Source organism: Sphingobacterium pedocola (genome assembly GCF_015209965.1).
Lineage (GTDB): Bacteria > Bacteroidota > Bacteroidia > Sphingobacteriales > Sphingobacteriaceae > Sphingobacterium > Sphingobacterium pedocola.
On sequence record NZ_MU158693.1, the window covers coordinates 396,151 to 438,569 of the forward strand.

Annotated in this window: 32 protein-coding genes, 1 tRNA gene and 1 rRNA gene; 14 read left to right on the top strand and 20 right to left on the bottom strand. The window is 39.9% G+C overall.

Features of this window, described 5'->3' with window-relative positions; genetic code table 11:
- Positions 1–1,185 precede the first annotated feature (1,185 nt).
- Entirely contained in the window at positions 1,186–1,668 is a 483-nt protein-coding gene (locus tag C4F40_RS21225; RefSeq protein WP_196941417.1) for a helix-turn-helix domain-containing protein, read from the top strand.
- Here the strand turns inward: C4F40_RS21225 and C4F40_RS21230 are convergent.
- Both C4F40_RS21230 and C4F40_RS21235 read right to left on the bottom strand, forming a co-directional pair.
- Positions 1,646–2,233, bottom strand: coding sequence for a transglutaminase-like domain-containing protein (locus C4F40_RS21230; protein WP_196941418.1), 588 nt, complete (start codon positions 2,231–2,233; stop codon positions 1,646–1,648). The two genes, C4F40_RS21225 and C4F40_RS21230, sit on opposite strands and share 23 nt — an antisense overlap.
- Before the next feature lie 594 nt (positions 2,234–2,827).
- Positions 2,828–3,463, bottom strand: a complete 636-nt coding sequence (locus tag C4F40_RS21235; RefSeq protein WP_196941419.1) for a peroxiredoxin — start codon at positions 3,461–3,463, stop codon at positions 2,828–2,830.
- A gap of 876 nt (positions 3,464–4,339) precedes the next feature.
- Between C4F40_RS21235 and C4F40_RS21240 the strand changes: the two genes are divergently transcribed.
- Entirely contained in the window at positions 4,340–5,479 is a 1,140-nt protein-coding gene (locus C4F40_RS21240; protein ID WP_196941420.1) for an acyl-CoA dehydrogenase, read from the top strand.
- A gap of 91 nt (positions 5,480–5,570) precedes the next feature.
- Here the strand turns inward: C4F40_RS21240 and C4F40_RS21245 are convergent, their stop codons facing one another.
- The 3 genes from C4F40_RS21245 to proB form a co-directional block, all read right to left on the bottom strand.
- On the bottom strand, positions 5,571–5,957 hold the full coding sequence (locus C4F40_RS21245; RefSeq protein WP_196941421.1) for a hypothetical protein: 387 nt from the start codon (positions 5,955–5,957) through the stop codon (positions 5,571–5,573).
- A 95-nt stretch (positions 5,958–6,052) separates the two neighbouring features.
- Entirely contained in the window at positions 6,053–7,300 is a 1,248-nt protein-coding gene (locus C4F40_RS21250) for a glutamate-5-semialdehyde dehydrogenase (RefSeq protein ID WP_196941422.1), read from the bottom strand.
- 9 nt (positions 7,301–7,309) lie between these two features.
- Entirely contained in the window at positions 7,310–8,341 is a 1,032-nt protein-coding gene (gene proB / locus C4F40_RS21255) for a glutamate 5-kinase (RefSeq protein ID WP_196941423.1), read from the bottom strand.
- Between the two features lie 161 nt (positions 8,342–8,502).
- On the opposite strand from proB, the gene C4F40_RS21260 reads away from it, so the two are divergent.
- The gene (locus tag C4F40_RS21260) at positions 8,503–8,937 is read left to right on the top strand and encodes a hypothetical protein (RefSeq protein WP_196941424.1); all 435 of its coding nucleotides are present in this window, start codon (positions 8,503–8,505) and stop codon (positions 8,935–8,937) included.
- A gap of 21 nt (positions 8,938–8,958) precedes the next feature.
- Here C4F40_RS21260 and uvrB read toward each other — a convergent pair whose 3' ends face one another.
- Positions 8,959–10,989: an excinuclease ABC subunit UvrB gene (gene uvrB, locus C4F40_RS21265; RefSeq protein WP_196941425.1), complete on the bottom strand. Its 2,031-nt coding sequence runs from the start codon at positions 10,987–10,989 to the stop codon at positions 8,959–8,961.
- 129 nt (positions 10,990–11,118) lie between these two features.
- On the opposite strand from uvrB, the gene upp reads away from it, so the two are divergent.
- The 3 genes from upp to C4F40_RS21280 all read left to right on the top strand — a co-directional run bounded on the left by upp (position 11,119) and on the right by C4F40_RS21280 (position 12,983).
- Positions 11,119–11,766: a uracil phosphoribosyltransferase gene (gene upp, locus C4F40_RS21270; RefSeq protein ID WP_196941426.1), complete on the top strand. Its 648-nt coding sequence runs from the start codon at positions 11,119–11,121 to the stop codon at positions 11,764–11,766.
- Between the two features lie 100 nt (positions 11,767–11,866).
- Positions 11,867–12,340 carry a ribonuclease H-like YkuK family protein gene (locus C4F40_RS21275; protein WP_196941427.1) on the top strand — a complete coding sequence of 158 codons (474 nt, stop codon included), beginning with the start codon at positions 11,867–11,869 and terminating at the stop codon, positions 12,338–12,340.
- 103 nt (positions 12,341–12,443) lie between these two features.
- Positions 12,444–12,983 (top strand): AAA family ATPase, encoded by a 540-nt coding sequence (locus tag C4F40_RS21280; protein WP_196941428.1) that lies wholly within the window; start codon positions 12,444–12,446, stop codon positions 12,981–12,983.
- 403 nt (positions 12,984–13,386) lie between these two features.
- Here C4F40_RS21280 and ahcY read toward each other — a convergent pair whose 3' ends face one another.
- Positions 13,387–14,703 (bottom strand): adenosylhomocysteinase, encoded by a 1,317-nt coding sequence (ahcY, locus tag C4F40_RS21285; RefSeq protein ID WP_196941429.1) that lies wholly within the window; start codon positions 14,701–14,703, stop codon positions 13,387–13,389.
- 226 nt (positions 14,704–14,929) lie between these two features.
- On the opposite strand from ahcY, the gene C4F40_RS21290 reads away from it, so the two are divergent.
- Positions 14,930–15,340 (top strand): BrxA/BrxB family bacilliredoxin, encoded by a 411-nt coding sequence (locus tag C4F40_RS21290; RefSeq protein ID WP_196941430.1) that lies wholly within the window; start codon positions 14,930–14,932, stop codon positions 15,338–15,340.
- A 95-nt stretch (positions 15,341–15,435) separates the two neighbouring features.
- Here C4F40_RS21290 and C4F40_RS21295 read toward each other — a convergent pair whose 3' ends face one another.
- Complete coding sequence (locus C4F40_RS21295; protein WP_196941431.1) at positions 15,436–18,087, bottom strand: alpha-L-rhamnosidase; 2,652 nt, start codon at positions 18,085–18,087, stop codon at positions 15,436–15,438.
- 626 nt (positions 18,088–18,713) lie between these two features.
- Positions 18,714–18,787 (bottom strand) — tRNA-Pro (locus C4F40_RS21300).
- A 259-nt stretch (positions 18,788–19,046) separates the two neighbouring features.
- Between C4F40_RS21300 and C4F40_RS21305 the strand changes: the two genes are divergently transcribed.
- The 6 genes from C4F40_RS21305 (at position 19,047) to C4F40_RS21330 (ending at position 23,437) form a co-directional block, all read left to right on the top strand.
- Positions 19,047–19,952 carry a hypothetical protein gene (locus C4F40_RS21305; protein WP_196941432.1) on the top strand — a complete coding sequence of 302 codons (906 nt, stop codon included), beginning with the start codon at positions 19,047–19,049 and terminating at the stop codon, positions 19,950–19,952.
- Between the two features lie 207 nt (positions 19,953–20,159).
- Positions 20,160–21,137 (top strand): PLP-dependent cysteine synthase family protein, encoded by a 978-nt coding sequence (locus C4F40_RS21310; protein WP_196941433.1) that lies wholly within the window; start codon positions 20,160–20,162, stop codon positions 21,135–21,137.
- 6 nt (positions 21,138–21,143) lie between these two features.
- Positions 21,144–22,193, top strand: coding sequence for a DUF6695 family protein (locus C4F40_RS21315; protein ID WP_196941434.1), 1,050 nt, complete (start codon positions 21,144–21,146; stop codon positions 22,191–22,193).
- Between the two features lie 11 nt (positions 22,194–22,204).
- Positions 22,205–22,573, top strand: a complete 369-nt coding sequence (gene panD, locus C4F40_RS21320) for an aspartate 1-decarboxylase (RefSeq protein ID WP_196941435.1) — start codon at positions 22,205–22,207, stop codon at positions 22,571–22,573.
- Between the two features lie 146 nt (positions 22,574–22,719).
- On the top strand, positions 22,720–23,109 hold the full coding sequence (locus C4F40_RS21325) for a group III truncated hemoglobin (RefSeq protein WP_196941436.1): 390 nt from the start codon (positions 22,720–22,722) through the stop codon (positions 23,107–23,109).
- A gap of 22 nt (positions 23,110–23,131) precedes the next feature.
- On the top strand, positions 23,132–23,437 hold the full coding sequence (locus tag C4F40_RS21330) for a Smr/MutS family protein (RefSeq protein WP_196941437.1): 306 nt from the start codon (positions 23,132–23,134) through the stop codon (positions 23,435–23,437).
- Here C4F40_RS21330 and C4F40_RS21335 read toward each other — a convergent pair.
- The 5 genes from C4F40_RS21335 to C4F40_RS21355 form a co-directional block, all read right to left on the bottom strand.
- Positions 23,432–23,872, bottom strand: coding sequence for a PPC domain-containing DNA-binding protein (locus tag C4F40_RS21335; RefSeq protein ID WP_196941438.1), 441 nt, complete (start codon positions 23,870–23,872; stop codon positions 23,432–23,434). The two genes, C4F40_RS21330 and C4F40_RS21335, sit on opposite strands and share 6 nt — an antisense overlap.
- Before the next feature lie 64 nt (positions 23,873–23,936).
- A complete protein-coding gene (locus tag C4F40_RS21340) occupies positions 23,937–24,938 on the bottom strand; it encodes a 3-keto-disaccharide hydrolase (protein WP_196941439.1) in 1,002 nt (333 codons plus the stop codon).
- A 199-nt stretch (positions 24,939–25,137) separates the two neighbouring features.
- Positions 25,138–27,315, bottom strand: coding sequence for a DUF4954 family protein (locus C4F40_RS21345; protein ID WP_231390170.1), 2,178 nt, complete (start codon positions 27,313–27,315; stop codon positions 25,138–25,140).
- Between the two features lie 10 nt (positions 27,316–27,325).
- The gene (gene glmS / locus C4F40_RS21350) at positions 27,326–29,167 is read right to left on the bottom strand and encodes a glutamine--fructose-6-phosphate transaminase (isomerizing) (protein ID WP_196941441.1); all 1,842 of its coding nucleotides are present in this window, start codon (positions 29,165–29,167) and stop codon (positions 27,326–27,328) included.
- Between the two features lie 428 nt (positions 29,168–29,595).
- Positions 29,596–30,096 carry a hypothetical protein gene (locus tag C4F40_RS21355; RefSeq protein WP_196941442.1) on the bottom strand — a complete coding sequence of 167 codons (501 nt, stop codon included), beginning with the start codon at positions 30,094–30,096 and terminating at the stop codon, positions 29,596–29,598.
- Positions 30,097–30,405: 309 nt separating this feature from the next.
- Between C4F40_RS21355 and carB the strand changes: the two genes are divergently transcribed.
- The gene (carB, locus tag C4F40_RS21360) at positions 30,406–33,225 is read left to right on the top strand and encodes a carbamoyl-phosphate synthase large subunit (protein ID WP_196941443.1); all 2,820 of its coding nucleotides are present in this window, start codon (positions 30,406–30,408) and stop codon (positions 33,223–33,225) included.
- Between the two features lie 31 nt (positions 33,226–33,256).
- On the opposite strand, the gene C4F40_RS21365 is transcribed toward carB, so the two are convergent.
- From C4F40_RS21365 to rrf, 6 genes are all read right to left on the bottom strand, one after another.
- Positions 33,257–34,333, bottom strand: a complete 1,077-nt coding sequence (locus C4F40_RS21365) for a formylglycine-generating enzyme family protein (protein ID WP_196941444.1) — start codon at positions 34,331–34,333, stop codon at positions 33,257–33,259.
- Between the two features lie 208 nt (positions 34,334–34,541).
- Positions 34,542–35,963, bottom strand: coding sequence for a Gfo/Idh/MocA family protein (locus tag C4F40_RS21370; protein ID WP_196941445.1), 1,422 nt, complete (start codon positions 35,961–35,963; stop codon positions 34,542–34,544).
- 274 nt (positions 35,964–36,237) lie between these two features.
- On the bottom strand, positions 36,238–37,542 hold the full coding sequence (locus C4F40_RS21375; RefSeq protein ID WP_196941446.1) for a TolC family protein: 1,305 nt from the start codon (positions 37,540–37,542) through the stop codon (positions 36,238–36,240).
- 1 nt (position 37,543) lies between these two features.
- Positions 37,544–40,621: an efflux RND transporter permease subunit gene (locus tag C4F40_RS21380; protein WP_196941447.1), complete on the bottom strand. Its 3,078-nt coding sequence runs from the start codon at positions 40,619–40,621 to the stop codon at positions 37,544–37,546.
- Positions 40,622–40,630: 9 nt separating this feature from the next.
- Positions 40,631–41,695, bottom strand: a complete 1,065-nt coding sequence (locus tag C4F40_RS21385) for an efflux RND transporter periplasmic adaptor subunit (protein WP_196941448.1) — start codon at positions 41,693–41,695, stop codon at positions 40,631–40,633.
- A 344-nt stretch (positions 41,696–42,039) separates the two neighbouring features.
- Positions 42,040–42,151: ribosomal RNA gene (gene rrf / locus C4F40_RS21390) — 5S ribosomal RNA — on the bottom strand.
- Positions 42,152–42,419: the final 268 nt, after the last annotated feature.

The window sequence follows — 42,419 nt, forward strand, 5'->3', positions numbered from 1 at the left end:
TCAAATTATGTTCTTCGACGCCAAGTATCTTCGTTGTCATGCTGAATGCAATGAAGCATCTCAAAGTATGCTGGCAGCATAGCGTTCAGATCTTTCACTACGTTCAAGATGACAAGAAAAACAGTTTGTAAAATTATTAAACCTGACTAGCGCCTTTCAAATTTGCAGGGTGTAACACCAAATTACTCGGGGGCTGAAATAAGTTGTGTATACCTTTAAAATTGGGATGAGTAGCATCAACGCTGTGTTTTAATTTATCGCTATCAACGTTGTGTATACCTTTCCAATTAGGGTGAGTAACACCGAACGCGTTTGAAGCTGTTTCATATCAGGTGTTGTGTATACCTTTCAAATTAGGATGAGCAACACCGCTATTTAATTAACTATTCAAAGATAACAAGTTGTGTATACCTTTCAAATTGTATTCTTCAACTCAAAGTATCTTCATTGTCATATTGAGCGTATCGTCTTACTAAGCAATCATCATACAATAAACCAACAAGAATGAATAATTTAGACTGCCGCGTCGTGCCTCCTCGCAGTGACGTGCAGTAACCGTCCATTGTGATAGTAACATCGACGTCATCGCGAACCTGAGGCACGAAGGTGTGGAGATCTTATGCTCTTAAAGGAAAGACTGCCGCATCGTACCTCCTCACAGTGACGACCCCTTGTACTACCAAAACCCTATCTCCTAACACCTAACCTCTATCCCCTCCCCCTTAACACCTAAAATAAAAAAGTATTTAGCGAGTGGCCTATCGCCCTCACCCTACGGCGTCACAAGAAGCCTCAATTAAATATTTCACTTTTTTATCAATACCAATACGTCAAAGAACATAGCGATGCATATAGAAGACTTTTCACAAAAGGCAAGTCTCTTCCATGTCGTCTTTCGACAACACCGCATCTTGATTAAAATTTATGGTAAAGATCCTACGCGTTTTCGGTTTTCTTCAAGTTAATAATATCGTATTATTATGCTGTAGGATTCTGAGAATGTATTCAATACTGGCCAGTCTTAAACTGGGGATTTGATAATGTTTTTATATATGCTTTTTCTCATATGGGCACTAATTTGGTTGTCTTATTATAATCAAAGATAATAGAAAGTTTTTACAAACACAAATAATTATCAAAATTCACTTGTATTTTTATTGCGCAAATTTTCACTCAATTTGTTATGTGTCTAATATTAATAAACATATCCTAAATCAAATCGGTATACAACTACGTGCCAGAAGGGAAGAACTTCATTATTCCCAAAAGGATGTAGCCAACATGACCGGTCTCACAGTGAACACCATATCAGCCATTGAAAAAGGCGGAGGTTCAACACTGTACAATTTCCTTTTACTATGTCGTTCGCTACATATACAACCTAAAGAGTTTTTTCAAGAAGACATTGATTTAACACCACTGTATAATATACCCCCCGATTCAAAAAGACGGATAGAAATCACCCAGAAACTTGATAATCTGGTTTATCACTCCGATTTTTTTACCAGTCCAAAGCGCGTCGCCGATGTGATCAAAGAATTAGACACCGAAAAAAGCGACAGCAACAAATTCTCCGTTTATCTGACCGGCTATTGTAAAGAAGGCGAACTGGAATATATCAAAGAGGGCAACATCAAAAAGTATATTAAAAAGAAAAATGGGGGCTAGAGCTTACCTCCTCTACACTGATCTGCATATTATTAAGCGTCACTGCACCGAAGTGTGTGGCAAAGGCAACATCCGCTGCATCCCGCCCGTAGGCCACTAGAATGCGGCCGCCTTTCGGTTCGTGTTGTGTAGCATCGAAGCAATACCAGCGCCCACCGATATAGGCCTCAAACCAAGCATGAAGGTCCATTGGATCCAACTCATACAGGTAGCCCGTAGCCATCCGTGCCGGAATATCCAATGCCCGGCACAGGGAAATACCGATATGCGCGAAATCACGGCATACACCTTTCTTGGTTTCTAATACATCGCATGCAGATGAACTGCTGTTGGTAGTGCCATATTCGTATTGGATGTGTGTATGTATCCATTGACGGATCGCTTCCACTTGTTCATAGCCAGTGTTGCAGCCTCTGGTTATTTCCGCGCTTACTTCGCCCAGTTTGTCAGACTCGCAGTACCGGCTCGGCAAGAGAAAGTGCAACATACCGTCCGGCAGGTCTGTGATTGGTGTCCATGCAGCTCCGTAATCCACATCGATCACGTCGGCACAGTCGGCAACCACCGTGCTTCGTAGTTGGAATTGTCCGGCGGGCAGCACCAACCGTTGACACAAATTACCGTAAGTGTCGGCAAACTCAGTCATGGTCACATAGGGCGACACCTGCAACTCGTCGCGCATCACGAACTGCCCGATCCCACTCTTCGGCCGCAGCATGAATATCGTTGGCACGGGAAACTCGCAGGTAAAATTCAGAAAACAAGACGCTTGTATTAGCATAGCGTAAATATACATAAAGCGCAGAGGACAAGGAGAAGAAATAACCTGAATATTTAAACCAACTCCTTACGAATCTTCACATTAAAATTGGCAGTTAATATTTTAATTGCTAACTTTAAATTAAAGAACTACCCATGCGAACCTTTTGGATATACTTTTCTATTTTCTTTATTATGTGCATAATGACGCAGTTATTCCTTTACTTTTCTGCACCGGAGAGGTATAATTTCGACTTCGTTCATGGCGCCAGTTACCTCGGCATCATATTCATATCTGCTTTACTAACGTCATATATTTTACGAAAACGTAAATATTCCTTAAAAGAAAAAGCCAACTTATAGTCGGCTTCTTCTTTATAATTACTATCGCTGGATACTCTTATTTATTCGGCTGCGGCGTTGTACGCAAGTAAGGTTTTATCTCCGTAAATCCTTTTGGGAATTTTGCTGGAATATCTTCCGTTTTAATAGCCGGCACCACGATGACATCTTGCCCGTCGGTCCAGTCTGCCGGTGTAGCAACAGAATATTCATCAGTTAATTGTAATGAATCAATCACACGCAAAATCTCATTAAAGTTACGGCCTGTAGATGCAGGATACGTCAGCGTCAATTTAACTTTGCGATCCGGACCGATTACAAATACAGAACGAACGGTAGCTGTTGCCGAAGCGTTGGGATGAATCATATCATACAATTCTGCCACTGTACGATCCTTATCAGCAATGATCGGAAAATCTACGTTAGTGTTTTGCGTCTCATTAATATCCTTTATCCAACCGAAATGATCCTCTATGGCATCTACACTTAAAGCTAATACTTTGACATTACGCTTTTCAAATTCGTCCTTCAGTTGTGCGGTACGCCCCAACTCTGTAGTACATACTGGCGTATAATCCGAAGGATGCGAGTAAAGCACTACCCAACTTCCTTCTGTGTACTCATAAAAATCTATATCTCCAATTGTTGTTTGTGCCTGGAAATTTGGCGCTTGGTCTCCTAATCTTAAACTCATTTTATATACGTATTAAAATCAATAATCTATTTTACTCTACTAAGGTAGTAGATTTAATTAAACACCCAAAATATATTTCGTCATAACTTTATCATTTCTATAACAACGGGGATTGTGATTAAGTTTATTTTTTGGTGTTAAAGGCTTTTTGTGTTAAAACTAAAAAGGTGTTAAAATAAAGAAGGTTTTTCTTAATCAATTTTATGCGCCTCTTTCGCCGGCGCAAGGCGACTTCTTTTTCCTAAAAAGAAGCAAAAATCGTCGCTGTACCGGCTCGACAAGATGGTTCACCATTCCTGCAATTGTCGACCCGCTAAGGCGACATTTACCGTGCGTGTAGGGGTAGTGCGTTTGTTATATTACTTATTTACTTCAGCCGAAGTAAATAAGTAATATCCGAGCCAATGTTACGCTACAGACCTAGGTCGTCCTTTTAAATTCATCTGAAATTATAGATTACGTAAAAAAATACACTTCCAATTGGATGTTGGTCTCCGTCTCATTTACAGCGGCGGAAAATAAAGAGAATGAAGATGGATTGTGAGGAGGGAGAGGCCTTGGGGTCATTTCCGAAGACCAACAAAAAGGGCTTCGGAATTTATCCCAGCCTGTGCATTCTCTGTGCAGGAAGGACGGTGCGATAAAGCCGCCTTAAATGGGAGAAACCCTTTGGTCCTTGGGGCTTCCAAGGACTAGGCCTCCGCGGCCAATGAGCGGAAGTAAAATGGAATAAAGAAATTTGGATTAAGAAAACCCTTCCTTTAAATCACCCCCTCTAATTTACTCAATCAATAAATAAAAATTATTTTTAAAAAAAAACTATTATGCAGGCATAGCATTTTTAAGTATATTTGATTACACCATACTAAACACGTTATGTATTTCGAACTATCTGAAGAGCATAAAATGATTCGCGACGCTGCCCGTGAATTCGCACAAGAACTAAAAGCCGGCGCTATCCAACGGGATGAAGAGGCTAAATTTCCTTTTGAGTTCGTCAAAAAAATGGGCGAACTTGGTTTCATGGGCATTATGATTCCCCAAGGATATGGCGGAGCTGGTCTTGATACGCTAGCCTATGTATTAGCACTGGAAGAAATTGCAAAAATTGACGCTTCTGCTGCCGTAATCATGTCTGCACACAACTCGCTAGTGCTATGGGGAATAAACGAATACGGAACCGAAGAACAAAAACAGAAATATCTAGTGCCGCTAGCAACGGGTGAAAAGCTTGGCGCTTTTGCCCTCTCGGAGCCCGAGGCCGGTTCGGATGCGTCTTCGCAACATACTACCGCTGAAGATAAAGGTGATCATTACCTATTGAATGGGACGAAGAACTGGATCACAAACGGGGGTAATGCCGATATTTATTTAATCATTGCGCAAACAGATGTGGAGAAAGGGCATAAAGGAATCAATGTACTTATTGTAGAAAAAGGGTCTACCGGTTTTACGATCGGCCCAAAAGAAAATAAGTTAGGTATCCGCAGTTCTGATACGCATTCACTATTATTTTCAGACGTGAAAGTACCTAAAGAAAACCGGATTGGAGAAGATGGATTTGGATTTAGATTTGCGATGAAAACATTAGACGGCGGACGGATTGGGATCGCTGCGCAAGCACTAGGAATAGCGGCAGGAGCGTATGATTTAGCTTTAGCATATTCCAAAACACGCAAGACTTTCGGAAAACCTATTTCAGATCACCAAGCAATCCAATTTAAATTGGCCGATATGGAAGTTGAAATAGAAGCTGCCCGGCTATTGACATACAAAGCTGCCTGGGTTAAAGATCAAGGATTGCCTTACAGCAAAGAAGCGGCTATGGCAAAACTACACACCTCGGAAGTAGCCATGAAACATACCATAGAAGCCGTGCAAATCCATGGAGGATATGGCTACGTAAAAGAATATCATGTAGAACGCTTCATGCGGGATGCAAAAATAACGCAGATATATGAAGGTACTTCAGAAATACAACGATTAGTGATCGCACGCGAAATACTAAGAGCATAGTTTCTAGACCTCTACCTGCCGGCAGACAGGCTTCCAAAGTCAGGAGCTAGGTAATACAGTTCATACCTAGCTTCTGACTGCTGTTCTCTAATCACTTAAGATGCTTATCAATCGTTGCCAAATGTTCAAAATCTTCAAAAGAAAAATTCCCGGTTTTAGCAGCTTGATACTCCAGTAATAACTTTGCCTTTTGGAGTAACTCCCTTTCCTTATTAATTAGTCCATCGTACAGGAACAATAAAGCTAGAGGACGAATTTGTTCGGGTTCTAAATTATCTGCAAACTGCTTTAATTCATCATCGCCCAATTTTAACAGATCAGCACGCTCCCGTTTAAAAAAATCGCTATATCCTGTTTCAATGTCGACAAGAGCCTGTGACTCGTCAAAGTCTTCCCACTTCCCTACTACTAATCTCAAGAACTTGCCCATTTCATTGATCCAATTCAGGATCGTGTCTTTTTCATACCGTATTCCCATTCTTAAAAATCAAAAGTTAAAAATCTAATGCCTAATATCTCAAATCTAATATCTAACACATAATGTCTAACGCCTAACACCTTAGCATCTCCTCACTACCTCACCTGTCCATTCCCTGTCACAAACCATTTTTCTGTAACCAATTTTTCCAATGCAAAAGGACCACGGGCATGTAATTTCTGCGTCGAGATCCCTATTTCTGCACCTAGCCCAAATTCGCCTCCATCGGTGAAACGTGTTGAAGCATTGGAATAAACCGCAGCGGCATCGACTACATTCATAAAGGTGCTGATGCGATCCGGGTTAGTCGAAACTATACATTCAGAATGCTTGGAGGAATACCGCGCGATGTGGTCTAATGCCTCTTGAAAATTATCAACGACTTTGACAGAACATTTGAAATCCAAAAATTCTCTTCCAAAATCAGATTCATCTGCCTGTAGAAGATGAGGATAGCTTAGGTTTTTCAATGTGACAAACGCATCTTTATCTGCAAAAATCTCGACATCCGCTTCTTGCAATAAAGGAGCTACTTTGCGAAGGAAGTTTTCAGAAACTACGCGGTCGACCAGTATCGTATCTAATGCATTACAGACAGAAGGACGCGAAATCTTCGCGTTTGCTACAATCTTAGCCGCATTTTCCAAATTACCCGTTTCCTCTACATAAGTATGACAGACCCCTGCTCCGGTTTCGATCACCGGAACTTTGGCATTCTGCCGTACAAAATCGATTAGTGATTGGGATCCCCGCGGAATAATAATGTCAACATATTTCGTCGCTGTCAGCAATTCGGCAACAAACTTCCGATCGGTAGGAAGTAATTGAACAATATGTTTATTCAGATCAAACTCAGCGAGAACGATATGAATAAGATCGACTAATATGCTATTGGTAAACCATGCATCCGAACCGCCACGCAATAAACATGCGTTTCCCGATTGAATACAAAGAGCAGCTACATCAATCGTTACATTTGGACGTGACTCATAAATAACCCCCACAACACCCAATGCCACCGATTTCTTTTCAATCCGCAGCCCATTATCTAATTGTTTCGAGAGCAGTACTTTTCCGGTAGGATCTTCCAATTGGCTTACATCTATTACACTTTGGGCCAAGCCTTCAATCCGCTCTTTATTCAATACCAGTCTGTCATATTTCGGATCGGATTTGTCCATACGATCCAAATCTTTTTGATTGGCGGTAATAATCTCTTCCGTATTTTCTATCAAAAGAGAAGACAATCGCATTAACACGTTTCTTTTCGTTTCTAAAGACAGTGGTTGAATAACCTGTTTTGCGCGGCTCGCTTCTATTAATTGTTGTTCTATCGTTTCCATCTCCTACTATTATAAAAGCACAATATCATCAGCATGTGCAATTTCTAAATTTCTTTTATTTTTTTCGCTTTTAAGAGTCGCCGAATCCAATTTAGATTTAGCCACGGCATGAATTATTCCCGCTTCATCTGCGATCTGAAATACCTCGCCAATCTCAAAATCCTGCACGACATTCATCACGCCTACCGCCAACAAACTCTTTCTACTTTGCAAAGCGTGTATAGCCCCTTGGTCCACGGTTACTAGCCCCGAAATCAAACTCCCACTGGCTAACCATTTATTACGGGAAGAAAGTTTCTTCTTTTGTGCGTGGCACACCGTTCCCGTCTCGCCTTTTACCGCTTTTAGTATCCCATTTTCAATCTGCATGCTAAAGATAACCGCCTTAATACCCATTTGATTAGCCAAACGCGCAAAATTCAATTTAGAAGTCATCCCCCCTAGCCCAACAGCAGATTTTTCCTTACGTGCCAAAGCCAGTGCATCTTTGTCGATTACCTTTATTTCCGGAATGACCTGACCGACGGCATCCAAAACACCTGGAACGGATGTGCTAAACAAGATTTGCTCAGCCCCAAATCCAACTGCTATCAAAGTCGCCAGCTCGTCATTATCCGAAAATTTAAGTTCTTTATTACTGACGACATCATTCTCATTCGCAATAGGAATAATGTTATTTTTCCAAAGCGTTTCATAGGTACGCTTGAGTTGCAGAAATTGATCCCGGTTAGCAAAATGCTGACGTTCGCACAGACTCTGCGCCAACGCTATTTTAAAGGGTTTAAAATAGGTTGCATAAGTCCGCACCAATAATGGATTACCAATAGCCGCTGCTGCTTTCCGTTCAGAAAGCGTACCGCTGTACCTAGGAAAGTATTTCTTGCCGGCAGCCACGGCGCCCGAGGACACCAATACAATATTGTAAGCGGATTGTAGCTGAGCTGTTTGTCTTGCAATTTCCAAAACGATTTGCTCATCTATTTCGCCATTAGTTGTAATAGAGGCCGAACCGAATTTGATAACCAAAATTGGCTTCTTCATTTAAATATTATTAATAATACGCGTTGATATTTTGGAAAAATATAAATATATACAGGATTTTCAAGAAAATAAATAATATTATTATTTTCTAATTCCGTTTAAATCAAAAACGACCCTTATTTGTTTAATCTAAAAAACGTACAGCTATACTGGATTACGAAATGAACATACTAATACTACCTTTACTATTCGTTTCCTTAATTGCAATAAGTACTTCTTGTCGCTCTGTTAATACAACGCAGTCTAATAAGCAAGATAGCGTAGACTTCGTCGGAAACGATCGAGATTCAAACGAATGCATTGCGTCTGCCGGATATACCTGGTCAAAGGTAAAACATGCTTGTGTGAGACCTTGGGAACATGGAATAGAATTACATATCTTAAATACGTCTTCCGCTTATCAAACCTCCACTTACATACTAATAGATTCCACAAAAAATGAAGCGGAAATTTTTGTCCCCAATGAGTCACACAGTATCGTATTGCAGGAAAACTCCACTAATCACTATACAAATGGAAAATTCAATTTAACGCAAGAGAATTTTTGCTGGACGTTGAGTCTAAACAACACAAAATTATATCGAGAACAGAAATAGTACAAATCTACGCACTTTCTATTATGCAAAGCGATCTGTATACATTTTCTCCAAAGCAAACATTTCGTCACGCAATTTAGCCGCTTCCAGAAAATCCATATCTTTCGCAGCTTTTTCCATCCGCTTTCTAACCGTATCTACCGCTTTTTTCATCTCCTTCTCACTCATATATTCCATCAAGGGATCAGCAGCTAACAGTGAACCTGCGTCGGGTTCCACGTACGCCTTCGCTTCTCCTGGTTTGTAATCAGCTACGGAAGTTTGTTCTAAAATCTCTTCGCGGCTCTTACCCACCGTACGTGGAGTGATGCCATGCTCTTCGTTGTACATCATCTGCTTATCCCTTCGTCGGTTGGTTTCCTCAATAGTAATACGCATACTTTGAGTCACCTTGTCCGCATACATAATAACCCGCCCTTTCTCATTACGAGCCGCCCGACCTATCGTTTGGATAAGTGATCGTTCAGATCGTAAAAACCCTTCCTTGTCGGCATCTAAGATGGCTACCAAGGTAACCTCCGGTAAATCTAGTCCTTCCCTCAAAAGGTTTACCCCAACCAACACATCAAATTCGCCCAAGCGCAAACCTCTCAGGATTTCCACCCGTTCTAATGTTTTTACTTCAGAGTGGATATAACGTACCTTTATATTAAGCCGACTCATATACTTCGTCAGTTCTTCAGCCATACGCTTCGTTAACGTAGTAGCCAAAATGCGACCGCCATCCTTAATTGCCTTATCGACCTCTTCCAGAAAATCGTCAACTTGGTTAACTGCAGGTTTTATCTCAATAATCGGATCCAATAAGCCTGTCGGACGGATTACTTGTTCCACGACGACACCTTCCGTCTGCTGTAATTCATAATCTCCAGGGGTAGCCGACACATATACTGTTTGATTCGTCAGCGATTCAAACTCGGGAAAATTTAACGGTCTATTATCCAAAGCGGCTGGTAACCGGAACCCATACTCTACCAGCGAAATTTTACGGGAGCGATCTCCTCCATACATCGCACGGAGCTGAGGCAACGTAACATGACTCTCATCTATGACCAATAGATAATCTTCGGGAAAATAATCCAACAAACAGAAGGGTCTCATCCCGGGTTCCCTACCATCAAAGAATCTTGAATAGTTCTCAATTCCTGAGCAGTATCCAAGTTCCCGCATCATTTCCAAATCATAGTTTACGCGTTCTTCGAGACGCTTCGCCTCTAACATCTTTCCTTCTCCTTCCAATTGCTCTTTTCGCTGCATCAATTCTTCTTGAATACGCCATATAGATTCGGTAAATTTTTCCTTGGGCGTTACAAATAGATTAGCCGGAAATAGGGACAGCGCTTCATGGTGGGCCAATGTTTTCCCACTGCCGGGGTCGATTTCGCTCAGCTCATCAATTTCGTCGCCGAAAAAGGATATACGATAAGCGTTATCAAGATAGGCAGGATATATATCTACAGTATCCCCTTTAACCCGAAACGTCCCACGTTTAAAATCGCTAGTTGTACGGGAATACAGAATTTCAACCAATTTATGCAAAAATGCATTGCGTGAAATGGTCGTTCCAACGCCAAATCTAAAAATAGAACGAGAAAAATCTTCTGGATTCCCCATACCATAAATACAGGATACAGAAGAGACAACAATTACATCTCTACGGCCTGACATAAGTGCAGATGTTGTCGCTAAGCGTAACTTTTCAATTTCCTCATTGATTGCTAAATCCTTCTCAATGTATGTATTTGAAGAGGCGATAAAAGCTTCAGGTTGGTAATAATCGTAATAAGAGACAAAGTATTGAACGGAATTCTCCGGAAAAAACTGTTTGAATTCGCCATAAAGCTGAGCCGCCAAAGTCTTATTGTGGCTTAATATTAGTGTTGGCTTTTGGGTTTGTTGAATCACGTTGGCAACAGTAAACGTTTTACCAGACCCGGTTACCCCCAACAGTGTTTGATATTGCTCTCCCTCATTCACCCCAGCCACTAATTCCTTGATAGCCTGCGGTTGATCCCCAGTCGGCTTATATTCCGATGTTAATTGAAATTCCATATTACTTCGTGAAATGTAAACTTAATAAAAATGTTCGTCATCTTTATACTCCGTACAATAATGTAGCCTGAAATAAACATTCAATGATTTTTTTTGTTAAATTGGTAGAAATTAAAAAACCCGAACGCTATGATCAACATTCTCACCCAACACAATAGCATAGCAAATCATTTTTTAGCCGAATTACGCGATGTCCATATACAACAAGATAGATTACGCTTCCGTAAAAACTTAGAGCGTATAGGTGAAATTATGGCATATGAAATCAGCAAAACATTTCAATATAAACTTCATGAAGTAGAAACGCCGTTGGGAGTCGCCAACACACAGCAACTTGTAGAGCATCCTGTTCTCGCTACTATTATCCGCGCCGGCTTACCTTTCCACCAGGGCTTTCTGAATGTATTTGATAAGTCGGACAGCGGCTTTATAGCTGCCTACCGTCACACTAAAAAAAGTGGTGAATTCGAAGTGCATAAAAAATACGTGAATACACCCAATCTTGATGACAAGCTTGTCATTATGGTAGATCCTATGCTCGCCACCGGGAGAAGTATCGTATTATGCTGCAAAGAGCTGTTAGCGGAATATAATATCAGGGAACTTCATATTGCCGCAGTCATTGCATCGGAAGAAGGCATCCAACATGTGAGGGCATTCGTACCTGAAGCACATATATGGATAGGTGACGTTGACAACGAATTGACCAGCAAATCATATATTGTCCCAGGACTCGGAGATGCCGGAGATTTGGCGTATGGTAATAAAGAAGAATAACACCACACGTACTAGCTCATTTGCGCTAGTCAAAATTTAATATGTAATTAACACAAAATGAACACTATATCCTTAAATTTAATTCATAAAAAACAACATTATGGAATGGCACAAATACAGTGGCGAAGTTATACGGATTCCTATCAATGAAGCTGTTGAAGAAATCATACGTAAAGAAGCCCATGTAGGTAACAAGCTTAAGGTTTACGTCGGAACCGACTCTCAGGTAAAACGAGGAATAGTCGAATTCGCAACCGTCATAGTCTTCTTACGAGAGCACAAAGGAGGGTTTATGTTTGTTCAACGGGACAAAAAGCAGCATCGAATGAGCATAAAAGAACGTATGCTCATTGAAGTTCAAAAATCGATAGAAATAGCCTATCATCTCTGCCCTCTCCTTGATCAATACCACATTGATCTGGAAGTCCACGCCGACATCAATACCAATCCAAATTTCCAGTCTAACGTAGCGCTTAAAGAAGCGATGGGTTACATCATGGGAATGGGATTTATTTTCAAGGCCAAACCGGAATCATTTGCAAGTACAGCCTGTGCTAATAAGGCAGTACAATAGCAAGCGGACGGTTTTTCTTGTTTTCAGTGCATCTTTAGTTGTAAAACAATTGAAGTATGGAATCGTCGTCCAAAAGAAAAATTTTCGGTATTATTGCCTCAACATGAACAATAATCAAAACAGACTACTAAAAATAGCTGTCGTCGGTCCAGAATCTACTGGGAAATCCACAATGGCTCGCTATTTAGCCGAACAATACGATACGGTTTGTGTACCCGAATACGCTCGATACTATTGCAAAAATCTTCACAATAATTATACGCTGCAAGATGAAGTTAATATGTTTTATGGGCAAATCGCGCTCGAAGAGGCCCTGATCCCGCTTTGCCGTAACAATTTCATGATAGCAGACGTCACGATCATGACAATAAAGATATGGTGCGACCACCTTTTTGGAGATACACCTCAGGAAGTGAAGGAAGAAATTTCCCGAAGACATTACGACTTTTATCTTCTGATGGACATTGACTTGCCCTGGCAGGATGACCCGTTACGGGATTTCCCCGATCAACGTGAACATTTTATGGAAGTATGGAAACGGGAGCTGGATGATTTGGAAGCTAAATATGCGATTGTATCCGGCCTGGGCGATGAACGTCTAAACAATGCTTTGAAAGCTATAAAAGAAAGCGTATTTCAATAAAATTACTCCCTACACGTCACTGCCTGTGGTAGGCCAATGTTGTCTAGTTAAGAAGGAGCTGTTTAAAAAGGTCTTACAAAGCGTATAAAAACGTCATTTCGACTAAAGGGAGCACCGAGCCTGCGAGCTCGCCGTAGGCAAATCTAACGACACATATAAAGCATTTAAAATCAAATACACTTCAATTATTCATGCGTTTAGATAGATTTATCTTCGATGAGCCTTTCGGGGTTCTCCTCGTTCCTCGTCGAAATGACGATATAATTACTTATGATACAGCCCTGTTACTTCTTTATATCTCGTCACTGCGAGGAGGTACGACGCGGGAGTCTTCTTTAACGCATCAATTAAGATTGCTTCGTCCTCAGTCTTCCTTCTCGCAATGACGACGAGTTATAATGACTTAGTATCTGTAGGCATCTGATTTAAAAGGTCCATCTACAGACACCCCAATGTAAGCTGCCTGATCTTCCGTTAATGTATCCAACACCACACCAATATGTGCTAAATGAAGACGGGCAACTTTCTCATCTAAATGCTTCGGCAACGTGTACACTTTATTTTCGTAAGCCGCCGTATTTGTCCAGAGTTCTAATTGAGCCAACGTTTGGTTGGTGAACGAATTTGACATAACAAAAGAAGGGTGCCCTGTAGCGCAACCTAAATTAACTAAACGACCTTCAGCTAATAAGATAATATCCTTTCCGTCGATGGTGTATTTATCCACTTGAGGTTTGATTTCAACTTTAGTATCGCCATAATTAGTATTAAGCCAAGCCACGTCAATTTCATTATCAAAGTGTCCGATATTACAAACGACAGCTTTATCTTTCATTACTTTAAAATGCTCAGCGCGAACGATATCTTTATTACCTGTCGTAGTTACCACGATATTGGCCTCCTTCACCGCTTCAGCAAATTTTTTCACTTCAAATCCTTCCATTGCTGCTTGCAAAGCACATATCGGATCAATTTCCGTAACGATTACACGCACACCCGCCGAACGTAATGATTCTGCAGATCCCTTTCCCACGTCGCCATAACCCGCTACTACTGCTACTTTACCCGCTAACATTAAGTCTGTTGCGCGGCGGATCGCATCTACCAACGATTCACGACATCCATATTTATTATCAAATTTAGACTTCGTCACAGAATCATTGACATTGATTGCCGGCAAGTGTAAGGTGCCGTTTTTCATGCGCTCATACAAGCGGTGCACGCCTGTTGTGGTTTCTTCTGACAGCCCCTTGATTCCTGCAATCAATTCCGGAAATTTATCAAAGACCATATTTGTCAAATCTCCCCCGTCGTCCAATATCATATTTAACGGTTGACGTTCCTCACCGAAAAATAATGTTTGCTCAATACACCAGTTAAACTCTTCTTCAGTCAATCCTTTCCATGCATACACCGGAATACCCGCGGCAGCGATAGCAGCAGCAGCATGATCTTGCGTAGAAAAGATATTACAAGAAGACCAGCTGACATCTGCACCCAATTCTACCAAGGTTTCAATCAATACTGCAGTTTGAATCGTCATATGGAGACAACCTGCAATACGAGCACCTTTTAATGGTTTGGCAGCTCCAAATTCTGCACGCAAACTCATTAATCCGGGCATCTCTGCTTCCGCTAATTCTATTTCTTTGCGACCCCACTCTGCTAACGTAATATCTTTTACTTTGTAAGGAACGTAAGTAGTTTCTAATGATGACATAATGTATTCTTTAAATATTTTAGAAGGACAAAATTACTTGAAAATCAGTTCAATTCAAAGCCTTAAATTCTATTGGAATGCAAAAGTGACATTATATTGAGGATAGAAACTTGACATGCGCGATTTTATAAATTATCTTTGTATCAGACATTCATCAAGAACATATACTATATTGTTAATGGGATGTCTTGATATTTTTTAATTTTGACTTTTTAATTTAATAAAAATGTATCCAGAATATTTAGTAGCTCCTATGCGTCAAGAATTAGTGGACGCAGGCTTCCAAGAACTTAAATCTACTGAAGAAGTGGATTCTGCAATTCCTTCCGAAGGAACCGTGTTCGTGGTGGTAAATTCGGTATGCGGATGTGCTGCAGCCAATGCTCGTCCTGCAGCGAAGGCTGCGGTTAAAAACGAGAAGCATCCCGATAAATTAGTCACTGTATTTGCAGGGATGGAAAAAGATGCCGTAGATAAAGCGCGTCAATACATGTTGCCTTATCCGCCATCTTCACCGGCAATGGCATTATTCAAAGATGGCAAATTAGTGCATATGATCGAAAGACATATGATAGAAGGTCGTCCTGCCCAAATGATTGCAGATAATCTTGTAGCAGCATTTGACGAATACTGTTAATCATTAGATTTTGATTATTTTTGAATTTAAAAGGCTTCTCGGAACAGAGAAGCCTTTTTTAGTTGAATCCCCTTATCAATTGAGGACATCAAATCTTACTTTAGTTTTAGATTCAATCGATGTTTCCCAGCGACTAAGTCTATCGGTTCATTGCCTTCCACATTTTCGGGAGGATAAAATTTTGCCGTGGAATTTGCTGGAATCTGTATATCATAAACGACTGTCTTTTTAGTCTTTTTCCAGCTGGATACAATGTTACCGTAGGGCGATCGGTGTGTTACTTCTGATTGATCCAGTCCTGTTGGGAATATCGGTCGGAGTAAAATGTTTTTAAATCCAGGTTGATCTGGATCGGGCATAATGCCTCCGATTGATTTAAAGAACCACCCGCCGATTTCTCCGAACATCATATGATTATCTGAGATATCTCTTTTAGCATCTAAATCCCAGTTTTCGAGCAACGTCGTTGCGCCGTTTACAACCCACCATCCCCATGAAGGATAAGTATTCTGAACGGCCACTTTATATGCAGTCTCACCGTATCCATTACTATTCAACGCATTTAATAGAGCTTTCGCACCTAATACGCCTACATCGAGATGAAAATCCGTTTCCGCCAATTTTTCATTGAGATTAGCAGCTACCTTAGCCTTTATATTTTCCGGGACAATCCCCCAATGTAACGGCACACTCAATTCAGTTTGTGTGCCATCCGCATATATTCCGGATTCAGTATTCAAGAATTTGCTGTTAACAGCTTGCTTGATTTTTTTACGCAGTGCATCGTATTTCTTGTAATCGTCTACCCGTCCAAACAGTTCGGCCGCCGAAGCCAAAATAGTTGCATCCACATAAAAATAGACAGAGGATGTAAGCTCGATATTTGACCCCGACTTTACTGGAACCCAGTCCCCACGCCCGAAAGTGGTCAGTCCGTCCGGGCTGATGCGGTCAACATAATCGATGTACCGTTTTATATTTTCATAACAATCCGCTAAAAGCCGGCTATCGCCAGAAAACATGTAAACTTGCCAAGGAATAATGGCAATCGTACTCGTCCAGTCCAGCCCATTGGCCGTACCGTATCCCCATCCACCGGTCGGAATGATATCCGGCAATACACCATTTGGTTGTTGTTCATCCCGATGGTCTGCCAACCATTTTTCGTAAACAGTTATTCCGTTAAAATTATATAATGCCGTCTCAATAGCTAGGTGTCCGTCGCCCGTCCAACCGTTTTTCTCTCTTTGCGGACAATCTGTCGGATAGCCCATTAGGTTGGATAGGTAAGCGTTATTCGTTACCTTCCAGAGGTCATTCACTAGTTTTGAGGAAGTCCTTACCTCACCTACCGGATCAACATCACTATGCATAAAATAAGCGATTAGATTCGATTCATCGAGCGCAATAGGATTACTACTGGTAATTTCAACATAACGAAAGCCCTTATAGTTAAACTTTGGCATAAACTCATCTTCTTTTTTGCCACTCAGTATAACAACGTCTGTCTGGAATGGATCTTTTTCTTTATCTCCTCGGTAGTACACATCGATATTGGACATATCCAAGCGACCGTCTTCATACAGACGTTCGCCGTGCTTTATTTTTAGCACAGTTCCTTCTATGCCCTTTACTTTAAGATGTGTAACACCGGCCATATTCTGTCCCATATCAAAAACATAGGTTTTCTCGTCAAATTTTTTAAGCGATATCGCGTTATAGGTCCTGACTAACCGTACAGGCACTACCTGTTGTGAGACGATGTGCTTCGAGGGCGCGCTTCGATATTGAATACCATGCCACTTAGCGTCATCAAAACCCGGCTCGTCCCAGCCTTCCTGCTCCAAACGAGCATCATAGTGTTCGCCTGTATATATGTTATTGGATATAATAGGGCCAGACGATGTTTTCCAGTCACGTTCCGATACAATAGTTTCTTCGGTTCCATCTGTATAGATTATGCGAAGATCCAAACAAAATGTTGGCCTTGCCCTCCAAGGCGCATTGTGAAAATTCCAGACAGCAAGCGGCTGATGGTTGTACCATCCATTGCCTAATACGACCCCCACAGCATTTGCCCCAGACTGAAGATACGCCGTTACATCATGCACAACATACAGGGTGCGTCTGTCAAAACGCGTATACATGGGATCCAATCGATGATCTCCGACCCTTTTTCCGTTCATGGAAAGCTCATATAATCCTGCTGCAGCTATGTATGCCCGAGCAGACTTAATCGTCTTTTCTATTTCAAATTGCTTTCTGAAATAGGGCGCTTCTTTATGATGAATATCATGATGGTCGCTAATCCAGCTACCCTTCCAATTATTACTCCCCATCATGCCTGTTTCAAAAGCTGCTACCGCTGAAGGTTGCGGCTTTCCGTCTTTATCCCACACTATCACTTTCCAAAAATATCTTGTTTGCGGATTTAGCTTTTGACCAGCGTATGAGATCAGGATATCTGCTTTGGATCGCTTACCCGTATCCCAACATTTGCCCTGATTATGCACAATTTCCATTGAATCGGTACCGACAAACACCTGATATGCTGTTTGCTTTGCCCCTTGCCTATCGTCCCTCAACATCCAAATCAATCTGGGATTCTGTAGATCTATCCCTATAGGATTAATTAGATGCTCACATTTCAACTCGATGGGTCCACGGCTTATCAGAGAGCTCTCTCCATAAAGATTTCCGCTTAATCCCAAAACCAGCAACAATAAAATTTTCCTCGTTTTCTCCATGTGATATATGCTATTAAATACTATAATCTGCGTCCGCTTTATTTTTATATTACTATGTAGGTTCCGGACTACTTGATAAATGAAAACACCGCCGTTCCTCACAACTTAGATTCAATATTGAGCAACAAAATAAACCCCCTGAGCTGAATCTATTCAACAATTAGTTTAAATTTAAGCTGATAACCGGTGTTGAGCAAATCATATCCATGGCATCCTTAACAGCGAATATCATGTGCGTGACTGACAAATTCCCGGTAGCTAATCATAGCAGTGTTTTTTTGCACAAGAAACAATAATAAGGGCCAATTAAAAGTAGCGTAATGCCGTTTAATCATGTTCATACAGAGCTAATATCATAAAGGTATACCAAACTTAGATAAATTGCTTTGCATTCACGAATACCTAATGCAAAATATTAATTTGAAATTTGCGCTCGCTCGGTTTTCATCAGTCAACCCCCAAAACAAAAAAAGTCCGACTTTCGTCAGACTATTTTTTGTCGGGGTGGCAGGATTGGCTCAGCCCCTCGGTTCCCCAACACGGCCTTGAAGCCTCCTGCGGATCGAACCACGGTTCTCATCCCGCCACAAACAAAAATAGTCCGACTTTCGTCAGACTATTTTTTGTCGGGGTGGCAGGATTCGAACCTACGACCTCCTGCTCCCAAAGCAGGCGCGATACCGGGCTACGCTACACCCCGAAAAGGTATCACCTTTAAAGTGATGCAAATATAAGAAGCTTTTTTAAATTATCAACATCAATAGCAAACTTAAATTGCAACTCCTTGATTTTTTGAAAGATATTTTAAAATTACAGTCTCCTCACATAGGTCTGAAGGATTCAAAACAACGATCTCGTTTTAAACATACTGGATAAATCCACTAACAATTGCATATTTATAATATATCTTTCAAAATTTAGTTATATTTAGTAGATGTTTATCTCTTTTTTAAATTCGTATGAAGATTAAATTTACTACAGTCAGCATAATTGCACTGTTCATGTCCGTTTCTTGTCAAAACGACAACAGAACTAACACGAGCACAAATTCTGAAAATATAGATACGGCTGCTGCCTCGAGCGATTACACGCTTACTAAAGCGGATCAATTTGAGGATTACTTACTTGCATTGGATACGACAGATATTAATAGCATCACAAAAGCCACAAATAAGTTCTCTGAAATCTTCTCAAAAGATGACAGTATTCAAAATGACGAGGGTATATTAAAATTTCTAGCGTATCAAGAAAAAGTAGAATTGAACGGGAATGAAAAAATAATAGACGAGCGCAAAGACTATGCACAGCTCGTTGACATCGAATATAATAATAAAAAAGCGCCAGAGGAATTAAGCGCTTTTCATAGGCAAATCAATAATAATGGATTCCGAATTGTACAGTCTGAAGGAATGTACTATATAAAATCTTACCCTACCTATATAGAACAAAATTTTTATGCGTATGCCTCTCCGACAATGGAGATATACCTCAGACAATTGGCAAAAGAAAATTTGGAAGGCTTTGCAAATGATGCCGCTATCGTTATTCCGTTTGAAACATTCGTGCAACGTACTATCTGGTGGGAAGATTTCGGTCAGTCGATTAGCAATAAACACCTCCAAACCAAAGCCAATGAACAATATGAAGCGTATTTACGCTATTTAACCATTGGTCTGAACAATACCCCGGCTATAAATTACGAGAATAAGGCAGAGGAATACTTCGTAAATGCATACGCTTATTTAGAAGAAGTGTACCCTACTTCAGAAACTTATGTAACGCTTAAACCGTATATCGAACTGATTAAAAGAAACAAAATAACAGAGGCTAAGGAAATGTCTCTTCAGATGATAAAACAACAATAACCCGTGTCATCGATATGCCTACCACAGATAGGGTATCTGCAATTCCATTATGTGCATTTCAATGTTTATCGTACATTTGCTATTGTCAATGAACGAGACTGACCTCGAAATTGTTGGGTAATTAACACAAAATAACATAAATAATAGTATAGCGATAGACGATAAATCTCTTCTAAGCGTTATATACTTAAAAGGAGAAAAGATATTTTGACACGTGATTTTATAGGCAATACACCTATCCGGAGATGCCACTACCTATCTTCACAATACAATACAAACATATTCATTAAGGAGGAATTTCATAATCCGGGCATGTCGTCAAAAGATAGGCCTGCACTTTTTATGATAGAAGAAGCTATTCGAAATGGGAAAATAAAACCCGGTGGCACTTTCGTGGAAGCAAGTAGCGGAAATACGGGCTATGGTCTGGCAATGATTGCAAGAGAGATGGGCTACACATCGAAAATTTTCGTCTCAAAATCTTGTTCACTTGAAAAGGTCGAAATTCTGAAGTCTGTTGGAGCGGAAGTCGAAATATGCGACAATTCTAATGGCTTACATGACTTTTATTCTACGCAATTTAAGGCGCAATCCTATGCCGCAAACAATACGAATTCTTATTTTACCAATCAATATTATAATTCCTCTAATATAAAAGCGCATTATCGAACAACAGCTCCTGAGATATGGAATCAGATGAAAGGTGAAGTGACCCATTTTATAGCCGGAATAGGAACAGGAGGTACAATATCAGGTGTAGGAAGATTTTTCAAAGAAAAAAATATAAATGTAAAAATTTGGGGAGTCGAACCTATTGGTTCTATCCTATCCCACTTTTTGGCACACGGGACACTACCCGAAGAATACAAAACTTTAGAGCCTATCGAAGGAATTGGGAGAACGTTTATTCCCGGATCTTTGGATATCAATTCGGTGGATAAAATTTTTCAAATAGGAATATTGGACAGCGAATCCGCAGCTCAAGAATACAAAAATAAAACAGGTTTTCTAGCCGGATTCTCCAGTGCAGCTATTATTGCTACATTAAAAAAACACATAAATGATTTAGCTCTTAAGCCGACCGACAGCATAGTGTTGTTGTTTCCAGACCACGGAAGCAGATACCTGTCAAAGCTCTATTCAAAAAGCAATATAGTAAATGAAAAATCAAAGATTAATTGCTAATTAGTTATGGAACTATTCGAAGACATAGCTATCCCTTTATCCTGGCCCGATCAAACAGCTCGGGGAGATGAGGCTTGGATGGGGTTTTTTAAGACAATTGGTATCGTTAAAAATTTAAATTTCAAGGTTGGGCATGCTGCTATCCTTTTAATAGAGCGTCATAGTGGCGATATTCTTTATTACGATTTTGGCCGATACGTAACCCCACGCGGTTATGGAAGAGCTCGCTCATCCGCATTCGACCCGCGCTTAACAGTGCAGACTAAAGCGCTTTGGGATGCAAATAATAACCTTCAGAATCTACAAGAGATATTATTCGAACTTTCACAAAATGAAAAATATACACATGGTGGAGGAAGATTGTACGGTAGTATCACGGAAGGTATTAATATAAAAAATGCTCGTTTATATGCAGACGAAGTGGTGAATAAAGGGCCAATTTTGTATGGTGCCTTAGCACCAAATAACAATAGCTGTTCACGGTACGTTGCGCAAATATTAACAAAAGGCATGAACCCTGACGATTCTCGCATTAAATCCATTCTATATCCTGAATGTTTGAAAGCCAGCCCTACAAGTAATGTCATCAATGCCAATAAAAAAGGTGAGGTATTTGTATATTATGAGAATATCTTGAGAAACACCAAAATGACCCGGAAAGAATCTCTGTTGTTCCAAATTGATCTTTTAAAAGACAGCTTATACACCTCACGAGCTGCGAAGATAAAAGACGATTCACGTCCCGGACTAATAGATGAACCATCCAGACCCGCTCATATTCCCAAAAGTGCCACTTGGTTAGGAGGTATCGGAGAAGGCATATGGTTGCATTTAACTGACCAAGATGGTATATTTGAGGTATTCCGCTATCATCATTCAGGAGAAATTGACTATAAAGTACCCGTAATGTGCAGTCAACAGCTCGATTTGCGGAAGCCTTATACGTTTACTTTTCATTTCAATTACGATTACTACAATGTATACCAAGAGAAGAACATCTATCTTTTCAAATCAATGTATACCTTAAAAAACACGGTTAAAAATAAAGCAATATAAAATCATATCACATGGAATTAACACTGTTAAAAGCAAAAATTCACACCGTAAAAGTCACCGAAGCAAATGTTACCTATAACGGGTCCATAACAATAGACGCGGATTTACTGGATGCTGCAGGTATTAAAAAATATGAACAGGTCTATATTAACAATGCGGTCTCGGGAAGTCGGATCATGACCTATGTGATCCCAGGAAAGAGGGGAAGCGGAGAAGTATGTATGAATGGTGGAGCCGCACTACACGCTAGTCTAGGTGATACAATTCATATCTTATCCTTTATAAGTATGTCGCCTGATGAGGCAGAAACTTATCAGCCAACGTTGGTTTTTACGGAAGGAAATAACCAAATAAAATCCGTAGAAAAATATAACTACTAGGCTCAAGTACCTGGAGGTTGTCTCCCACACTTGCCAGAAACAAGTGTAGGAAACACTTCTAGGTATTCTATCCAAAATTAGACACTGAATTGACAGATGGTGGCCAATTATTTCCGATATTTACTTGATTTAAAGTGGTTAAGGCTATGAAAGATATTGACAGCTTGGATGACATCAAATTGCTCGTTGACACATTCTACACGAATATTCGCAACGATGATATGCTTGGGATTATATTCAATCAGAATATTCAAGATCGTTGGCCACAGCATCTCGATAAGATGTATCGATTTTGGCAGACTATATTATTGGGAGAATACACCTACGATGGACGTCCGTTCCCACCACACGCTCATTTACCCATCAATGAAGCACATTTCAATCACTGGCTTAGTCTTTTCAACGGCACGTTAGACAGTCTTTTTTCTGGACCTAAAACAGACGAAGCCAAATGGCGAGCCCAAAAAATGGCGACAATGTTTCAACACAAATTGGCATACATCCAAAACAATCCCGACAAACCGATATTATTATAAGCAGAATGCGTAATTTTATAAAATGGCGAGAGAATTACGAAGACCAGCTAAAGTTGTCGATTTACATGCTGATACTTTCCTATCAGATTGGGAAGACTATGATGCGGACGAATTACTTGCTGAATCCTTAGAGTTACTACGAGAGACATTAGACGCGGCTATCTATTGGGAATATACTGAAATCCGATTTATCCATGGGAAGGGAAAAGGTACACTTCGACGAGAAGTTTATAACGAATTGGAATCTTACAAAAGTTCAGGTGCTATAGCTTCCTTCCATCCTTCCTATCAAAATGAAGATATCGTCGTTGTCCATATTGGGTTATAGATTTAATAAATTCAATCCGATTTCATTATTTTTAACACGTTGTACACGACTATCTAGTCCTAAAACAAATATTTCGCATGCACCACTTACAACAGCAGCCTGTAAATGTCCTGCTCGACATTGAAAATTTCTTCCACCCAAAGTGATGTGCACATGCAAATAGACCTTACCGTCCATTTCAGTGATATTCCCCGTAAGATTGGCAACTTCCATTTGTTCTAAAAAAGTTTGATCCTGATACGATTTTGTATCAGGATCAAAAAAACGTAATGTCGCTTCGTTTACAGCTCCGATGCCGTAGATGTAACCTAAGGATAGGTTTTGAGTAGCACAAAAATTGGCTAGCGTTTCCACTATTTCCGCACCATTAGCAATACTCACTATATATGTACCATCATCCACTTGCTTTGCTTTCCAATTATGATCTCTTGTCATGTTATGATCTATTTTCTATAAGAGTTAACAATTGAAAGTACAATTTGTTGGAAGCTTGTCAAAACTATATCGCTGGCGTAATACTTATTTTACGGAATTCTATAGGCCCGTGATCTCCTTGTAAATAAATCGGGCCTGGCTCTCCTTCTTTACTATCTAACGCTCCACCTGTAATACCGGGAATCTCTTGATTACTAATAATGGTTTTGCCGTTAGACACAATTGTTACTAACCTTCCTACTAATGTTATTTCGTAGGTCTGCCATTCATTAGGGCCTAGCGTAGCCATTTCATTTGGAGCAAGAAACCCATAAACACCTCCAAAGTAAAGGGATCCTGGATGCTTATCTTTCGGCGAATCCTCAATTTGAACTTCGTATCTTCCGCGAAGGTAAATCCCCGAGTTGCTTCCTTCGGGATAACGAAACTCTACATTCAATTTGAAATCGTCGAACTTTTGCGCAGTTATTAAATTCGCACCTGCTTTCAGATTCGTCAATATGCCATCTTTTACGATCCACTGGTTTTCCTCCGTCGAGAGTGTCCAACCAGTTAAATCCGTTCCATTAAACAATTCAATACGCTCTCCCCAAACAGGGAGCTTTGTGCGTACCAGATACGGAGCTTTGGTACCCGTGAAATTATATTTTTCGCCTTTGTTCGTCGTAACGGTACCACTTAAGCTTGCTCCGTTCAATCTACCTTCAATTACGATATCGCCATCGCCACCTTCCCACTGCGGAGGAATAGCAAAAGAAAACTGACCGTCTATTAATTTCACGTGAGAAATCGGCCTATTGCTACCACTATCGCCTACATAAGCACCGACCAATGTATTAAAACCAGATAATTTAATCTCCAACCAGGATGGGACTTCCTTTCCATTTTTCTCGACAGCCAAATCCCAACGACCAATTAGGTCTTTAGATTCTTCAGGAATAGTTTGCGAGGCGGGATTATGTATTTCTCCGGCTTCTTTTCGATTAGCGGAATTCGTATCGCATGAAATTGTGCTTAGTGTCAACAAACACAGCAACGTACCACAACCTACATATTTTTTGAACATACTTTTTTTTATTTAAATAATAAACTTACTAATCCATTGAGGGTATGAATCAATTAATGACTCATTTACAAATTTATCATTTTCGGCGACTTTAACCTTAGGATCGAATCTATTTTTTGCAACTACTGATTGCGCCATATGCGGAAAGAAAACTCGGGCAAGTATTACATAAAAAAGACCAGTTATCCTGGCCTCCTTGTTATAATTTTATCTGTCCAATTTGATATTCGAGCAAGGTTAGTTCATCAGCTTGCTGATTGATAAAAGCATTGTCACTCAACTTACCCACCACTTTGTCTCTCTCGTCTTCCGAATCGTACACCATGGTACGAAACTCATTTTCATAATCTTTGGATCTTGATTTAAAAATTTCTTCGTTGATCCACTTTTTAGTTTCCCAGGTTCTATGAATTAAGCTATTAATAAAATCCCTATCCCATTTATCTGTTGAAAGATTTTCTAATTCCGCATATGAGGCCATAGCATGCTTAAATTTTTCTAACGGATAGTTCGCACTTAATTTGTGATAGTAATCATGAATTTCTTCCCAGGAATTATATTGACCGGCTTTGATCTCTTGCAATAGAAGATCTAAATCCTTCTTTAATATCAATTGACTGCCCAAGTTTACAAACTCTTCTCGGTTTGAATCCGACAAATGCAGCAACAAATCTTCCAACTTTTCAATCGAATTTTCAGAAAGATAATCTACCAGCAGCTTACCTGCATAATAAGCAATCATACGCTTATAAATCCAATAACTTTCTTTGGCCTTCGCCACGAGTACTTTTCTTTTTGAGGCTTCTGCATTCTCCAACAGGACTTCGTGTTGAAGGCGTACTGCTGGATTAGCTAGATGTTCTCTTCCTTTTTCCTCGTAAAATTGATCTGTTTCATTTGACTCTAGTCCAAGAGACTTCCCTACGGCATATTCTAATTCTTTGCGTGCTGAGAATATCTCGTTCACTGTATCAGGAGCCAAAATATCATATTCTAAATACTGATTTTTCAATTGGCGTTTATCCCGATTCAAAAACTTGCTCGTATTACGCATTAAAGCATACATATTATAAAGAAACCAATATCCAGGGATAATGACTACTTGATCATTAGCTACATCGTGGCTCACCAACGAAAATGGCATTCTGACATCTAATTCATGCAAGAAATCTCCTTTTACAATTAATGTATAGGAAGCAAACCTAGAATTATGCTTTAAACTAACGCATAAGCCAGGCCAAAAACCTCTTCCAGCAATAATCTCTCCATCAGCTCCTCTTGAATTGTGATTTGATCCTACCGTAGCGCCTGCTGCCATATTGCTTTGCCCTTTCACTAGAGATGCACATAGAAAAGAATTATTGTGATGTTGCTCATGGGCAGGGAACAGTAACGAATTAAGCACTTCACAACAAGAAATAGTAGAATTGTCGCCTAAAAAGGAGTTAATCAGCCGTGCGCCATATTTCAATTGTGAAAACGAAGAAAGAATAAATCGTACAGCCTTTACCCCATAAAAAACTCGGCAACCATAACCTATAATTCCGTTTACTAATTCACAACCCTCTCCTATCTGTGTATAAGCGCCTTCTATCGAATTAATCGTTAAATTCTTGAGTTTATTAACACCCTTAATATACGCGTGACTACCAATTTTCACATCTTTAATGATATTGGAATTTTTAATTACAGTACGATTCCCGATCGTACTATAGAATCCCCTTCTCCTGCTAAAATGATTTTCAGTAATTTCTAAAAAACGTTGTTGTAAAACATCGTCGCCTCGAAATCGGGTGCACAGGTAAGCGTCGGCAGCCTGCATTCCTTCGAAAGGAACGACAGAACGTCCTCCATTTTCGTTGCATAATTCTAAAACAATACGTTGGCGCTCCGACTCTCCTTCTTTTACTATACCATTGCCAAATTTGGCTGTAGGGCTAGTTTCCATTTCGTTTACAGAGGATAGCATCACGTCATTTCCAAGTATGAAATGAGATAAGTAACGTACGTGATGAATAGCCACATCATCACCAATATCGCTACTGATAATCTGGCTATTATATATTCCGATCGGTAATTGTAGATCTCTAAACTCGATAAAAGAAGGAGACATATTACCAATACGAACCAGACCGTAAAATTTTGAATTTTGAATTTGTTCTGGAATAAATCGGTCTGTAACGCGCACATCATTCCAATTCGGCGAATAGTTTCCGTTATGCTGGAGGACATCTATCTCGACCGGCGTGAGATTCCGATATTCGTGCGAATTAAACTGACATTCAAATCGCCGTGAATATTCATCTTCCCCTTCTCGCAGATATTCGCGATTTACAAAATCATAACCTAAACCTGTTAAACTACTTTTCTTAAACATTCCCATCTTTTTATTCTACTGTTACAGACTTCGCTAGGTTACGCGGTTTATCAACGTCCAAATCTCTTTCTATACCAATATAATAAGCAAGCAACTGCATAGGAATTACCGACAACAATGGTGCAATGATCTCATCGGCAGCTGGAACTATCATCGTATCCTCAGCCAGTTCCAGCGTGGTCGTATCTCCCATAGATGCTACAGCAATCAAACGACCTTTACGCGCCTTAATTTCCTGCATATTACTTACTATTTTTTCGTGATATGAATCTTTCGTTGCAATAAATACAACAGGCAAAGTAGAATCTACCAAAGCAATAGGCCCATGTTTCATTTCTGCAGCTGGATAACCTTCGGCATGTATATAGGAAATTTCCTTCAGTTTTAATGCCCCTTCTAAAGCAATCGGAAAGTTGTATCCTCTACCTAAATATAAAAAATCATTTGCATCCTTATACTTTGTCGCTATGGTCTTGATATTTTCCAATTCGTTATCTAAAATCCATTGTACTTTCTGGGGAACTGCATTGAGTTCATGGAGTAAGTGTACGTATCTTTCTTCTGAAATAGTATTTTTGAGTTTTGCTAGCTTGAGGGCAAACAATTGCAATACGGCTAGCTGAGCCGTAAAGGCCTTGGTGCTCGCTACGCCTATCTCCGGTCCGGCGTGTGTGTAGGCACCAGCATCTGAGATCCGGGCGATTGATGACCCTACCACGTTGACAAGTCCAAAGATAGTCGCGCCCTGTTTTTTCGCATTTTCCAACGCCACGAGTGTATCCGCTGTTTCCCCACTCTGTGAAATCGCAATAATAACATCTTCTGAAGTAATAATTGGATTTCGGTACCTAAACTCGGACGCGTATTCCACTTCAACATTTACCCTACACAATTCTTCGATAATGTATTCTGCCAAGAGGCCGGCATGCCAACTCGTACCGCAGGCTACGATGATGATACGTCGAGCTTCCATCAGCTTATCTTTAATACTATCCAATCCGCTGAGTGCAATGGTATTGTGTTCCACATCCAATCTCCCTCTAAACGAATCATATATAGTTTGTGGCTGCTCAAAGATTTCCTTCAACATAAAATGATCGTATCCACCTTTTTCAATAGCTGCCAGATCGAGGTCTAACTTTTGCACAAAAGGAGTTACACGTTCATTGCCCAAATTTTTAAGGATTAGCTCGTCTGGTTTAACAATTGCCAGTTCATAATCATTGATATATACTACTTCTTTGGTATACGCTAACATTGGCGAAGCGTCAGACCCCAAAAAGTGTTCATGATCACCAATACCGATTACCAAGGGAGAGCCCTTACGCGCTGCAATAATGGTATCTGGAAGATCTTTATCAATTAGAAGAATTACGTAAGCACCTGTTACCCGTTTCAATGCGATTCGAACGGCTTCTTCCAATGTACAATTGTTATTGAGTTTGATATCTTCGATGAAGTTAACAAGTACTTCGGAATCCGTATCACTTTTAAATTCGTAGCCCTTTTTAATTAATTCGGCTTTTAACGAGGCATAATTTTCGATAATCCCGTTATGGATCATCGCAATATTTTCCGACTTAGAATAATGCGGATGTGCATTTCGATCACTTGGTTCACCGTGTGTCGCCCACCTCGTATGCCCTATCCCTACTGTAGAGAACACATTTTGATCTACGACAAATTCTTCAAGAGCTGCAACCTTACCCTCTTTCTTAAAAACATTAATCTTGTGAGCCGACCATAATGCGACGCCTGCACTATCATACCCTCTATATTCTAACTTTTTTAAGCCATCAACGATTATAGGATAAGCTTGCTTGCCACCTACGTAGCCTACTATTCCACACATAAATTCAGTTCAGTTTAATTTTAATTAATAGGAGGATCAAATATATGTAAAAAATTAAATACACAATCGATTGTTATGTTAATTAATCATAAATCTCAAACGGTTAAATCCCCCTTTAATTCCTCCGTCTAAAAGTCAGATTTTAAAAAATGAAGGGCTTGCTAAAGCAAATTTTTCGATCTCTCTTTATCAGCCTTAAAATCAATTAAAGTCGTGACATATACTATCACAACTTAACAAACCGATGTTTCTACCAGATGAATACCTTTCCCTCAAAGAATTCTTTTCACTGATTATACAATCGCAAAAACTAGATATTAATCTTCAAAAGATTTAATGCGTCATTCCTCATAAAGAATTTTAAATCATTTTAACAGAAAAAAGCCGCTTAAAGCGGCTTTTCTGTTGTAAAATATGTTGTCTAATACCTAGAACGTATAACGAGCTGTTACTCCTCCATTCGCATAGAAACCATCACGATAATCATATCCATTTACAATATGAACTGTTGGACGAATATCTGCGGAAAAAGCGAAAGGTGCATTCTTTAATTTGTAATCCACACCTCCCGTTGGGTAAATACCTACGTTGAAACCACCATCCAAATCATCATTATTTACAAAAGTATTGGAAAGAGTCGCTCCACCTCCTACAAACCACTTAAACCCCTGAATATTTCCTATTGGAAAATGATGTTGGTACGTGCCCGAAAGAGCGGCACTCGTGTAACGGTTACCACCAAACTTATCCGTATCAAATCCCAAATCAAACTCCAACGCACCAGGCTGGGTAATAAACGTTTTAAACGCAACTGCTGCGACATCATAATATCCAGATCCCAAACGGATACCGATTGAATTCTTGTAATCCTGAGCAAACGAGCTACCAACAAAAAGGACTGCTGCTAATAGTAAAGTAATTTTTTTCATAAATATTCATTTAAAGTTAAACGTATTAATATTTTGAATGACAAAAACCATACCATGAATTTCAATAAATATATGATTAAGATACTATTCTTTCCAAACATTTCACAAAAGTTTGAGGAAGCTCGCCGAAACAGAAATAAGATGCTGGATTAATTTAATTTAAACTTTTAACAATTATATCGATTTATTAAATAAAAAGTGTAACTTTGCACTCCGACAAAGCAGTCGGAATACTCCTCATTTTAAGGCATTTTTCATTGCTTTGTTTAGTTACAATTCGTATTTTAACTTTTTTGAATTAGAAAAATAATGCCAAGAAACACCTCCATTAATTCCGTATTAATTATAGGATCGGGCCCTATTGTAATCGGACAAGCGTGTGAATTTGATTATTCAGGGTCTCAAGCTGCTCTTTCGCTAAAAGAAGAAGGCATCAGAGTTTCCATCATTAATTCCAATCCTGCAACTATCATGACTGACAAGGTTGTTGCAGATCATGTGTATTTACTACCGCTAACTTGCGAGAGTATCGAACAGATTCTTCAAGAACAACAGATTGATGCTGTACTGCCTACTATGGGCGGTCAAACTGCGTTAAACCTATGTATTGAAGCTTCAAATCTTGGTCTTTGGGAAAAATACAATATTAAGGTAATAGGTGTTGATGTGGCAGCTATAGAAAAAACGGAAAACCGCGAAGAATTCCGTCAATTAATGGTTGACATTGGTGTCGGTGTGGCCCCTTCAAAAATTGCCAATTCTTTCCTGGAAGGAAAAGAAGCGGCCCAAGAAATTGGCTTTCCATTAGTTATTCGTCCTTCTTATACATTAGCGGGTACAGGAGGTGGGTTCGTACACAAAAAAGAAGATTTTGACGCCGCGCTTAACAGAGGTTTACACGCTTCTCCCACGCACGAAGTGTTAGTTGAACAAGCTGTACTAGGCTGGAAAGAGTTCGAGTTAGAGCTGTTGCGTGACACCAATGACAACGTCATCATCATCTGTACGATAGAAAATTTTGATCCAATGGGTATTCATACGGGGGACTCCATCACGGTAGCACCAGGTATGACGCTCTCTGATAAGTGTTATCAAGATATGCGTAATCAGGCGATTAAAATGATGCGTTCTATTGGTAATTTTGCGGGGGGATGCAATGTTCAATTTTCGGTAAATCCAGAGAATGAAGATATAATCGCAATCGAGATTAACCCACGCGTTTCTCGTTCTTCCGCACTAGCTTCTAAAGCAACTGGATATCCAATTGCTAAAATTGCAGCCAAATTAGCGATAGGATATAATTTGGATGAACTTCAGAATCAAATTACAAAAACAACTTCTGCATATTTCGAACCTACATTAGATTATGTAATCGTAAAAGTTCCGCGTTTTAACTTTGATAAATTCAAAGGTGCAAATAAAGAATTGGGGCTACAGATGAAAGCAGTTGGTGAAGTAATGGCAATAGGCCGTACATTCATCGAAGCATTGCAGAAGGCTGCCCAATCTCTAGAGACAGGTCGTTGGGGATTAGGAGCAGACGGTCGTCAATTACGCAATCTAGATGAAATAATGCACAGCTTAGAACATCCAAGTGCAGATCGCTTATTCCACATCAAAGATGCTTTTGAACTAGGAGTACCATTAGAATCTATCCGCAAAGCTACTTTAATTGACAAATGGTTTTTAGTTCAGATTCAAGAACTGGTTGCATTGGAGACTGAATTACGCCGTTACCAATTAAATAACATTCCTCGTGATTTCTTCATGACCTTAAAACAAAAAGGCTATTCAGACGCACAGATTTCATGGATCTTAGGCAACGTTACCGAAGACCAAGTTTACGATCGTCGTAAAGAATTAGGCATCAACCGTGTTTATAAAATGGTAGACACCTGTGCTGCAGAATTTCCGGCACAAACTCCATATTACTATTCTACTTTCGAAGATGAAAATGAATCAGTAGTATCTGACAAAAAGAAAATTGTCGTACTCGGATCTGGTCCAAATCGTATCGGACAAGGGATTGAATTTGACTATTCTTGTGTACACGGTCTATTGGCAGCTAAAGAATGTGGTTATGAAGCCATCATGGTAAACTGTAACCCAGAAACTGTTTCAACAGATTTCAATATGGCCGATAAGTTATATTTTGAACCGGTATTTTGGGAGCATGTCCGTGAAATCATTGAATTAGAGAAACCTGTAGGTGTGATCGTTCAATTGGGAGGACAGACCGCTTTAAAAATGGCTGAACGTTTAGAAGAATTTGGCGTTAAAATCATCGGTACCTCGTTTTCAGACATGGATTTAGCCGAAGACCGTGGTCGCTTCTCTGATTTATTAAAAGAACTAAACATTCCTTATCCGAAATATGGCGTCGCTACTTCCGCGGAGGAAGCCATTCGCGTAGCAAATGAAGTGGGTTACCCTGTATTGGTACGTCCTTCTTATGTATTAGGTGGTCAAGGAATGAGTATCGTCATTAATGACGAGGACTTAGAGAAGGCGGTAGTCAACCTCCTTAAGAGTCTTCCTGGAAACCAAATCTTAATTGACCATTTCCTAGATCGTGCAGAAGAAGCAGAGTCGGATTCTATAAGCGACGGTGAAGATGTGCATATCATCGGTATGATGGAGCATATAGAACCTGCAGGAATACACTCAGGAGATTCATCCGCAGTATTACCTCCCTTTAGTCTGTCAGACCATGTACAAGCTAAAATGGAGGAATATTCAGTAAAATTAGCGCAAGCATTAAATGTTAGAGGGTTATTGAACATTCAATTCGCTATAAAAAACGACAAGGTATATGTGATAGAGGCAAATCCGCGTGCTTCACGTACCGTCCCGTTCATTGCCAAAGCATATGATGTACCATATATCAACATCGCGACTAAAGTAATGTTGGGCGCAAATAAATTAAAAGATTTCAAAATTGAACGTAAACTAGAAGGCTGGGCAATTAAAGAGCCGGTATTCTCGTTCTCCAAATTCCCGGAAGTCGACAAACAATTAGGTCCTGAAATGAAATCTACTGGCGAAGCAATACGCTTTATCAAAGATTTGCAAGATCCTTATTTCAGAGAACTGGTATCAAAGAAATCCATGTTCTTGAATGCACAATAAAATAAAAGAAGCCCGCAGTAGCGGGCTTCTTTTATTTTATATCTTTTACACATCTAAAACCAACATTATTAGTTGGACTATTGACCTCTCCTTTCCCTCTGCTTCCAGCTTTATATCGTTCGCAATACTGATCATTACACAGGAAAGAGCCACCTCGTTGTACACGTTTCTCGGTTCCGGGCTCCTGTGGATCATAAGCGTCAGAAGGACCTCTTGGATTTAACCTTGGACTGCTTGCGTAATAATCTGGACGATACAGATCAGCACACCATTCCCATACATTTCCTTCCATATCATATAATCCCAACGCATTAGCCGGAAAGGATTTTACCGGGGCAGTAGTTTCATAACCATCTTCTTTTGTATTATGTGTAGGAAATTCTCCCTGGTATATATTAGCCAACCACTTTCCGTCTTCTTTCTTTTCATTCCCCCAATAATAAATTTCGTTTTGATGTTTCCCCCCTTTCGCGGCGTATTCCCACTCCGCTTCAGTCGGAAGTCGCTTTCCCGCCCATTTAGCATATGCCTCGGCGTCCTGATACGCAAGTTGGGTAACCGGATGGCTTTCTTTACCTGTTATGGAACTATTAGGCCCTTCGGGCTGTCTCCAATTTGCTCCTGGAACATATTCCCACCACTGGAGATGATTATTTAATCCCTGAATATTCTTAGGTGCACTGAAAACTGCAGAGCCCGGAATCAACTTCTTTGGATCAACACCGGGAAAATCTGCAGGGTCCAAAGGTCGCTCTGCTATAGTGACATATCCAGTCGACTCTACAAAAGCTTCAAATTGGGCATTGGTAACTTCGTGTTCGTCCATCCAAAAAGAATTGAGTTCAACGTTATGAAGTGGTTGCGCATCATCAAAATTAGTAGACCCCATCTTAAATTCGCCAGCAGGAATCAATATCATTTTAACATGGTCTTTGCCAGAAATATAGTTGAGGGAATCTTGCGATAAACTGGAAAAACGACTCGGAATAACATTGGCACATGTCATTATGCTATCCGAATCGCTTGCATGGACAGCACTTTCTGACGGACCTGCGTTACATCCAAATAGCACCAAAGAAGAAAAACAAGCGTAATATAGAATTTTCATCAGTGTTGTTGTTATTTTTAATTCTCAGATAACTATACAGCGGATAGGAAGCCTACCACAACCAAGTAATTAAGAACGCACGACGTAATGACCGCTTTGATTATGTAGGGGTCACATACTTGTTTGTTATCAAGATTGCTAAAAATAAGTAAAATCAACGAAAAAGCCCAACTAAAAAAGTTGGGCTTTAATATAGAATATAATGATATTACACGCTTAGCTGTTTACCTTCTTTGTCTATTTTAGGGCGAATTTTCGTGTTTCCACCACCATTCAATGTAAGATCCACTGGTGTATTGGATCTCCAAGCACCTTTTGTAAAATCAGGGAAGGCAACCGTTTTACAGTTTTTACGCACAGATTCAACACTTAGCGGAACGATTGCACTCCATGCAGCCGCATCATACACGTCTTGATCCAAAGGCAATCCATTTCGCAGACAATCGATCAACCTCCAGTCCATCATGAAGTCCATACCTCCGTGCCCCCCTACTTTCTTAGCTTGTTCTCCAATGAACTTCACCAATTCGGGTGTGTATTTTTCACGCAATTCTTCTACTTTCTCCTCTGACAAAAATGTATGTCCATTTTTATGGCTCTTTAACGATATTCCTTGTGTTGGATACTTCTCTGCAAACCCTTTTGTACCGCTCAGTAAGTGAATTCTAGAATAAGGTCGTGGAGAAGTAACATCATGTTGAATCATGATCGTTTTTCCTTTTTCTGTACGAATTAGGGTGGTATTCATATTACCTCGGAATTTTTTACCTACAAATTGTTGAAATGTAGCATCCTTAGCCGCCAACTCTCGTGCCGTATCTGCCATGTGAAAATCTTCAGTCTGCATTGCAACCAACGAAGTCATTACATCACCCCGGTTGATATTCATGCATTGCGCAACCGGCCCTATACCATGCGTTGGATATAAATTCCCATTAAAACGAATGTTCTCTTTTAATCTCCAGAAATCATCATAGTAAGTTTTGCTGAAATTTAAATCTAATAAATCATGGATATAAGCACCCTCTGCATGAATAATATCCCCAAATACACCTTCTCTAGTCATCTTCAAGGTCAGCATCTCGAAAAAATCATAACAGCAGTTCTCTAACATCATGCAGTGCTTTTTCGTCGTCTCTGACACCTTCACAACCTCCCAACACTCTTTTACAGACAATGCGATAGGAACTTCACATGCAACGTGAGCCCCTGATTTCATCCCTTCAATAGCCATCACTGTATGTAAATCCCAAGGGGTACAAATATATAGTAAATCTATTTCTACTTCTTTCAACATCGCTTGCCAGCCGTTGTCACCGAAAAACCCTTTTGGTTTAGCTAAACCTTTATCAGTCACGAAATTTTGATGTTTAATTACCCGATCTTCATGGCGGTCACACAAAGCTACAATTTCTACGCCTTCAATATAGGTGTAGCGATCCACTGCCCCGGTACCACGATTTCCTAAACCGACAACGGCAATACGCACCTTGTCGAGTTTAGGAGCTCTGTACCCTGACATGTTAAATCTCGGAGCTGCCTGTACCTCCATACCGATCGAAGGCAACGTAATTGCCACACTTGAAAGTAAGGATACTTTCTTAATAAAATCTCTTCTATCTGAACTCATATTTCAATATTAAGGAATTGCTACTAAAATATTAAAGGGGACAAAAGCCCCCTCTAAAATCACCTATTTTAAAACAAACTAAACAGTCTATTCAGGAATAACCAATTTTTTAAAATTTAAGGCTACTGGTTACCGACAAGCTTGCTTACCCGCTTATCTATCACAATAGTAATCCTAAAAAATTATAATAAAAAATAAAAAGTAAACGCAAACGTTTGTTCAAAATACGAAACCGTTTGTGTAACCAATCGTTTACAAGAAGATTAAAGTCAATCTAGAGCGCCACTTGACCAATGAGCTCTTTTATAGCCACCTCCGACAACTTAGCCTGTAATTTCGCAGAATTAAAACGCGATACCGCATTAATAAAGTTCTCTTGAGCATCTCTGAATTCGACTGTGCTAATGGTTCCAATTCGATATTTCTCAAGTGTTATTTCAAGGTTTTGTCGTGCAATTTTTTCGTTCCTTTCTTCTAGTATAACCAAAGCCATATTAGTTTGATAAGTTTGATAGGCCGTAGCAATTGAAGTCTCGACAAGTAGCTTTTGCTGTCCTATCAGCAGATCTGCATTGTCAACTTGGATTTTGGCCACACGTTCGTTTCGTCGCTGGTTAAACCCATCAAAGATATTGATAGACGCAGTTATACCGTATGTCAGTCCTCTGGAGGTAGAACTGGCTACGAAACCTAAACTGGATTCAGATTCCGAAAAGTTGTATCCTGTATTTAATCTTACCGTAGGATAACGATTGGCCCGCACATTTTTCATTTCCAGTTCAGCGATTCTTTTATTAATTGCGATAATCTGTAAATCCGGATTTTGAATCCTTGCTTGGTCGAATAATTCTGTTAACTGCAAGCCTTCATCAAAATCAAACTCTTCCGTGACAACAAAATCTATCATCAGATCACGCGCCAGAAGACTATTCAAGTTTATTTTTAAATTTTGTACTACATCAGCCTGTCGTAATCGATTCGATTCATCTTCATTTAAATTCACCTGTACATTCAAAACTTCCAATCGGGCAACCTTACCGATAGAAAATCTATTCTCAGCTGTCCGCAACCGCTCTTTAGAAATAATAATACTTGAATCTATTGCACTTAATAGGTTTTGTTGCTCAACAAGGGTATAGTACGTTGCAATGACATCAGAAACACGCGTAATAATGATTTTCTTAAGCTGAAAATCACCCTGCTTTTCCAATTCCTTCAGTTGGTCATATCGTGAAAACATTCCCAAACCGTCAAAAATAGTCCAGCCTATACTCACGCCATAGTTCATATTGTTATTTTTGGCATTATTTAAAGAACGTGTATCTCCCGTAGCTTGTACTTGGGTTGAATTTTGTAGACTATTATTCTGGGTGAAATTACCGACAACCGAAGGCAGCATCCCTGCATTACCGTAGGAAACGTTTTCTTGGGTAATTAGAAAATCATTTTTAGAAAGTCTGATATCATAATTATTTTCCAGTGTTATTCCTACAGCTTCTTTTACCGTCAAAATTTCTTGCCCCTTCAATCCCGCTGATTGAATGAAAATTAAAAATATGAAGCTTGTAATTCTATTCATCTTAATCTGCTATATTATCAAATTCAGGCCGGTGTTTTCTCTTTCTAGACATCAATAAATAAAATGCAGGAATAACGAAAAGTGTCAAAATCAGCGCGAATAAGGTACCGCCTACAATCACTACTCCCATCCCGATTCTACTTGTGGAGGCCGCTCCCAACGACAAAGCAATTGGCAAAGCGCCTAAAGCGATAGCTAATGAAGTCATTAGTATCGGCCGCAATCGGGATTCTGAGGCCTTCACTACAGCATTATATTTATCCAAACCTTCTTCGCGTAATTGATTGGCAAACTCGACAATTAAAATTCCATTCTTTGTGACCAATCCGATCAACATAATAGTACCGATCTGACTAAAAATATTCCAGGATTGACCAAAAAGCCATAATGAAAATAATGCTCCAGCTACCGCCATAGGCACTGTCAATAAGATAATAATCGGATCAACGAAACTTTCGAATTGTGCCGCAAGAATCAGAAATATCAATAATACCGCTAACCCGAATGCGAATGTTGTATTCGAACCGCTTTCTACAAAATCGCGCGATTCACCACCTAAATCTGTTGTAAAACTGACATCCAATACCTTCTCTTTAACGGCATCCATTGCTTCTATACCTTCTCCCATGCTTCTCCCCGGAGCTAGTCCGGCGGAAACAGTAGCAGACATATAGCGATTATTATGGTATAACTGTGGCGGGCTACTTCTTTCCTCTATTTCTACTATATTATCTAGCTGAATTAACTGCCCATTACTATTTTTAACAAACATAGCGGTTAGATCCATGGGTGTGGATCTATCCTGTCTGTCAAATTGTCCCATGACCTGATACTGTTTTCCATTCATCATAAAATAACCAAATCGCTGCCCAGAAAGAGACAGTTGTAATGTCTGAGCTACATCCAAAACAGAAACACCTAGCGACTGCGCTTTGTCCCTATCAATTGTAACGTATACTTCCGGCTTATTAAATTTCAAATTGACATCTATAATGGAAAACGTCCGATCTTTGGATAATTCTTCCATAAATTCCGGAATTTTCTCTTCAAGTCTATCAAAATTGGGCGCTTGAATAATATACTGTATGGGTAGCCCTCCCCTCCTGTTAACCGATATTGTAGGCTGTTGCGACACAGAAACCCGCGCTTCAGAATATGGTCTTGTAATACGAGATACATCGTCCGCAATTTCCCCTTGCGAACGTACTCTTTCATTTGGCTGTACTAGTCCTAGTCTAACGATACCACTATTTGAAGAAGCAGAACCAAAACCAGGCGAGGTAATAACTAAACTTACTTTTCTCTCGGGCACAGAATCGTTAATGAGAAGTGTTAAATCTGTCATAAACCGATCCATATAATCGTAGGAAACGCCTTCAGGGGCAGTTACTCTGAGACTAATATAACTTCTGTCGTCGTAAGGAGCAGTTTCTTTTGGCAATAGTTGAAAAAACAGATAGATGAGCAAAAAACAACCGACAATAACCGCCATGCTTAACCATTTGATTTTCAAGAAACGGTGGAGGGACTCGGTATATTCTCTATTCATCATCTCGAAATACCGTTCAGTCCGTAGATAAAACTTAGACTGCTTTTGCTCACCACCTTTCATTAAATATGCGTTTAGCATAGGCGTCAAGGTTAACGATACGAAGGCGGAAATAAGCACAGCAGAGCCAACCACTATTCCGAACTCACGAAACAATCGACCGACAAATCCCTCTAAAAAAATAACAGGTAAAAAAACCGCTGCCAGCGTAATGGAAATTGAAATAACTGCAAAAAATATTTCATTCGAACCTTTTATCGCTGCTTGAATGGGAGACATCCCTTCTTCCACTTTCTTAAAAATATTTTCTGTGACCACAATCCCGTCATCTACGACCAAGCCAGTAGCTAAAACGATAGCCAATAATGTCAACACATTAATTGAGAAACCACATAAGTACATGATAAAAAAGGTCGCAATGAGCGAGACAGGAATATCGACCAATGGTCGAAAGGCAATAGACCAATTTCGAAAAAACAGGAATATAATAAGTACGACCAGTGTTACAGAAATTAAAAGTGTTTCCACTACTTCTAATATTGCCTTCTTAACAAATAGGGTATTATCGATTGCCACATTTAAATCGAAACCTTCGGGCAAGTCATTCTCCAGCTTTTCAAATTCGGCATAGAAACTATTTGCAATCTCCAAATAATTGGTTCCGGGCTGTGGAATAACAGCTAAGCTGACCATTGGAAATCCAGAGTCTGACATCTTAGTCTCGAAGTTTTCCGCTTCTAGGGCAGCATTGCCGATATCGCTTAGCCGCACGATCCTATCCGCTTCCGATCGCACTATAATATTATTAAATTGCGCTTCATTTTCTAGATTACCAATCGTTTTTACCGCCAATTCCGTATTCGTCCCTGTCAATTTACCAGAAGGTAATTCAACGTTCTGAGCATTAAGTGCATTTCTTACGTCCAAAATTGTGAGACCATAGGAAGCCAGACGTACTGGGTCTATCCATAGGCGCATAGCATATTTTTTCTGACCCCAAATTTGCACAGAACTTACTCCCGGTATGGTCTGCAATCGCTGCGCAATAACATTTTCGGCGTAATCTGATAGTTCGAGTACATTTTTTGTGGTACTTTGAGCCGTCATGATAATAATAGGTTCAGAATCCGCATCAGCTTTTGATACTACAGGTGGCGCATCGATATCCTGAGGTAACCGGCGTTGTGCTTCTGATACCTTATCTCGAACATCATTGGCAGCTGCTTCGAGATCTTTACCAAGATTGAACTCAATGGTAATATTACTTGAACCTTGATTACTAGAAGAAGATATGTTTCGAATACCATCGATTGCGTTTATCGCCTTTTCAAGAGGCTCCGTTATCTGCGATTCTATAATCTCAGCGTTGGCCCCCGTATAATTCGTTCGCACAGAAATTTGGGCTGGATCTATGGAAGGATACTCGCGGACACCTAAAAAAACATATCCAATAATACCAAATAAAATGAGCATTAAGTTCAACACGATGGTCAAAACCGGTCTTTTTATACTTAACGTAGATAAACTCATATTTTATAATTAACGCAAAGTAACTTGAACAGGATTTCCACTTCGCAAGGACATCACGCCCGACGTAAGTACGGTGTCACCTTCTTGAATTCCCGATAAAATCAACACATCATCTTCAGTTCTCGCTCCGATCTCTACAAGAGATTCAATAGCTATCCCATTTTTTAAAAGAAATACCTTTCTACCGTTTTGTATAGGAATTAATGCTTCCGCAGGTACCAATAGTCCTCTTTCAACAGTTGCTAAGGGAAAAATAACATTCGCAAATGTACCCGGAATTAGCCGTTGGCCAGAATTATCTGCAATTGCTTTTACCTGAAGCGTACGTGTCGTCGCTTCTACAATAGGCTCAATTGCATAAACTTTAGCCGTATATTCTTCCTTAGAGCCCTGGATATTAAGTTTAATGCTGCTGTTATTCCTAACCATACTTACGTATTTTTCCGGAATGGAAAACAACACCTTTACCCTGTCTGTATTTACCAGCTGGGCGATGCTTATGGTTGGCGTAATGTAACTTCCTTTAGAAATACTCCTTAACCCGATCGTACCCGAAAAAGGAGCTTTTATGATAGTCTTAGCTAATTGAGCCTCGATTACTTCGATTTGCGCTTGAGCAGTACGATAATCCGCACTGGCAATGTCATACTCTTCCTGGCTAATTGCTTCCTTTTCCAGTAGCAATTTAGCTCTTCTAGCATTTTCACCCGCTAAGCTATTTCGCGTAACTGCTTGGGAAAGTTGCGCCTTCAACTCTACGTCATTAATACGAATCAATACCTGGCCTACAGACACTCGACCTCCTTCTGAAAAGTTTATTGATTCCACAATTCCCGAAATCTCCGAGCGTACGTCAACAAGCTCATTAGGTTCGATCGAACCAGAAAGTGACAAATGGTCTGAAAAGGGTCTGCCTTTTATTACTTTCCCATAAACTTTTGCTTTCGCGCGGCCCCCTCCTGCATTACCAGTACGTTCTTTCTCTTTTTTATCATTTGTAGTTACTCGATATAAAACTAAACTTCCAATACCAAGGACAATTAAAACAAGAAATATAATGGTTTTCCTTTTCATGTATGCATAGGATATTAATAACATGCGAACCAGCAAAGAGAGAATTTTTAAATAGATTGCCGTTCATCAATTTTGCATGTAAAGTAGAAAAAAAACAAACAACTTTATGTAATATTGTTATTATAATAATTAGGTTTAACTCTCCTTTATCATGCAAGCTAACATAAAGAGAGCGTGATCAAGGTGCTGATAACGGTACCGCTTGTTTACCAGCGCGGTACTAGCAGGTGCAGCGTATTTAACAGATTCTGATTTTAGTGCCCGGTACACCGGGACTTCCGGGTTAATAAATACAGGGGCAAAAAAAAAAGCCCTTGCTGTTTCCAGCAAGGGCTCTGTATAAAAAAAGGCACCGACCTACTCTCCCACCTGTTACGGCAATACCATCGGCTCTGGCGGGCTTGACTTCTCTGTTCGGAATGGGAAGAGGTAGACACCGCCGATATAGGCACCTGAAGATCTTTATAGTACTAAGTATTGGGTATTAAGTATCAAGTATCCAATACATACTATCTAATGACTATCGAAAGAAAGAAATACATTCGAGAAAACAACAGCAACTATCCGCCTGGAAAGCTTCGGGCTATTAGTACTACTCGGCTGTGGTGTTTCCACCTCTACACCTATAGCCTATCGACGTAGTCATCTCCTACGGCCCTTATGAGGAAGTCTCATCTCGTGGCTAGTTTCGCACTTAGATGCTTTCAGCGCTTATCTATTCCCG

What these genes read in the sequence shown, in the direction of transcription:
- C4F40_RS21235 (WP_196941419.1), bottom strand. Translation starts at nt 3,463, where the DNA reads ATGAGTTTAAGATTAGGAGACCAAGCGCCAAATTTCCAGGCACAAACA.
- C4F40_RS21240 (WP_196941420.1), top strand. Translation starts at nt 4,340, where the DNA reads ATGTATTTCGAACTATCTGAAGAGCATAAAATGATTCGCGACGCTGCC.
- C4F40_RS21245 (WP_196941421.1), bottom strand. Translation starts at nt 5,957, where the DNA reads ATGGGAATACGGTATGAAAAAGACACGATCCTGAATTGGATCAATGAA.
- C4F40_RS21250 (WP_196941422.1), bottom strand. Translation starts at nt 7,300, where the DNA reads ATGGAAACGATAGAACAACAATTAATAGAAGCGAGCCGCGCAAAACAG.
- proB (WP_196941423.1), bottom strand. Translation starts at nt 8,341, where the DNA reads ATGAAGAAGCCAATTTTGGTTATCAAATTCGGTTCGGCCTCTATTACA.
- C4F40_RS21260 (WP_196941424.1), top strand. Translation starts at nt 8,503, where the DNA reads ATGAACATACTAATACTACCTTTACTATTCGTTTCCTTAATTGCAATA.
- uvrB (WP_196941425.1), bottom strand. Translation starts at nt 10,989, where the DNA reads ATGGAATTTCAATTAACATCGGAATATAAGCCGACTGGGGATCAACCG.
- upp (WP_196941426.1), top strand. Translation starts at nt 11,119, where the DNA reads ATGATCAACATTCTCACCCAACACAATAGCATAGCAAATCATTTTTTA.
- C4F40_RS21275 (WP_196941427.1), top strand. Translation starts at nt 11,867, where the DNA reads ATGGAATGGCACAAATACAGTGGCGAAGTTATACGGATTCCTATCAAT.
- C4F40_RS21280 (WP_196941428.1), top strand. Translation starts at nt 12,444, where the DNA reads ATGAACAATAATCAAAACAGACTACTAAAAATAGCTGTCGTCGGTCCA.
- ahcY (WP_196941429.1), bottom strand. Translation starts at nt 14,703, where the DNA reads ATGTCATCATTAGAAACTACTTACGTTCCTTACAAAGTAAAAGATATT.
- C4F40_RS21290 (WP_196941430.1), top strand. Translation starts at nt 14,930, where the DNA reads ATGTATCCAGAATATTTAGTAGCTCCTATGCGTCAAGAATTAGTGGAC.
- C4F40_RS21295 (WP_196941431.1), bottom strand. Translation starts at nt 18,087, where the DNA reads ATGGAGAAAACGAGGAAAATTTTATTGTTGCTGGTTTTGGGATTAAGC.
- C4F40_RS21305 (WP_196941432.1), top strand. Translation starts at nt 19,047, where the DNA reads ATGAAGATTAAATTTACTACAGTCAGCATAATTGCACTGTTCATGTCC.
- C4F40_RS21315 (WP_196941434.1), top strand. Translation starts at nt 21,144, where the DNA reads ATGGAACTATTCGAAGACATAGCTATCCCTTTATCCTGGCCCGATCAA.
- panD (WP_196941435.1), top strand. Translation starts at nt 22,205, where the DNA reads ATGGAATTAACACTGTTAAAAGCAAAAATTCACACCGTAAAAGTCACC.
- C4F40_RS21325 (WP_196941436.1), top strand. Translation starts at nt 22,720, where the DNA reads ATGAAAGATATTGACAGCTTGGATGACATCAAATTGCTCGTTGACACA.
- C4F40_RS21330 (WP_196941437.1), top strand. Translation starts at nt 23,132, where the DNA reads ATGGCGAGAGAATTACGAAGACCAGCTAAAGTTGTCGATTTACATGCT.
- C4F40_RS21335 (WP_196941438.1), bottom strand. Translation starts at nt 23,872, where the DNA reads ATGACAAGAGATCATAATTGGAAAGCAAAGCAAGTGGATGATGGTACA.
- C4F40_RS21340 (WP_196941439.1), bottom strand. Translation starts at nt 24,938, where the DNA reads ATGTTCAAAAAATATGTAGGTTGTGGTACGTTGCTGTGTTTGTTGACA.
- C4F40_RS21345 (WP_231390170.1), bottom strand. Translation starts at nt 27,315, where the DNA reads ATGTTTAAGAAAAGTAGTTTAACAGGTTTAGGTTATGATTTTGTAAAT.
- glmS (WP_196941441.1), bottom strand. Translation starts at nt 29,167, where the DNA reads ATGTGTGGAATAGTAGGCTACGTAGGTGGCAAGCAAGCTTATCCTATA.
- C4F40_RS21355 (WP_196941442.1), bottom strand. Translation starts at nt 30,096, where the DNA reads ATGAAAAAAATTACTTTACTATTAGCAGCAGTCCTTTTTGTTGGTAGC.
- carB (WP_196941443.1), top strand. Translation starts at nt 30,406, where the DNA reads ATGCCAAGAAACACCTCCATTAATTCCGTATTAATTATAGGATCGGGC.
- C4F40_RS21365 (WP_196941444.1), bottom strand. Translation starts at nt 34,333, where the DNA reads ATGAAAATTCTATATTACGCTTGTTTTTCTTCTTTGGTGCTATTTGGA.
- C4F40_RS21370 (WP_196941445.1), bottom strand. Translation starts at nt 35,963, where the DNA reads ATGAGTTCAGATAGAAGAGATTTTATTAAGAAAGTATCCTTACTTTCA.
- C4F40_RS21375 (WP_196941446.1), bottom strand. Translation starts at nt 37,542, where the DNA reads ATGAATAGAATTACAAGCTTCATATTTTTAATTTTCATTCAATCAGCG.
- C4F40_RS21380 (WP_196941447.1), bottom strand. Translation starts at nt 40,621, where the DNA reads ATGAGTTTATCTACGTTAAGTATAAAAAGACCGGTTTTGACCATCGTG.
- C4F40_RS21385 (WP_196941448.1), bottom strand. Translation starts at nt 41,695, where the DNA reads ATGAAAAGGAAAACCATTATATTTCTTGTTTTAATTGTCCTTGGTATT.